The organism is Microbacterium telephonicum, from assembly GCF_003651225.1.
GTDB lineage: Bacteria > Actinomycetota > Actinomycetes > Actinomycetales > Microbacteriaceae > Microbacterium > Microbacterium telephonicum.
Window position 1 is genome coordinate 510457 of record NZ_RCDB01000001.1, and the last position, 56436, is coordinate 566892.

Here is a 56436-nt window from a genome sequence, read left to right on the forward strand (position 1 = left end):
CGCGGCCGGGCGCGCGACGTCAACCCCGTCCTCTTCTTCTGCGGCCATGTCTCCTCCTCGTCGCGTCGCTCCATGTCTCCTACGACGATAAGGCCGCCCGGGATCGTCGGAGGTGGTCGAGCAGCCGGGACCGGATAGAGTCCCGTCATGACCGACATCGACGATCAGGACGACGGTGATCCGATGCGGCCAGTGGTCGACGAGATCGCGTCGGCGTGCAAGGACGCAGGCCTCACAGTCGCGGTGGTGGAGTCGCTGACGAGCGGTGCGACGTCCGCCGCCCTGGGACGTGGCGAGGACGCGTCGGACTGGTTCCGCGGCAGCGTGGTGGCCTACCAGATGCACACGAAGCGTCGGCTTCTGGATGTCCCGCCCGGGCTCGACCCGGCAACTCCGGAGTGCGCACTCCACCTCGCCTCCCATGGGCTGACTCTGCTGGATGCCGATGTGTGCGTATCGATCACCGGTGTGGGCGGTCCGGACGCGGAAGGCAGCCATCCGCCGGGTGAGGTGCACGTCGGAACGGCGACGTCGACAGACAGCCGCGTGTCGAGTTTCCGATTCTCGGGTGACCCGCAGGATGTCGTCGACCAGAGCGTCCTGGCGGCGGTGACCGCCGTGCGCGACGCCGTTCGCGACGCGTCCCGACACTGATGAGGCATACACCGTAAGTCTTCCACTGGCAAGGGGGTCAGGCGTAGCTGAAAGCGAGGCGTAGGACTTTCGGCACGGGTCGAACCGATCGGCGCGTGGAAGGGACAGCTCATGTCGGACAGCTATGAAAGCGTCGGCTCGCGCGACGTGGAGGGATCAGCATCCACCTCCGGAAAGGTCGATGCCGCGAAACACGAGGCGGCGGACGTGAAGGACACCGCGGCGGCGAAGGCGAAGAACGTGCTCGGCACGGCGAAGGATGAGGCGTCCTCCGTCGTCGGCGAAGCGAAGACGCAGGTCAAGGACCTCTACGCGCAGAGCACGCGCGAGGTGAAGGAGCAGGCCGGCGCGCAGCAGCAGCGACTCGCCGCTGGGCTGCGCTCGGTCGGCGACGAATTGGGGGCGATGGCCGCACGCTCGGAGGGCCACGGCATCGCCGGCGATCTCGTGCAGCAGGTATCGACTCGCCTGACCGGCGCCGCCACCTGGCTCGGCGACCGGGACCCCGCGGCCGTCCTCTCCGAGGTGAAGCGCTTCGCGCGCCGCAGGCCGGGCACGTTCATCCTCGGGGCGGCCATCGCCGGGATCGTCGTGGGCCGACTGACCCGCGCGCTCGCGTCGAACGCCTCGGACGACTCGAACGCCTCGGATCAACCGACGCAGGCCGGCGGGCGCGCGCTGCCCGCGACACCCGCGCGCGAACCCGTCGCGGACGCATGGGAGATGAGCGCGACCGGAAATGCGGGCGTAGATGCCGAGGCACCGCTGTATGCGCAGACGACGGCCGGTCGTCCCGACATCCTCCCGGAGGACGGCGATGACCGATCCGACACCGTCTGAGGCCAAGGCCGCATCGACCTCGCTCGGGGATCTTCTCGGCGAGGTCTCTCGCGACATCTCGACGCTGATGCGTCAGGAGGTCGCTCTCGCCAAGGCCGAGTTGAAGGAGTCCGCGACGAAATCGGCGAAGGGCGCCGGATTGATGGGCGCTGCCGGCTATGGCGCCGTGATGGCCGTGTTCTTCCTGTCGTTCGCGCTGTGGTCGACCTTGGCGACCATCATGGGCGGCGGCTGGGCCGGCGTGGTGGTCGCGCTGATCTGGGCGGTGATCGCCCTGATCCTGTTCTTCGTCGGCCGCAATCAGTTCAAGGACGTCAACGGGGTGCCACAGACCGTGGAGACCCTCAAAGAAATACCGGAAACAGTGAAGAGGAATGAGGAGAACCGATGAGCGATTCACCCGATGAGATCCGTGCCGACATCGAACGGACCCGCAGAGAGCTGGGCGGAGACGTCGACGCACTGGCGGACAAGGTCAATCCGTCGAAGATCGTCGATCGTCAGGTCGACCGGGTACGCGGCGTCTTCGGGTCGGTCCGGGACCGCGTCATGGGCGCCGCCGATGACGCCGAATCCTCGCTGTCCGGCGCGGCGTCGAGCGTGGGCGATGTCAAGGACCGCGTCGTGGCGAAGGCTGAGGGCAATCCGCTCGCGGTCGGCCTGATCGCGTTCGGTGTGGGTCTCGTCGTGGCCTCGCTGATCCCGGCGTCGTCGAAGGAGAAAGACCTGGCGGCAACCGTGAAGGATCAGGCCCAGCCTCTGGTCGACGAGGTGACGGACGTCGCCAAGGAGGTCGGAGAGCACCTCAAGGAACCGGCCCAGGATGCCGTGACCGCCGTGAAGGAGTCCGCACAGGACTCCGCCGACGTCGTCAGAGGTGAGGCCGAAGCGGCGGCGGACGAGGTCAAGGACCGGGCACAGCAGGCGCGAGAGAACATCTCCGGAAGCTGATCCAGGACAACCGGGCGGGCCCGCGGCAACGCGGGCCTGCCCCCATCCCAGGAGAACCGATGGCCACCGCTGAGCCCGCATCCCGTCCGCCGACACCCGACCCCGACGCGTCCCGCAAACCCGAATCGCCGACCGACCTGCATCCGCGGTCGTGGCGATACGTGCTGCGCAAGACGATCCGCGAGTTCTCGTCGGACCAGTGCACCGACATCGCCGCCGCATTGACCTACTACGCGGTGCTGTCGGTCTTCCCAGGCCTGATCGCGGTCTTCTCGCTGCTCGGCGTGTTCGGCCAGGGCCAGGCAGCGAGCGACGCCGTGCTCGACATCGTCGATCAGGTGGCCCCTGGTGACACCGCCGCAGCCATCCGCGGTCCCATCGAGCAGATCGCCGGTTCACCTGCCGCCGGATTCGCACTCCTGACCGGCATCGTTCTGGCGATCTGGTCCGCATCCGGCTATGTCGGAGCGTTCAGTCGTGCCATGAACCGCATCTACGAGATCGAAGAAGGCCGCCCGTTCTGGAAGCTCAAGCCGACGCAGCTCGCCGTGACGGTCATCGCCATCGTGCTCCTCGTCATCGCGGCGTTCATCCTCATCGTCTCCGGTCCGGTCGCCGCAGCGCTGGGCGATGCATGGGGTCTCGGTGAGGCCGCGCAGACGGCATGGGCCATCGTCAAGTGGCCGGTACTCGCTCTGATCGTCGTGCTGATCGTCGCCATCCTCTATTACGCGACCCCCAACGCCCGGCAACCCAAGTTCCGTTGGCTCAGCATCGGCGCTCTCCTCGCGATCATCGTGCTCGCGTTGGCCACGTCGGGATTCGGGTTCTATGTCGCGAACTTCTCCCATTACGACCGGACGTACGGGTCGCTTGCGGGGGTGATCGTCTTCCTTCTCTGGCTGTGGATCGCGAACCTCGCGCTGCTGTTCGGAGCCGAGTTCGATGCCGAACTCGAGCGTGGCCGGCAACTGCAGGCGGGGATCGCGGCGGAGGAGGACATCCAACTGCCGCCGCGCGACACCCGAAAGAGCGAGAAGACGGCGCAGCAGGAGCGCGACGATGTCGATGCCGGGCGTGAAATCCGCACCCGCGCCACCGCCGACAGCCCACGCGGCGTGCAGGAGTAGGCCACGCTACGGGGCGATGCCGCGGCCGATGCGGTCGAGGAGGTCCTCCAGCGACGCCTCGAACTCCGCGTCTCCGCGATCCTCACTCAGCAGCGGTCGCAGCCGGCGCACCTGCGGGGCGGCCTCCAGGCCGGCCGCGTCGGAATCGGAGTCGGCACCGTCGTCAGGGCCGTTGCGCGCCCCATCCTCGCGACCGGTCGACGCGCCCCGGACGGCGGACTCCAACAGAAGCAGCCCCAGCAGGAAGCTGGTGAACGACCGGTAGGCGTCGACGGCCTGCTCATCCGTGAATCCCTGCCGGATGAGCGTGTCGAGAAACGCGTCGACGACTTCGATGCTGCGCAGCGGCGGACGCAGCCACGGTGCGGCGGGATGGCGGGTGGCCACCAGCGGGAACGCCCGCGGATGCTCGATGGCGATGGAACGGATCTCGTGCGCCAGGTTCTGCAGAAATTCTCAGCCCCTTCTTTTCGCGAGAAGCTCGGCCAGGCGACGAAGCTCCGACGTGCGCAGACCGTCGAAACGGGGCGCCAGGCGGGCAACCTGGTCGTGCTCGAATGTCCCGACCTGGGCCCGGGCGTCGGCCGTGAGCGAGATCGCACGCACGCGCGCATCGTCACCCGGCGTAGAGATCTCGACGAGCCCGAGCTCGCGCAACCCGGCGACCAGCTGGGTGACCGCTCCCGGCGTGACAGTCAGGGCCCCCGCGAGGGCGCCGGCGGAGATCGGCTCGGGCGCGTGGGCGATCACGAACAGTACCTCGAGCTGGCTGCGCGAAAGGTGGTGCGATCCGAAGGGCCGCGACCGGCCCGCGGTGAGTTCGCGTCCGATCTGGGCCGCCTCCTCCAGCACCTTTGCGATCAACGTGAAGCGATCGAGCATCTCATCCACTGACAAACGGCATCCGTCCGACGAACCGGTCGTGGTGAGGATGAGAGTGCGATCCTGGGCACGCAGATAGTTTAGCTAGTGAAGGAAGCGGCTCGTGTCGAGTGTCGGTATCCTGAATGCGCCCATCGAGCGTGTGAGAGGAATGACATGCCGTATCGCGACCGTGCGCACGTCGAGCGCTGGCTCTCGGACTTCTGGGAGACGCACATTGTGCTCAGCGAGAAGCTCTCCGTCGTCGACGATGGTTTCACCCCGTCGCAGGACAGCGGCCTCGTCGTCGCTGCGCTCAACCGCACCCCGGGTGTGTCGTTCCTGAGCGTGGCGCACGTCGACGGTCAGCCGCGGTGGCGCGTGACCTTCGAACCGCGCTCCGAGACGATCCAATTGGATGCCGACGGCGTTCGCGAGCTCGCGCGGGAGATCGGCGGACTCGGGGAACTGTGCGCCTATCTGCAGCAGCGCACAGACGAGGCGCGCGATCACGGTCGACCTTCACCGCCACGCGCGTGACGCGGTGCACCTCACAACCCGCCGTGACGGCGCAGAGCGACCGGAAGCGCCGTCACACGCCGCGTGTCAGGTGACCCGGCCGTCACCCGGACGGCTGACCCGCAGCCAGCGGTAGTCGTACGCCGAAACGTCCAGCTCGATGCGCCCGCGCTCATCGAGGGGCAGGCGCTCCGAGCCGAGCAGGTCGACCAGCATCGATCCCGCCGGCTCGTCGCCCAATGCGAACGCGATCCGGCTTGGCACGTCGGCGAAGTTGTGGACCGCGATCATCCGCCCCACGTCCGCCCGCAGCGAATGCACCAGCACCGAGGTGACATCCTGGTCGATCGGCTCGAAACGGCCCCAGCCGAGCTCGGGTGAGATGCGGTACCGCGCGATCAGGTCGCGCATGAAGTGCAGCAGGGACCCCCGGTCTTCCAGCTGCGCGGCCACGTTGACGAACGCCGGCGCATAGCCGTCTCCTGGTGGCGTCGCGACGAGCCGTGAGGGTGCAGCATCCGAGAACCCGCCGTTGCGGTCGCGGGACCACTGCATGGGTGTGCGCACCGACTCTCGACCGGCGATCTCGGTGTTCTCGCCCATCCCGATCTCCTCGCCGTAGAAGAGGACGGGGGTTCCCGGCAGGGTGAACAGCAGGCTGTAGGCCATCCGGATGCGGCGCGGGTCGCCGCCGAGCATCGGAGGCAGCCGCCGGGTGATTCCGCGACCGAACACGCGTTGACGCTCGTCGGGGGCGAAGGCGTCGAACACCTCCTGCCGCTCGGCGTCGCTCAGCTTGTCGAGCGTCAGCTCGTCGTGGTTGCGCAGGAAGTTCGCCCACTGGGCCTCGTCGGGAATCAGAGGTCGCGCGGTCAGCGCCGTCACCAGCGAAGCCGGGTCGGCGCGAACGAGGGAGAGGTAGATCGCCTGCATCCCCACGAAATCGAACTGCATCGACAGCTCGCCGGCGCCGTCGCCGAAGTAGGCGCGCTGCTCGTCGTACGGCAGGTTGACCTCGCCGAGCAGGATCGCCTCGCTCGACCGGCGCTGCAGGAAGGCGCGGATGTCGCGGAGGAGGTCATGCGGGTCGGCGATGTCAGCCCCCTCCGGCACCTCGAGCAGGAACGGGACGGCGTCGACGCGGAAACCGGAGACGCCCAGCTGCAGCCAGAACCCGATGGTCTTGGCGATCTCGTCGCGCACCCTCGGATTGGCGATGTTCAGGTCGGGCTGGTGCTCGTAGAAGCTGTGCTGGTACCACTCGCCGGACTTCTCGTCGAGCTCCCAGACGCCGTCGGCCTGACCCGGGAACACGGCGTTGACCTGACCCTCCGGCGGCGGGTCGGAGCGCCACACGTAGAAGTCGCGGAACGGGGAGTTCTTGCTGCGTTTGGCGGCGCGGAACCACGGATGCCGGTCGGAGGTGTGGTTCACCACGAGGTCGACGATCACGCGGATGCCCCGGTCCCGCGCCGTGCGGATCACCTCGACCAGGTCGCCGTGGCTCCCGTAGCGCGGATCGACGCCGTAGAAGTCGGTGACGTCGTACCCGTCGTCCAGGTCGGGGGACGGATAGAACGGCATGAGCCACAGGCACGTGATGCCCAGCTGCGCCAGGTAGTCGATCCGCCGCCCCAGCCCTTCGAAATCGCCGACCCCGTCGCCGTTGCCGTCCAAGTAGGTCTCGACGTCGAGGCAGTACACGACGGCGCTCTTCCACCACAGGTCGCTGGTGTCGGTGATCTTCATGCGGTGACCTCCTCGCGCAGCCGGGGGAGCAGAGTGGACGCGGCGACGTCGAGGAAGGCGTCTTGGTCCTCGCCGACGTGGTGCAGATAGACGCGGTCGAAGCCGATGCGCACGAGATCGGCCACCCGGTCGGCCAGCGATACCGGGTCAGCGTCGATCAGCACCGCCTGGCGCAACCGCTGCTCGAACTCCCGCTCATCCAACTGGGCGGCGAGCGTGTCGAAATCGTCCGGCTGCTCGAGATCCCAGGTGAGCGGCGGAGTCACGACGCCGTTCGACCATTCGTGGCGGGCGAGAGCGTAGGCGGCGGCCTCCGTCTCGGCATAGCTGACGTGCACCTGCAGGATGCACGGTCCGCGACCGCCGTTCGAACGGTATGCGTCGACGACCTCGGCGAGCGCCTGCGGTGACTGCGCGACCGTCGCCAGACCCTCGGCCCACGACGTCGCCCAGCCAGCGGTCTCCGGGCTGACCGCGGTGGCCAGCAGCGGAGGAGGGGCGGCGGGACGCGTCCACAGTCGGGCGTGGTGCACCTCGACGAGTCCACTGTGCGTCACCTCTTCGCCGTCGAAGAGCCGCCGGATGATCTCGACGCATTCGAACAGCCGGGCGTTGCGCACGTCCTTGTCGGGCCACCGGGCGCCGGTGATGTGCTCGTTCATGTTCTCTCCGCTGCCGAGCGCCGCCCAGAAGCGGTTCGGGAACATCTCGGCCAGTGTCGCGAACGCTTGAGCGACGATCGCGGGGTGATACCGCTGTCCCGGCGCGTTCACCATCCCGATCGGGTAGTCGGTTCGTGCCAGGGCGGCGCCCAGCCAGCTGAGGGCGAACCCGGATTCGCCCTGCCGTGGGTTCCACGGCGCGAAGTGGTCGGAGCACATGGCGCCGTCGAAGCCGGCCCTTTCCGCCTGTTCGGCGGCTCGCAGCAGGAAGCTCGGAGGTCGCTGTTCATGTGAGCAGTGGAAGCCGACGAAGACCATGACGCCAGCCTGCGGCCTGCATGCCGGCAGGGAAACGCCCTTGCGGGCGTTGGCGTCCGACGCTACGACACCGACGCGTGACCCTTCGTCGCGACAGGCTCATGACGGCGGACGCGGCGAATCTTCGGCCGTGCGTCGTGCCGTGTCAAGGCGTCGACAACGCCGGCCATGTGGATCATGCTCGACACGTCGCCGGACCCTCCGGCGCGCCACTCGGGAGAGACCATGCGCGAAGCGAAAACAGGAGAAGCAGGGATGCGCGCGATGTTCGCCGTGTGGTCGGGGATCATCGCGGTCGGGCTCGCCGTGATGATAGCACTGCCGCTGGCGGGCCGTTGAGATGCGGTTCCTGCGCGACAACGGGCTCAGCCTCGCCTTCTTGGCCATCTTCCTGGCCGCGCTCGTCGGCCAATCTTTCGCCGGACTGGCGAACACGAACGAGGAGCTCGCGATGCACGGCCTGCCCGCGGTCGGGTATCTCGAGTTCGTCACCTCCTCCGACTTCCTCGTCGACGTCGCCGAGAACTGGCAGTCGGAGTTCCTGCAGTTCTTCCTGTTCATCCTCGGCACGATCTGGCTGGTGCAACGCGGATCCCCCGAGTCGAAGAAGCCCGGCGACGAGGGCGTCGGCTCGGACGAGGAGCAGCTCGTCGGCGAGTACGCCCGCGCGGACTCGCCGCGTTGGGCGCGTGCACGCGGCGTGCGCGGGTGGCTCTACGCGAACTCGCTGCTGATCGTGATGGGCGCGGTGTTCGTCCTCTCGTGGTTCGCGCAGTCGTTGGCGGGGCACATCGTGGCCAATGAGGAAAACGCGGAGCACGGGATGCCGCCGGAGACCTGGATCTCCTACGTGATGTCGGCGGAGTTCTGGAACCGTACGCTGCAGAACTGGCAGTCCGAGTTCCTCGCGGTGGGGGCCATGGTGGCCTTCGCGATCTACCTCCGCCAGCGCGGATCGAGCGAGTCGAAGCCCGTCGGCACGCCGCACGGCACCAGCAGTGTCGAAGCCGAGTAGCCGGGACGGGGCCCGGGTCGACACGCCGGGCGTCCGGTGGCGGGAGCGCAGCCCCGTGGTGCGGGCCTGGCGCCTGTGGCGCACCCGGGGCCCGGTCACCTTCCGGGACAAGGTGCGGTACAAGATGCTCCGGGACCACCGTCCGCTGGTGGTGACCTTCGCCGACAAAGCCGCCGTGCGCGACTACGTCGCGGCCCGCGTGGGCGCGGAGTGTCTGCCTCGCCTCCACCTTCTCGCCGATGACGCGCGCTCTCTTATGAGCACCGACCTGCCCGAGGAATTCGTCCTCAAGCCCACGCACGGCAGCGGTGCCGCAATCGTGGTCTCGCGGTCGGCGGACCCGAACGCCCGCCTGCCGCGCGACGGCAGCTGGGTCTACCGTCACGTGAGCCCCGAGCATGCCCCGCCCGCCGAGCTCGCCCGCATCGCCCAGGACTGGCTGGCGCAGCTCTACGGCCAGGGCCCGAATCGCGAGTGGGTCTACGGACGGGTGCCGCGCCGCATCCTCGTCGAGGAGTTCCTGGCGGGCGGCGGCGGTGCGATCCCGCGTGACGTCAAGCTGTTCGTCTTCCATGGGCGCTGCCATTTCATCCAGGTCGACGAGGGCCGGTTCGGTCGTCGTACGCAGGATTTCTTCCGCCCCGACTGGACCCCGATGCCACTCAGCGGCGGGCCGCCCTGGGCCGACCCGCCCCCGGTGCGACCGACCCGTCTGGACGGGATGATCCGCCTCGCACAGACGCTCGCCGCGGAGACGGATTTCGTGCGCGTCGACCTCTATGACCTGCCAGAGCGCATCGTCTTCGGAGAGCTCACGAGCTTTCCGGCCGGGGGTGACAGCCCCTTCGAGCCCGAGTCGTTCAACGCCGAGTTCGGCCGTCCCTGGGTCGTCCCGCGGCGCTACCGGTGACCCCCGAGGCCACCTCGCGACCTCATTCCGGCGCGCGGCCGCGAGGTTGCCGAGGCGGCGGACCCGGGTCGGGGGCCGGGGGGATCGCGAGGCGCCGACTGCGGTTCGGCGCGAGTCGCACCCGCTCGCCGTGGTGGCGCACCTCCATCGGCGCCTCGCCCGTGAGCGTGTAGGTCGCCGCGTCGGTGGCGATCTCGACGCGCAGATGCCCGCCGCCGACCTGCAGACCGTAGGACAGAGCGGTGAGGGGCGGGGTGAGGCGCGGCGCGAAGTCGAACCCATCGGCACCTTCCCGCATGCCGCCGAACCCGCTGACGACGGCCGTCCACACGCCGGCGAGAGCCGCGATGTGCAGGCCGTCTGCGACGTCGCCCCGCACGTCGGCGAGGTCGATGGCCGCGGCTTCCCGGAGATAGGCCAAGGCGAGGGGGAGGTGCCCGGTGCGTGCGGCGACGACCGACTGCGGCGACGCCGACAGCGAGGAATCGCGGACGGTGAGCTCCTCGGCATAGGCGAACGCCCGTGCTGTCTGCTCCGCCGTGAAGGACTCGTGCGCGAATTGCAGCGCCAGCACGAGGTCGGCCTGCTTCACGACCTGCTTGCGATAGAGGTCGAAGTACGGGAAGTGGTCCTGCAGCGGGTACTGCTGCGGGGAGGTGCCGTCGAAGTCCCAGCGCTCGCGATCGGTGGAGCCGGCGTATTGCTGGTGCACCCGTCGCACGGGATCGAAGGGCACCGCCATTCGCTCAGCGGCGAGCAGCCAGCCCGCGATCTCGTCGTCGGTCACCTGCAGCGCGCGCGCCGGCCCGTCGTGACGTCGGCAGAGGTCGGCGGCGCCGCGGAGGTTGCGCTGCGCGGCGAGGTTCGTGAAGGCGTTGTCGTCAACGAGCGCGGAGTATTCGTCGGGGCCTGTGACCCCGTCGATGTGGAAGGTCCCGCCCCCATCCCACCGTCCGAGCGAGGACCACAGGCGCGCCGTCTCCACCAGGATCTCCACTGCGACCTCGCGCTCGAACGGGAGGTCGCCGCTGACGCGGACGTAGTGCAGGATCGCTGAGGCGATGTCCGCGTTGATGTGGAAAGCGATGGTCCCGGCGGGCCAGTACCCGGAACACTCGCTCCCGCTGATCGTGCGCCAAGGGAAAGCGGCCCCGGCCAGGTGGAGCGTCGCGGCGCGCTCGCGCGCGAGCGGCAGTGTCGCATGTCGCCACCGAAGGGCATCGCGCGCCGCGGTCGGGAGGAGGTAGGTCAGCACCGGGACGACGAACGCATCGGCGTCCCAGAACGTGTGTCCCTCGTACCCCGCGCCGGTGAGGGCCTTGCCCGGGATCGAGCGCGTCTGCGCGCGTGCCGCCGCCTGCACCACCTGGAACAGGGCGAAGCGCACGGCCTGCTGCAGGTGGGGATCGCCCTCGATCGTGACGTCGGCCGCGACCCAGAAGTCATCGAGGAACGAGCGCTGCTCGGCCGCGAGCCCCTCCCACCCCGTGCGCACGGCAGCGGCCACCGCGGCATCGACGCGGTCGCGCAGCGCCGCTTCCGAAAGGGCGTCGGACCATTCGTGGCCCACGACCTTGACGATCCTCACGCTCTCGCCCGCGTCGAGACGACTGACGATCGTCGTCCGCGCCACGTGGTCATCGGCCTCGGAGGCGACCTCGGCCGCTCCCGTCACGGTGTGCTCCATCGCGACGGCCACGCCGATGCCGCTCACCCTCGTCCGGTACAGGAGTGCGGCACCGGCCGCGGTCGCTGCCGCGCCGACGGGTGTCAGGGGCGAGACGAGCGGCGCCATGACGCGGTCGTCGGGATGCACCCGGGGGAGAGGCTCGTCGGCCACCACCTCGGACAGGACGGTGACCTCGACCGGACCGGTCAGGGCGATCACGCGATAGTCGACCGCGGCGATCGCGCGGCGGGCCAGCGAGGCGAGCCGGGTCGAGCGCACTTCGACGCAGTGTCCGGCGGGCGAGGTCCAGCGGGTGACGCGCTCGAGCGTGCCGGCGCGGAAGTCGAGGTGCTGCCGGTGGTGCTCGAGCGAGCCCTCGCGGATGTCGAACGGCTCATCCCCCACGATCAGCCGGATGACCTTCCCGTCCGGGGCGTTGATGACGCTCTCGCCGTGGGCGGGGTAGCCGTATCCGTCCTCGGCATACGGCATCGGATGCCGCTCGTGCAGGCCGTTGAGATAGGCGCCGGCCACGGCGCACGGATCGCCCTCGTCGAGGGTGCCCCGCCACCCGAGGTGACCGTTGGAGACCGCGAAGACCGATTCGCGCCGGGCCAGCAGCGAGGGGTCCCACCCGGTCGCCCCGATGCCCCAGTCCGCCACGTCGAATCCGCTGTCCCTCATCGTCCGGGCCCGGTCAGTCCCCGTCGGCTTCGGGCAGGCCCGGGCCCGGGCCGGGGCGCATCGTGGCGTCGTCGGCGACGTCGAGCCGCGTGATGCCGTCTCGCTCCGAGACGATGATGTGCGATTCGGCCACCGGTGCCCCTTTGTCTTCGGGGCGAGTCAGCGGCGTCTCGCCGTCGATGTCGTCATGGTCGGCGGATGCGGACATGAGGTCTCCTTCGGGTCGGTCGGCCGTCACCGACGACGATAGCGATCCCGGCGGCGGCATCCAGCCGCCGAGGTAGGCCTCGAGGTCGACGTCCTCTGTCAGCGCCGTCACACCGTCGATGACGGCCGAGGCGCGGTCGAACAGATCGTCCCGCCCCCATCGTGCCTCGCGGATGCGGGCGCGCTCGGAGACGAGGCGCAGCAGCTCGCCGCCGGTCGCGTCGACGGCGGTGAGCACGCCGAGATCCTCGCGAGCCACCCGGTCGGCTGCAGACGCGAGCCCGTCGCCGCAGACGTGCACCGGACGCAGGAGCTCGACGCGCAGCCGCACCCGGTCGAACCGGCCGGTGCCGGCGTCGATCTCGGCGGCCGTCGCCTCCTCGCTGCCCGGAAGCGCGGCGAGCACCGAATCGAGGCTCACGAAGCGCTGTGCCTCCGTGCCGACGTCCGGACCGGCGACGGCGACGTCGACCTTGTCGGTGTGGATGCCGTGAGGCCGGGATCCGGGAACCGGGATGAGCTGCGCGAGCCGCAGCGCCTCCCGGTTCTTCGCCTCCCGGTCCCGGCGCTCGTGCGCACCGGCATCCGGCCCGTCGTGCCAGGCGACCGCGTCGGCGACGTGCGCGAAGACGGCGCCGCGCCGCCAGGCCCGGTACGCCCACTCCCAGTCCTCCCCGCCGTAGGAGTCGAAGGACTCGTCGAACCCTCCGGCGGCGTCGAACATGCCGCGCGCGCAGCACAGCACCGCACCGATCATGTGACGGTAGCTGCGATCGTCGGCGTCGAGCAGATCGCGCGCATCGCGGTAGGCGGAGGCGAGCCAGCGGGGTTCCTCGAGCTGCCGGCCGGCGACGGCGCCGCGGATGTCGGGGGACGGGTCGACGTCCGTCAGATCCGCATGACGGCGCCGCCCCACGGTCACGACGTCGGGCGCGAGCGCCGGCATCCGGGTGAGGGCGGTGAGGAACCCCGGCTCCGGAACGGTGTCGGCGTCGAGGAACACGAGAACGTCTCCGGTCGCGTGCGCGGCGCCGAGGTTGCGCACGGCCGCCAGCCGGAAGCCCCGATCCGGCTGCGACACGACGCGCACGCCCGGTGGGACGACGGGAGGCTCGGGCGATCCGTCGTCGGCCACGATCACCTCGACGCGCGGGCGCGGGTGGGTCTGCCCGGCCAGGGCGGCGAGCGTTCGGGCGAGCTGGCCGGGCTGCCGGTAGTGCGAGACGATCACCGACACGCGGGGCAGCGGCTCGGGGACCGCGGCGTCCAGCAGGTCCCAGCGGTTGCCGGGCAGCGTCCGGCCGGTCACGCGAGGTCCCACCAGCGCCGGTATTCCCGGGCGACGTCGGCCACGCTGGGACGCAGGTCCGTGCCCGCGGCCAGACGCGTGCGCGCAGGCTCGCTCCAGGCCGCGGCGAGGTGCACGGCGAGGTCGTCGGGCTCGTAAAGGGCCAGCGTGCCCGGCCGCAGCCGGTCCATCTCCTGGGCGTAGCGGGATGAGACCACGAGCGGGCGTCGGCCGGCCTCGACCCAGTCGAGCATCGAGCGGGAGGCCGAGACGTGCTCGTGCGCGGCGAGCGGAATGCCGCCGCCGGCCAGTTCGGCGGCGAAGGCGCCGTCATCGAGGAACCCGGTGATCTGCAGGTCGACGCCCTGACCGCGCGCGTGCCGGCGCAGCTGCTCCGCCTCGTCCTCGTGTCCCCGCGAGGGTGCTCCGATCGCCCGTACGACGAGGCTGCCGACCCGCTCGCCCCGATCGCGCAGTGCGGCCGCCGCGTCGCGCACGGCATCGATCGCCGCGACGTGCCCCTTGCCGGGATAGACGTACCCGGCGACGATCACCGTGAGGTCGCCGTCCGCGGGTGTCGCCGCATCCGCCTCGAGCCCTTCGGTGCCCGTGGGGACGGCATCCCGCCGCGCGCCGAGGGGGATCGCATCGACGTCATCGTCGCCGACCCATTCGCGCCAGAGCGCCTGCTCGTGGGCGCTGTTGACCACGACCCGTTCGGCGGCGGCCGCGAATCTCGCGTACGCCGCCCGACGGCGGGCGAACATCCGGCCGTCCGAGGGCTGCGGCACATCGTGCACCGTGATGGTCAGGCGGGTCCGCGCCGCCAGCGCCCCCACGGCATCGGCCGCCTGCTCCGGCGAGTCGCCGAGCAGCCGGTCGGTCACGTGCAGGTGCGCGCGTCGTCCGTGCACGCGATCGGTGAGCGCAGCGAGCGTCGGCGCCGCGAGCACCGCGACCTCGGGGTCGCCGGCCACGAGCGCGTCGGCGACGTCGGCGCCGTAGCGCGTCACGCCGTGTGCGGGCGGTCCGACGATCAGCAGCAGGGGTGCGGGGGTCACCCGGCCCATCGTTACCGGGCGGTCGGCGCCGGGTCAAGCCCCGGCTCGAAGTGGGCGCGTGGCCGTAGATTGCCCTGGGCGGAGGTCGGCATGAAGACGGAGACGGACGACGCGCCACGGCAGCCGGAGCCGTGGTCGATGCGGCCGGTGACGGTGCTCTCCGTGCCCGCCGCCCATCCTTACTCCCAGCGTGTCGGCGCGCATCAGGATGTGCGGATGCTGGCCGACCCCGAGGTGCCCGGCGCCGCGGAAGGCGTCTGGTGGCCGCCCGCGGCCCTGGACCCCGAGTGGATTCGCGCTCACGCCGACGAGGTCGACGTGCTGCACGTGCACTTCGGCACGGAGTCGTTCGCGCCGGGACACGTGGCGGCGTGCATCGCGGCCGCGCACGCGGCCGGGTGGCGCGTCGTGTACACGGCGCACGACCTGGACCACCCGCAGCTGGCCGACTCCGCGCCCTATCGTCGCCAGCTCCACGAGCTGATCTCCGGCGCGGACGAGGTGATCACCCTCACGCCGGGCGCGGCGGACGAGATCGCCGAGGGCTGGGGCCGCACAGCGCTCGTGCTTCCGCATCCCTCCATCGTCCCGGCCGACGCCGCCCTGCCGCCGGTGCCGGCCGACGCTCGGCTGCGCGTCGGCGTGCACCTGAAGGACCTGCGGCCCAACGTGGACGGGCCCGGCACGGTGCGCACCCTGCGGACCGCGATCGCGGTCCTGCGCGAAGAGGGCACGGCCGTGCAGGCGGAGGTGCGTCTGAACCGTCGGGTGCGCGACGCCGCCGCCGCGCGGCAGGTGCGGGAGCTGTGCGCCGACGCCGAGGACATCACACTGATCGAGGAGGACCGGCTCGACGACGTCGCCCTCCACCTGGCGGTGTCGGCGCTCGATGCCTGCGTGCTGCCCTATCGCCACGGAACCCACTCCGGCTGGCTCGAGATGTGCTGGGACCTGGGAGTGCCCGTCGCCGCACCGCGCGTCGGGCAGTACGCCCAGCAGCATCCGGACGGCACGGTCGCCGCCTTCGAGCCCTCCGACGGCGCGGACCTCGCCCGCGCGCTGCGCGATCTGTGGGCTCGGCACGGCGCGCGTCCCGGATCGCTCGCCCGCGCCGAGGTCGTCGCCGAGCGCCGCCGCTCGCGAGCCGTGACCGACGCCGCCGTCGCGGCCGCGCACGCGCAGGTGTACCGCCGCCTGCGGGACGGGGCGACGAGGTGAGCGCGCCGACCGCGCTGCGCGTCGTCGTCATCGCCCCCCTCCGCTTCCCGTTGCGCCCTCCGCACGCGGGCGGGCTCGAGTCGGCGGTGTGGGCGGAAGTCGACGCGCTCCGGCGTCGCGGTCACGAGGTGACCTTCATCGCCCCCGCCGGATCCGACTTCACCGACGCCGGCGGACCGTTCCGACTGCCCCCCGTCCGATGGCCGGAGGCCGCCGACCCGACGGACCTCACCTGGCCGTCGAGCTTCCACGACGACGTCGTCCCCGCGCTCGAGCGCGCCCTGACCGCGCTCTCCGGGTCGGGCGACCGCTTCGACGTCATCTCCAATCACTGCCTGCATCCGCTCCCGCTGCTGCGCGCGCCGCACCTGCCGGTGCCGATGGTGACGACACTGCACACGCCGGTCGATCCGGAGTTCGTCGCCGCCCACCACGCGGCGGGCGGATGCGGCAGCCGCTTCATCTCGGTCAGCGATCACACGCGGCGGGAATGGGCGCGCGCCGGCGTGCCGTCCCGCCTCCTGCCGAACGGGGTGGATCCCGAGCGGTGGCGCCGCGGCTCCGGCGGTGGCGGACTGGTGTGGTTCGGGCGGATCGTGCCCGAGAAGGGGCCGCACGTGGCGGCGCAGATCGCCCGTCGGCTCGGCGTTCCGCTCACGATCGCCGGACGCATCGGCGACCGGCGGTACGCCGACGAGATGCTGCGGCCGCTGCTCGGCGGCGACGTGCGTTATGCGGGCACGCTCGGTCCGCGCGAGCTGTCGGCGCTCGTGGGCGGCGCCGACACCGTGCTCGTCACGCCGGAATGGGAGGAGCCGTTCGGCCTCGTCGGCCCCGAATCGCTCATGTGCGGTACCCCCGTCGTCGCCTTCGGCGTGGGCGGCATCCCCGAGATCGCCGCGGCGACGACCGGCATGCGCGTGGTGGCGCCCGGCGATGTCGAGGCGATGGGCCTGGCCGTCGCCGAGAATCTCGCCGCCCCGGCTGACGGCGCTCGCCGGGACCAGATCCGCGCGGCGGCGGTGGCGCGCTTCTCGCTCACGGCGCGCACCGAGCGGCTCGAGGCGCTGCTGAGCGGCATGCGCGCGCCCTCGACATCGAGGGCGACACCGAGGGAGACGCCGGGAGTGGGGGCGTGGGAGGTGAGCGCGTGACCCGTCGCATCGGCTGGTACGTCCACCACCACGGTCGCGGGCACCTCACCCGGTTCCTCGCGATCGCCCCGCACCTGCCCGGCGACGTGCAGGTCGTCAGCACGCTGCCGCCGCCGTCGGATCTGCCCCGCGGATGCCGGTGGCTGCGCGTCCCGCGCGACGACGAGGCGGAGGACGGCGCCGACCCCCGGCGGTCCGACCCGACCGTCGGCGGGCTGCTGCACTGGGCGCCGCGCGGTCATGCCGGCCACCGCGAACGGCTGGCGGCGATCGCCCGCCTCATCGCCGAGCAGCGGCCCGACGTCTTCGTGGTCGACGTCTCCGTCGAGGTGACGCTGCTGGCGCGGATGCTGGGAGTGCCGACGGTCGCGTTCACCCAGCCGGGCGAGCGCGACGACGAGGCCCATCGCCTCGGCTTCCGCGCGGCCGACACCGTCATCGCGCCCTGGCCGGCGGGGGCGGTGCCGGTGCCGCACCTCGCCCAGATGGCCGAGAAGGTGGTGCACACCGGGGGGATCAGCCGCTTCGACGGCCGCGGCGCCTCCGGCGACCGCGGCGACGAGATCGTGCTCCTCACCGGTGCCGGCGGTGCCGACCATGGCGACGAGCACATCGCCGCGGCGGCCGCCGACCTGGGCCGACCCTGGCGGGTGCTCGGCGGCGACAGCTGGGTGGACGACCCGTGGCCTGCGCTGACCGAGGCAGCTGTCGTCGTCGCCTGGGCGGGACAGAACTCGGTCGCCGACCTGGCGGCCGCGCGCGCTCCCGCGATCGTCATCCCGCAGCGACGGCCGTTCGGCGAACAGCACGCCACGGCGGGAGCTCTGCGTCGGCTGCATCTGGCGGTGGTCCGCGAGCGCTGGCCGGCGGCATCCGACTGGCCGGCGCTGCTCGAACGTGCCGCGGTGGCGACACCGGACTGGGACCGCTGGCAGGTGGCCGGCGCGGCGCGCCGCGCCGCCGAAGCGATTCTGCGCACCGCGGGCGGGACCACGTGAGCGCGCCGGACCGGGTCGCCGTGATCTCGCTCTGCTCGACCGAGCGCGTCGAGCATCTGCGCCGCCAGCTCGCAGCCACCGCTGCCGGGCCGGGCATCGAGCGGATCGTGGTGTGGATCGGCGCCGACGCCCCGCCCCCGCTGCCCGCCGAGACGGTGCTCACGGTGCCCCCGGCGCCGGAGGGGCTGCGGCTGGCCGCGGCACGCAACGCCGGCGCCGAGGCCGCGATCGCCGGCGGCGCCGAGCTGCTGATCTTCCTCGACGCCGACTGCATTCCGGGTCCGCGGCTCGTGGCGCGGTACCGGCGCGCCGCCGATTCCGCCCCCGACGCGGTGCTCTGCGGCCCGGTGACCTACCTGCCGCCCGGAGCCGGCGTCTCCGCCGACGAGCTCACGGCCGCGACCGCGCCGCATCCGGCACGACCGGCGCCGGACGACGACGACCTGCGGCGCGCGATCGTCCCCGAGTATCCGCTGTTCTGGTCGCTCTCGTTCGCTCTGACGCCGGCGACGTGGGAGCGCTCGGGCGGGTTCGACGAGGCGTACGTGGGATACGGCGGCGAAGACACCGACTTCGCATTCCGACTGCGGGAACGCCGGATCCCCCTGTGGTGGGTGGGCGGCGCGCACGCGTATCACCAGCACCACCCGACCTCGTCGCCGCCGTGGCAGCACCTCGACGACATCCTGCGCAACGGCGCGATCTTCGCCCGCACGTGGGGCGAATGGCCGATGACCGGGTGGCTCGAGTCGTTCGCCGATGCCGGCGCGGTGCGCCGAGAGGTTTCGGGGTGGGTGCGCGCGTGACCCTCTCGTTCGAGCGGCCCGTCGTCTCCGTCGTCATCCCCGTCCGGGACGACGCGGAGCTGCTCGAGCGCTGCCTGGCGGCACTGAGGGCGCAGACGCTGCTTCCCGACGAGATCGTCGTCGTCGACAACGCCTCGCGCGACGACTCCGCCGCGGTCGCGGCGCGGATGGGTGCCCGCGTGGCTCCCTGCACCCGGGTCGGCATCCCGGCCGCCGCGGCGCGCGGCTACGACTGCGCGGAAGGCGACCTGATCCTGCGGCTCGACGCCGACTGCGTCCCCACGCCGGGCTGGATCGCGGCGGTCGTGCAGGCCTTCGCCGACGAGCCGGACGCCGCTGCGCTGACCGGGACGGCCACTTTCCACGACGGACCGCGACCGCTGCGGCGCGCCGTGGCCGCGGTCTACCTCGGTGCCTACCGGGTCGTGGGGTTCGTCACCCTCGGGCACGCTCCGCTGTTCGGCTCGAACATGGCGATGCGCCGTGCCGCGTGGGAGCAGGTCGCCGGTGAGGTGCACCGGGAAGACGCGCGGATGCACGACGACCTCGACCTGTCGATCCACCTCGGAGCCCGCCATCGCATCGGGACCATCCCCGCCCGGATGATGCGCATCTCGATGCGCCCGTTCGCCGACCGGGGCGCCTTCGGCCGTCGCATTTCCCGCGGCGTGCACACCGTCGTCGCCCACTGGCCGCGCGAGTTCCCGCCGTTCCGCTGGCGTCGGCTGGCGGTCCGGCGCCTCCGGAGCTCGTCGGTCGCCTCGCCCACGGGGGTGCGCCGATGATCCCGGGCGGCCGGCGGGCTGCCGCCGCACCGGAGCACATCGCGGAGGTCTCTGCGGCGACCTTCTCGAATGCAGCGGATGACGAGCACTGCATCCAGGTCATGACCCTCAACGTGCGTCGTCCGCTCGGCGTGTTCACCGTGCGCCGCGCTGACCGCTGGTCGGGTCGGCGCGTTCACCTCGCGCGGCTGCTCCGGCACGAGGCGCCCACCGTGCTCGGTGCGCAGGAGGTCACGCCCGGCGCCGCCAAGCTGATGCAAGCGGCGCTCGGCCCGACCTATCGTTTCGTCGGGCATGGGCGCGCGCCGGGTCCCCGCGGCGAGGCGTGTCCGATCTTCTACGACAGCGAACGCCTGGCGCTGGAATCGTGGACGCAGCGCGCGCTTTCCGACACGCCGGAGCGCGCGGGGTCGCGCTCCTGGGGCAACCCGCTGCCGCGCGTCGTCGTCGACGCCGTGTTCACCGACCTGCGCACCGGCGCGCAGCTCGCCGTCGTCAACACGCATCTCGACCCGTTCTCGGAGCGCTCCCGCATCCGATCGGCCCGCCTCATCCGCGAGGCCGCCGCGGCCCGCGCCGAGCCGGTGATCGTGACCGGCGACTTCAACAGCGCCCCCGATTCGGCGACAGCCCGCACCCTGCACCTCGGTGGGACGCTGCGCGACGCCTGGACTGCGGCCGAGTCGCGGGCGAGCCCGGAATGGGGGACGCACACGTCTTACCGGCCCCCGCGTCCCGGGCCCCGGATCGACTGGATCGCCGTAGGGGACGGCATCCGTGTGCTGCGTGCCGCGATCGGGGGTCGACGCCGCCTCGAGGTGCGCGCGTCGGACCACCTGCCGGTGCGTGCGGGACTGCTGATCGACGGATCCGGTCCGTGATCGAGAACTTCCTTCGCCCGCCGCGCACGGTCGGCGAGGTACTGGCCGACGCCCTGCGTGTGCTCGGCGCGGTCGGCATCCTGCTCGCCGCGATCGCCTTCGAACCGACGGATGCCGGGGTGGTCGCCGCGGCGCTCCCGGTGCTGATGGTGCCCCGCTTCCTCGGGGTGACGACGTGGCTCGACCTGACCGCGGGGGCGACGGTGCTGGTGGCGGCGTGGAGCAACGTCTTCGATCTGTACACAGAGGTGACAGGGTGGGACATCGTCGTCCACGTCGTCTGCACGGGGGTGCTGACGCTGCTCGTGTACGTCGCGCTCGCCCGGGCGCGCGTCGTGCCGCATCGGACGGACAACTCGTTCCTCCCGCGGGTGCCGCTGCTGCTGTGCCCGGCGCTGGGGCTCGCGCTCTCAGCGCTGTGGGAGATGGTCGAGTGGTTCGGGCACACCGTCATCACCGACACCATCTCGGTCGGCTACACCGACACGATCGGCGACCTCGCCGCCGGCGGAGTCGGCGCGGCGACGGCCGGCATGGTCGTGTGCCTGGTGCGGCTCGAACGTCCCGCGCCCGTGTTGCCCGCCGCGACAGGAGGTCTCGACGACGTCCGGATGCCGCGCCGCTGGCTCGTGGCGACCACGGAGTACGCCGGACTGACCGCCTACACCGGCGGCATCGGCCGGCATTACGCGGCGCTGCTTCCCGCGCTCGTGTCGCGCGGCATCGCGGTCGACCTCGTCGTCTTCGCCGAGGGCGACGTCGTCGCCGATGCGCCACTGCACGGTGTGCGGCTCGTCTCCCTCGTGCGGTCGGACGCGCGGCGTCGTCGCCGCAACCTGGCCCGGCGCGCGCGGCACCTGCGGCGCATCCACCGAGCCGGCGACTACGACTGCGTGTTCGCGCCGGAATGGATGGCGCTGGCTGCCCGGCTCCCGCGGCGCGCGCCGCTCGTGACGAACCTCGCGACCGGGTCGAAACTCGCCCACGACGTGTCGGACCTGCGTATCGCCGACCTGCCCGCGGGATTGCGGGGGGCGGTCCGAGCCCAGCAGCACGCCGAAAAGCGCCAGATCCGTCGCTCGGCGGGGGTCGTGGCGATTTCGGCGGCCATGCATGAACGCACCCGGCAGCTCGTGGGGTCGCTGCCGCCCGTCGAGGTGGTGCGCAACTGCATCGACACGGCCGAGGTGCAGCGGCGCGCCGCATCCGCCGCCCCGCCGCCGCTCTGGCCCACCGCCGACGGACCGGTCGTGTTGTTCCTGGGCCGCGCAGAACGCCGGAAGGGCATCGTCGACGCAGTGACCGCGTACGGGCTGCTCCACGCACGGGAACCGACGGCGCGGCTGGTCATCGCCGGCGCGGGCGGCGATGCACGATACGAGCCGACGCGCGCGCAACTGCTCGACACGCTCACCGAGGGCGCGCGGACGCGCGTCACGTGGCTCGGACACACGCCCGGCGACGAACTGTACGCGGCCGTCCGCGAGGCCGACGTCGTGATGTGCCCCTCGCGCTGGGAGGGGTTCGGCCAGGTGGCGCTGGAGGTGAAAGCCATCGGCACCCCGCTCGTGGTGACGACCGGAAGCGGATTCGACGATTTCTGCACCGACGGGCTCGACTGCGCGATGGTGCCGCCCGCCGATCCCGTCGCTCTGGCCGATGCGCTCGGGATGCTGCTCGGCGACCCCGCTCACGGGGCGGAGTTGGCCGCGGTGGGGAAGGCCCAGGCGCCGTGGTTCTCCGCGGAGGCGGTGGCGGCCGACCTCGCCGGCGCCGTCGGGAGGCTGCTCGGGTCGCGCCGCTGAACCGGCAGGACGGGTGGGCAGCACACCGCGGGAGGTCATGCAAGCCCCCGGCGTCGCCACGGTCCGGCACGTAGCGTGACGGTGTGCTTCGGGAGGTGCGCATGACGGAGGTCCGGGACCATCAGGTGGTCGTCATCGGAGGCGGGAACGGCGGGATCTCGGTCGCGGCGAGGCTGCGACGCCGGGGCGTCGACGACATCGCGGTGATCGAGCCGCGTGACCGGCACGTCTACCAGCCGCTGCTCTCGCACGTGGCCGGCGGCGTCGCACGCCTGAGCGAGACGGTGCGTGACCAGGCGGATGTCATCCCTCCCGGCGTCACGTGGATCCACGATGCCGTGACCGCGATCGATCCCGAGTCGTCGACCGTTCAGCTCGGCGACGGCGGCCGCGTGAGGTACGGGCAGCTGATCGTAAGCCCCGGGATCCACCACGAGTGGGATGCGGTGCCCGGCGCACGCGAGGCGCGGGCTTCAGGGCGAGTCGCCTCCCACTACGATCCGGCCGGGGCCGCGGCCCTGTCGCCGATGCTGCGAGACCTGCGCAGCGGGACGGTGGTGTTCACGCAGCCGGATGAGCCGTCGTCGTGCCCGGGTGCGGCGCAGAAGCCGATGTACCTCGCGTGCGACTATTGGCGTGCCCACGGAGTGCGGGACGGCATCCGAGTGCTGTTCGTGACGGCGAAGGACTCGCCCTCGGGGATGGCGCACATCGACGCCGAGCTGTCGCGGGTGATCGAGCGGTACGGGATCGAGGTGCGCTACGGCTCGCGCGTGCGCGCGGTCGACTCCACGGCGGGGACGCTTGAGATCGAAGGACCCCACGGATCCGAGACGGTCGCCTTCGACGTCGCCGACATCGTGCCGCCACAGTCCGCGCCGCCCTGGCTGCGGAACACGGGACTCGCCGCCCACGACGACCCGGGCGGGTTCGTCGAGGTGGATCCGCGGACGCTGCGCCACGCGCGGTACGCGAACGTGTGGTCGCTGGGGGACGCGGCCGGCACGCGCAACGCGAAGTCGGGCGGCGCGCTGCGCAAGCAGACCTACGTCGTCGCGGAGAACGTGGCTGCGGCCGTGCGCGGCGAGGCGCCCGCGCAGGAGTACGACGGCTATACGGTGTGCCCGTACACGGTGTCGCGACGCAGCGTCGTGTGGGCGGAATTCGACGAGGCCGGACGACCCAAGCCCACGATCCCGTTCTGGCGCGGCATGTATCGCGAGAGCCGGCTGTCGTGGGTGTTCGACCGTCACATCCTGCCCTGGGTCTACTGGAACCTCATCCTCACCGGCCGCGTCTGACCCGCGCACACGCGGGTGCTGAGCAGCCGGCGTATCGGACCCCCGGCCTCGCCGTGCTGCTTCCGGCGCTGATCTTCACCCTCGTCCACGGGGTGCTGCTGAAACCGCTCGCGTTCACGAGCGTGTTCCCCTACGCCCACTTCGCCTCGTTCGTCGCGCTGCGGGTGGGTTCGTTGTGGCTCGTGATCGGCATCCACGCCGGCTGGAACTTCGCCATGGGCAACGTCTACGGAATCGCCGTCAGCGGACTGCCCGCAAAGTCCACGTCGTTCGTGTTCCTCGAGCCGGCGGCCGGGGCTCCGGACTGGCTCACAGGCGGAGAGTTCGGCACCGAAGGCAGCCTCGCCGCCGACATCACCCTCCTCGCCGCCGCCGTCATCGCCTTCCTCGTCTTCCGTGCCTGGGACAAGCAGCGCAGCGTGGCTGCCCGCGCATCGGCCTAGCCCCCGGATGCCGTTCGCACAAGCCGTGGCCTGAGACGACGCCCGTGGGGTTTCATCGGCCCATGGATGACATCAGCGTGGGCGACCGAGTCAGCTGGAACACCTCGCAGGGCCGCACCCGCGGGGTGGTAAGGGAGAAGAGGGTGCGCGACTTCACGTTCGACGATCAGCGCTTCACGGCCAGCGACGCGGAGCCGGCGTTCATCGTCGAGTCCGAGAAGACGGGGCGATCGGCCGCGCACAAGGGCTCGGCGCTGCGGAAGCTGAAGAGCACGCGCTGATCCCTCGGCAGAGGCTGCCCGACGTGCTCTGCCGAGGGGTGTACCGGTGGGGACTCCCTGGCTCGCCGGCGCCGACCTAGCCTCGAAGACATGGACAACAAGGCGGAGGTGCGCGAGTTCCTCATGTCGCGCCGCGCCCGCGTGCGACCCGAGGATGCCGGGCTGACGGCGGGACCGAACCGCCGGGTCGACGGCCTGCGCCGCAGCGAGGTCGCCGCGCTCGCCGGCGTCAGCGTGGAGTACTACGCGAAGCTCGAGCGCGGGGCGATCGCGGGAGCGTCCGCGAGTGTGCTCGACGCGGTCTCCGAGGCGCTGCGGCTGGACGACACCGAGCGCGCGCACCTGCTCGACCTCGCGCGCGCGGCCGACGGCATCCCCACCAGCGGCCGCTCCCGGCGGCGCACCCCCCGCGCATGGGCGCCCCGGCCGAGTCTGTCGTGGGCACTCGAATCGATCTCGGATGCGGTGGCTTTCGTTCGCGACCCTCGTCAGAACCTGCTCGCCGTCAATGCCCTCGGACGGGCGTTCTATTCGCCGGTGATCGGAGACGGCGGCCGCGTCCCGAACCTCGCGCGCTTCCAGTTCCTCGACCCCGTCTCCCGCGACTTCTATCCCGACTGGGAGGTGTTTGCGGGGATGTGCGTGGGCATCATGCGCGCCGAGGCGGGTCGCGACCCGCACGACCGGGCACTCCAGGAGCTGGTGGGGGAGCTGTCGACGCGAAGCGAGACGTTCCGCAGCCTCTGGGCGGCGCACGACGTGCGCACGCACGGCGCCGGGACGAAGCGGTTCCGGCATCCGGTGGTCGGCGAGCTGACTCTCGCGTACGAGGAGCTCGCTGTGACCGCCGAGCCCGGCAACGTCCTGTTGATCTACACCGCAGAACCCGGAACGGCGTCGGCGGAACGGCTGGGACTGCTCGCGTCGTGGGCCGCCGACCGGCCGGACGGCGCCGATGTCGTCGCACGAGAGAAGGAGACCTCATGAACATCGAACCAGAACGACCGACCGCCAAGAACCCGCCCGAGCAGTTCGCCGGGGACGTGTGGGTCGACGTGATCGCGGCACCCCGCACCGACGATCAGCGCATGAGCGTCGCGGTAGTGAAGTTCGCGCCGGGCGCGCGCACCGCCTGGCACTCCCACGCACGCGGTCAGTACCTGCGCGTCACCCGGGGCGTCGCGCGGTTCGGCACCCGCGACGGCGAGATCATCGACGTGCACCCCGGGCAGACGCTGTACACCCCGCCCGGCCAGGACCACTGGCATGCCGCAGCCGGAGACACGTTCATGGAGCACATCGCCATGCTCGAGAGCGGCGATGACCCGGCGACCACGACCGTGTGGAAAGAACACATCACGGATGCGGAATACAACGGGACGGCCGCCCGATGAACAGCCGCCCGACCGCCCTCAGCGTCGTCCAGCTCTGAGACCCCACCCGAGAGGAATCCCTATGAAGGCCACCATCATGTACGGCGCGGGAGACGTCCGCGTCGAGAACGTCGCCGACCCCGTCATCCAGCATCCGACCGATGCGATCGTGCGCACCGTCCGCACGTGCGTATGCGGATCCGATCTGCACCCGTACCACTCCATGAAGCCGGGCCGGCACGGTCAGAGCATGGGTCACGAACTGCTCGGCGTCGTCGAGGAGACCGGCTCGGAGGTCAGCACCGTGAAGAAGGGCGATCTCGTCATCGCTCCGTTCGCCTGGTCGGACAACACCTGCCCGATCTGCCGGGACGGATTCCAGACGGCCTGTCCGCACGGCGGCTTCTACGCGAACCGGCAGACCGCGGGGCTGCAGGCCGAGCTGTCGCGCATCCCGCTCGCCGACGGCAGCCTCGTCGTCGTGCCCGGAGTGACCGAGCGCGACGAGGCGGTGCTCCCGTCCCTGCTGACCCTGTCGGACGTGTACCTCACCGGCTACCACGCCGCGCACATGGCGCGCATCCGACCCGGTCAGACGGTCACCGTCGTCGGTGACGGCGCGGTGGGCCTGTCGGCGGTGCTCGCCGCGAAGCAGCTGGGCGCGGAGCGCATCATCCTCATGGGTCGCCACACCGACCGCACGGACCTCGGCGTCGAGTGGGGCGCCACCGACGTGGTCGCAGAGCGCGGCGAGGAGGGCATCCAGAAGGTGCTCGACCTCACCGAGGGATACGGTTCGCACGTCGTGCTCGAAGCCGTCGGCCTCATGCCGGCCTACGAGCAGTCCTACCGCGTCGCGCGCACCGGGGGCGTCATCTCACGCGTCGGCGTCCCGCAGTACGAAGAAGCGGGCGTCGGGTTCGGCTCGCTCTTCGGCCGCAACCTCACCCTCACTGGAGGTCCCGCGCCGGTGCGCGCCTACATCGAGGACGCGATCCCCCTCGTCCTCGACGGCACGATCGACCCGGGCCGGGTGTTCGACCGCACCTACACGCTCGACGAGACCGCGACGGCCTACGCCGACATGGATGCCCGCACCACCTTGAAGGCGTTCATCACCGTGTGACGGCCGCGGCGCGGTCGCGGACGGCGGGGCCCGCTCGTGCCGACACGCGACCTCGTCGTGACGAGGTGATGTTGCGTGGCGGAGATAGCCGAAGGTCTACGGATGTCAGCGGCGCCTCAGCCGATGGTCTTCACCTCCGGGGTTCGAGACGGCCGCGCCGTCGCGGACACGGCAGGCTCGAGGGTGACAACGCACACTGAGACCCTGTCGTCGCCCGTGATCGCGGACGTCCGCCGGAGCGTACGATTCCGCTTCGCCAGCGCAGCAGTTCTCGTCGCGCTGGGTGTCGGCTGCGTGCTCGGCGTCGGCTGCATCGGGCTGCTGAACGAGTGGGCCGGCGCGGCGCCTTATGCGCCGGCGGTGACGGAGGCGCGTCACGTGTACGCCCGCGTGATCGACGCGGGCATCTGTGCGCTCCTGCTGGTGGGCGCGACGATGGTGGCGGCGTGGCATGCGGCGAACTGGAAGAGGCTCGCCGGGGGTCCTCGGCGGCGTCGCGGCCACCCGGCGGTGTGACGGTCGAGTGCCCGATCCGACAGTGCCCTCGCCTAGTCCCTCCAGGTGTACCGACCCGTCGCCGGCAGGACCTGCCGGCTGACGTGACGGCGTCCAGCGTGCTCCGGTGATCACGACGACGACGCTCGGACGGTGCCGGCCGGCGCCGCAGGATTCCGGCGGGGTCGCTCTCGAATGGTGCGTTCAGCGCCGGAAGACGGCCGCGGGTTCTCCACAGTCTCCTCTCGGACTTTCGAATCAATGTCCGAGGCCAGTGGGAGAATCGGAGCATGTCGAAGTTCACGAAGATCACGGCCCCGGAGGACGATCTCACCGTCTTGGGCGAGATCGTCGCGGGCTTCGAAATGAACACGGTCGAGCTGCGTCATGCTCAGATCGCGGAGGTGCGACTGTTGGCGCGTGCCGGTCAGCTCGCCGATGCGCAGACCGCCGGGTCGCCTCTGCGGGTGCGGGAACATGACATGGCGCTGCGGTCGATCGCGGCGGAGATCGGCGGTGTACTGCATGTGGCGGACCGCACCGTGCAGGCGCGGATCGGGGATGCCCGGGTTCTGGTGGAGATGTACCCGTTGACGCTTGCGGCGTGGGAGTCGGGAGAGATCACGAAGGGCCAGGTGCAGGTCATCACCGACGCCGGTGACGTCGTACCCGCCGCCCGCCGCCCTGAGTTCGAGGCTGAAGCGATCGAGAAATGTGAGGGGCGTACCCCGAACCGGCTCCGTCCGATCCTGCAGCTGCTGGCCGAGCGGTTCACCGACCGGACGTTCACCGAACGCCACCAGGACGCGGCCGCGGGCCGGTGCGTGCGGGTGTTTCCGGGCCGGGACGGGATGTGCGACGTCGTCGCGACCGTCCCGACGGTGATCGGCGACGCGATCCTCGACCGGCTGACCCAGCAGGCGCAGGCCGTCATCGACGCCCGCGACCCGGGCGACGGGGACGAGCGCGGCATCGATGCGGTGCGGACGGATGTGCTCACAGACTTGCTCCTCGCCGGAACCCCCGCCCTGGACCCGACCGCGACCGGGGACCAGCCCGGAACCCTCGGGGCGATCCGCGCCCAGGTGCAGGTGATCGTGCCCGCGCTCACTCTGGTGGGTGCCGATGAGGGTCCGGCGGATCTGGTGGGTCGTTCCCCGATCGACGCCGAGACCGCCCGGTGCCTGGCCGCGCAGGCCCCCTCACTCACGCGACTGCTCACCGACCCCGTCAAGGGAACGGTCGTCGCCGTCGACGGGTACCGTCCCGCCTGGGCGCAGCGCCGGTTCCTGCGCGCGAGGGATCAGCATTGTCGGTTCCCGGGGTGCCGGAGGGCGGCGAGCCGTTGCGAGATTGACCACACCATCGACCACCACCTCGGCGGTCCCACCACCCTCGGCAACCTCGCCCACTTGTGTCAACGGCATCACTCGATGAAGCAATTCACGAGGTGGCGGGTGCGACAACACCCGGGTGGTGTCCTGGAATGGACCTCACCCCTCGGCAGAACCTACAGAGAAGACGCACCCCAACCCCCGGTCGCCTTCACCCCTGCCACCCCACCCGACGCCGCCGCGGAATCGTTCGAGCCCGCACCCTTCTGACGGCTTCTGGCCCCGGTGGTTGAGTAGCGCGCAAAGCGCGCGTATCGAAACCCGCGCACCCCCATCGATGCCGGGTTCGGGGCGTTTCGACTCGTCGCTGTGCTCCTCGCTCAACGACCGGGGGTCACCGTCCGGTGGTTGAGTAGCCGGTGCAGCTGGCGTATCGAAACCCGCGCACCCGCCATCGATGCCGGGTTCGGGGCGTTTCGACTCGTCGCTGTGCTCCTCGCTCAACGACCGGGAGTCACCATCCGGTGGTTGAGTAGCCGGCGCAGCCGGCGTATCGAAACCCGCGCACCCGCCAACACCGCCGAGCCCGACGCGTTTCGATTCGTCGCTGCGCTCCTCACTCAACGACCGGCACTTCCCGGTGGTTGAGTAGCCGGCGCATCCGGCGTATCGAAACCCGCGCACACACCACCGTCGCGCTCAGCGCGTTTCGACTCGTCGCTGCGCTCCTCGCTCAACGACCGGGAACCACCGGTGGTTGAGTAGCCGGCACAGCCGGCGTATCGAAACCCCTGCACCCCCACCGATGCCAAGCTCGACGCGTTTCGACTCGTCGCTGCGCTCCTCGCTCAACGACCGGGAACGGACCCGCCGCACCCCTCCGGTGGTTGAGTAGCCGGCGCAGCCGGCGTATCGAAACCCGCGCACCCACGATCGGCTGAGGAACTCGGGGCGTTTCGACTCGTCGCTCCGCTCCTCGCTCAACGTTCGGAAGCAGCACCCCCGGTGGTTGAGTAGCCGGCGCAGCCGGCGTATCGAAACCCGCGCGCCCACCATCACCGCCGGGTCCGGGGCGTTTCGACTCGTCGCTGCGCTCCTCGCTCAACGACCGGGAGGGGGGCAGTTCGTCGACGCGGGTGCCGACGCGGGCGAGGAGTCTGATACGGTACAAACCGACTGTCCGGTATGTGCGCGAGGGAGAGCAGATGACGCAGGGACGTTTCGCCGGCACGGTGACGATCGTCACCGGGGCGAGCCGCGGCATCGGGTTCGCGGTGGCCGAGTGGCTCGTCGCCGAAGGCGGGTCGGTCGTGATCACGGCACGCACCCGAGAGACCCTCGACGCCGCAGCCGCACGGCTCGGGCCTGCGGCATCCGTCGTCGCCGGGCGCGCCGACGATCCCGACCATCGCGCCGAAGTCTTCGGCCACGTCGCGCAGCGGCACGGCCGGCTCGACCACCTCGTGAACAACACCGGGATCAACCCGGTCTACGGCACGCTCGCCGAGCTCGACCTCGCCGCAGCGCGCAAAATCCTCGACGTGAACGTGCTCGCCACGCTCGCCTGGTCGCGCGACGCCGTCGCGGCCGGACTCTCGCGCTCGATCGTGAACATCGCTTCCGTCGCCGGTCAGGGGGCGAGCCCCGGCATCGCGCTGTACGGGGTGTCGAAGGCCGCCGTGATCAACCTGACGCAGCAGCTGGCCCTCGAATGGGCGCCGCGGGTGCGCGTCAACGCCGTCGCGCCCGCCGTCGTGAAGACCGACTTCGCGCGCGCACTGTTCGACGGGCGTGAAGCCGAGGTCGCGGCCGGATACCCGCTCGCGCGCCTGGGCGCACCCGACGACGTCGCCGGCCCCGTCGCGTTCCTCCTCTCCGCGGATGCCGCTTGGATCACCGGACAAACCCTCACGATCGACGGCGGCGCCGGCATCGTCGGACTGGCGTGACGGTCAGGGCCGGCCACCGGGGGAAGATGAGGGCATGAAGGATTCCCACGTCGCCGACGACGTCATGAGCGCTGCCGTCGAGCTGTTCGCCACCCAGGGCTACGCCAACACGAGCGTCCAGCAGATCGTCGCCGCCGCGGGGGTGACCAAGGGTGCGATGTACCACTACTTCGAGTCGAAAGACGACCTGCTGTTCGGCGTCTACGACTCCCTGCTCACCCTGCAGAAGGCCCGTCTCGACGACATCATCGCGCGAGGCGGCGACGTCGACGACGTGCTGCGGGCGGTCTGCGTCGACGTGCTCGAGACCTCAATCGACTACATCAGGGAAGGCGCCGTGTTCTTCCGGTCGATGCACATGCTCACCGAGCCGCGCCGCCAGGAGGTCATCCGCCGCCGCCGCGCCTACCACGACGAGTTCGCCGCGCTCATCGCACGCGGACAGCGCGACGGCATCTACCGCGACGACATCCCGCAGGCCATGCTCGTCGCGCACTTCTTCAGCGACGTGCACTACCTGTCGCACTGGTACTCGGCCGACGGGCCCGAGAGCAAGACCCTGGTCGCGTCGCAGCTGACCGACCTGTTCCTGACGAGTTTGAGGAGACCGGATGCCTGACGACGGCGACATCGCACCCGACACCATGCGCGCCTGGCGCGTGACCCGCCTCGGCGAGCCGGCCGACGTGCTCTCGCTCGACGAGGTGCCGGTGCCAGCGCCGGCCGCCGGAGAGGTGCAGGTGCGGGTGCGCGCCGTCGCGGCGAACTTCCCCGACGTCCTGCTGTGCCGCGGCGAGTACCAGGTGAAGCCCGAGCTTCCGTTCGTCCCCGGCATCGAACTCGTCGGAGATGTGACCGCCGTCGGCGCCGGCGTCTCCGGGTTCGCGCCCGGCGACCGGGTGCTGGGGTCGAAGATCGGGGTGCTCTCGGAGTACGCGGTGCTCCCGGCATCCGACGTCTGGCTCGCCCCCGCGTCGCTCGACGACGTGTCCGCCGCCGGCCTGACCGTCGCCTACCAGACCGCCTGGTTCGCCCTGCACCGCCGCGCAGCGCTGCAGCCGGGGGAGTGGGTGCTCGTCCACGCCGCGGCCGGCGGCGTGGGCCTGGCCGCGGTGCAGCTCGCCGTCGCCGCCGGCGCCCAGGTGATCGGCGTCGTCGGCTCCGAGGTCAAAGCCGAGACGGCGCGCGCCGCCGGCGCCGAGGTCGTGCTCGTGCGTGGCGTCGACGACATCGCCGCGGGCGTGAAAGCCGCCACCGCGGGCCACGGCGCCGACGTCGTGGTCGACCCGGTCGGCGGCGACGCCTTCGTCGCCTCGACGAAGTGCATCGCGTTCGAGGGGCGCCTGGTCGTCATCGGGTTCGCCGGCGGCACCATCCCGACCGTGCCCGCCGGCCACGTCCTCGTGAAGAACTACACGGTGCTCGGCCTGCACTGGGGCATGTATCCCGGCATCCGCCCCGACCTCGTCGACGATGCGCGACGCGAACTCACCCGACTCGCGGATGCCGGTCGCATCGTCCCCGTCGTCGACCATGCCGTGGCGTTCGAGAGTGCGCCCGACGCGCTCACCGCGCTCGCCTGCGGCGACACGGTGGGACGGGTCGTCATCCGGATCGCACCGTGACCGATCTCGCCGGACGTGTGTGCCTCGTCACGGGAGGCGCCCGCGGCATCGGTGCCGCCTACGTGAGCGCGCTGCACGCCGCCGGTGCCCGCGTGGTCGTCGCCGACCTGCTCGACGCCGAGGGGTCGGCCCTCGCGCGCACGCTCGACCCGACCGGCGCCACGGCGCACGCGACGGTGCTCGACGTCACCGACGAGCACCGCTGGGCGGACGTCGTCGCCGAGACCCTCCACCGATTCGGGACGCTCGACGTGCTCGTCAACAACGCCGGCATCGCGAACGCGGCGCCCATCGAGCACCTCACCACCGAGAAGTGGAACGCCGCGATCGCCGTCAACCTCACCGGCGTGTTCTTCGGATGCCGGGCCGTCGTCCCGGCGATGAAGGCGCAGGGCCGCGGCTCGATCATCAACATCTCCTCGGTCGAGGGGATGCGCGGCAGCCGCGGCGTGCACGCCTACACGGCGGCGAAGTTCGGCGTCCGCGGTCTCTCGCAGTCGCTCGCCGTCGAGCTCGGCCCAGCCGGCATCCGCGTGAATTCGGTGCACCCCGGTTTCATCCGCACGCAGATGACCTCCCGCATCGACCCCGCGCACCTCGACATCCCACTGGGGCGACCCGGCGAGCCCGAAGACCTCGCGGGGACGATCGTGTTCCTCGCCTCCGATGCCTCCGCCTTCACGAGCGGCGCGGAGTTCGTCGTCGACGGCGGCATGATCGCCGGCATCCCGCACCGCTGACCCCCGCCGTGCGAGACCGGGCGGAGATCGGTGCAACGAGAACATACCGCCCGGTCGGTTTCTTTGTTATCCTGACGACAACCGACACGAAGAGGTGCCGATGTCCCCGCTCTCCACCACCGTCACGCCACGGCTCGACGTGCGCGACCTGCGCGTCGCTTTCGGCGGTCTCGTCGCCGTCGGCGGCGTGTCGTTCCACGTCGACCCGGGCGAGATCGTCGCGCTCATCGGGCCGAACGGCGCCGGCAAGACGACGGTCTTCAACGCGATCTGCGCCCTCGTGCGCCGGCAGGGCGATGTCCGCATCGACGGCGCTCCCGCTCCGCGTCACTCGTGGGATCTGACCGGGCGTGGTGTGGCGCGCACGCTGCAGGGGCTGGGACTGTTCGACGGCCTCACGGTGCGCGAGAACGTGGCGGCCCCCGTCGCCGGCCGGACGGATGCCGAGATCCGCGTCCTCGACGCCCTCGAGCGCCTGCGCCTCGGCGACCTGGCCGGCACGCCGGTCGCGGCCCTGTCCTACCCCGACCGCAAACGGGTCGCCCTCGCCCGCGCGCTCGTCACCGAGCCCGCGCTGCTGCTGCTCGACGAGCCGGCCGGCGGACTCGGCGCCGACGACATCGGCGAGCTGGGTGATGCCGTCCGCGCCGTCGCCGCCGCGGGGTGCGCCGTGCTGCTGGTCGAACACCACGTCGACTTCGTCATGGCGCTCGCCGACCGCATCGTCGTGCTCGACTTCGGCGAGGTCATCGCGACCGGCCACCCCGACGAGATCCGGGCGGATTCGCGCGTGGAAGAGGCCTACCTCGGACGGCGGGTCGAGGCATGACCGTCGCGACGGGCACCGGGGCGAGCCTCGAGATCACCGGCCTCACCGTCGGCTACGGCGGCGCGCCCGTGCTGGACGGACTCGATCTGCGCCTGGACGCCGGCGAGGTGGTGGCACTGCTCGGCGCCAACGGTGCCGGGAAGACGACCCTCCTGCGCGCGCTCGTCGGCCTCGTGCCCGCGGCCGGGTCGGTGCGCCTCGACGGCCACGAGCTCGCGGGCCTGCGCACCGAGCAGCGCGCCCGCCGTGCGCTCGCGCTCGTCCCCGACGGGCAGAGCGTCGTCGCCGAACTCACCGTCGACGAGAACCTGCGACTCGGCGCCCTGTGGCGCCACCGCGGCGCGGCACGGGAGGCCGCCGTTGCCGAGGTCTACGACCTGTTCGAGCCGCTCGCCCGCCGGCGCGTCAGCGCGGGCCATCAGCTCTCCGGCGGCGAACGCCAGATGCTCGCCCTCGGCCGCGCGCTCGTGGCCGAGCCCGCTCTGCTGGCGCTCGACGAGCCGTCGCTCGGGCTGGCACCCCTCGTGGTCGCCCACCTGATGGAGGTGCTCCGCGACGCCGCGCGGCAGCGCGGGATGACGGTGCTGCTCGCCGAGCAGAACGTGACGGGGGCGCTGTCTGTCGCAGGACGCGGCGTCGTGCTCGATCTCGGCCGGATCGTGGCGGACGCTCCCGCCGCCACCCTCGCCGCTGACAGCGCCCTGCGCCGCGCCTACCTGGGCTTCTGAGCTCCGCATCCGACACGAAAGCTCTCATGGACCGACTCCTCTTCCTCTTCGCGACCGGCCTCGCCCGTGGCGCCGTGTTCGCCCTGTTCGCCCTGTCGCTCGTGCTCATCTGGCGCGCCGCGCGCATCGTCAACTTCGCGCAGGGAGCGATGGCCCTCGTCGCGTCGTACATCGCCTTCGCCGCGACGGCCCTCAGCGGCTCGTACTGGGCCGGGCTCGCCTGCGGGATCGTCGCCGGCGCCGCCATCGGCTTCGTCGTCGAGCGCGGTGTGATGCGCTTCGCTCCGGCAGGTCGCCCCCTCACGGGCGTCATCGCCGCGATCGGGCTCGTGATGGTGCTGCAGTCGGCGCTCGGCATCGCGTTCGGTCCGCAGTACCGCCCCGTGCGCGCGCCGATCGACGACAGCCCGATCCTCGTCGGCGGCGTCCCGCTGCTCTCGCCCTACGACCTGTTCGTGCTGGTCGTCGCGCTCGGGGTCATGGCCGTGCTCGCCGTCCTGTTCGCGCGGACCACCCTCGGGCTGCAGATGCGGGCCTCCGCGTTCGCGCCCGAGGTCTCGCGCGTGCTGGGCGTGCGGGTAGGACGCATGGTCACGATGGGGTGGATGCTGTCGGCCGCCGTCGCCTCGCTGGCCGCGATGCTGCTGATGCCCACCGAACTGGGACTCAACCCGCATGCCACCGACGTGCTGTTCGTGTACGCATTCACGGTGGCGGTCGTGGGCGGTCTCGACTCGCCCGCCGGCGCGCTGTTCGGTGGCCTCGTCGTCGGCGTCGCGATGACCCTCGTCACGGGCTACCTCGGCGCGAGCGTCGCCCCGATCGGAGTGCTCGCGCTGCTGGTCGCGGTGCTGCTGGTCAGGCCCGCCGGGGTCTTCTCGCTGCGGGAGGCGAGGAGCGCATGAACGGCATCCGCACCGCCCTCATCCGCAACACCGCCGCACGCCGCGTCGGAATCCGCGGAGTTCTCGTTCGCGGCGCTGTGCTCACGGCGCTCGCCCTCGCGGCGACGTTCGCGCTCGATCCCTACCGCAACTTCCAGCTCGCGACCATCGCGGCGACCTTCTGCGCGACGGCCGGCCTCACCGTGCTCGTCGGCTGGACCGGACAACTGTCGCTCGGCCACGCCGCGCTCATGGCGGCCGGCGGCTACGGCTACGCCCTGACCGCGCGCGCGCTCACCGAGGTCGGTGTCGGCGGGGCGCCGCGCTTCCTCCTCTCCCTCCTCGCCGCGGTCCTGCTCGCCGCAGCCGTCGGCTGGCTGCTCGGACTCGCGGCGGCCCGCCTGCGCGGACCGTACCTCGCCGGGGTCACCCTCGCCGTCGTCATCGCGCTGCCCGCCGTCGCGACGGTGTTCTCGCCGGTGCTGCGCGGCGATCAGGGTCTGCAGATCCGCCCCGATCCGGTGCCGAGCGCACTGGCGTCGATCATGGTGCTCGAGCAGTGGCAGGCGTGGGTGGCGATCCTCGTGACCGGGATCGTCGTCACGTCGCTCGTGGCGGTGTGCCGCGGACGCTGGGGACTGTGGATGCGGGCCGTGCGCGACGACGAGACCGCCGCACGCATCAGCGGCATCCGCAGCGGTCGCGTCAAAGTCGGCGCCTTCGCGCTCAGCGCGGTGACAGCGGGCGTCGGCGGAGCGCTGCTGTGCTTCGTGACGCAGTCGGTCAGCCCCGGTGCCTATACGCTCGCGTTCTCGCTGCTGCTCGTCGTCGCGGTGGTCGTCGGCGGCCTCGGCAGCGTCGGCGGCGCCGCGATCGGCGCCGCCCTCATCGTGCTCGTGCCGTGGGTGCTCGGCACGCTCACCGCGTCCCTCCCCGCGGAGGCCGCGCAGCGCCTCAGCGGCAATCTGCCGGTGCTCGTCTTCGGCGCCCTGCTGACGGTGATGATCCTCGTGCGCCCCGGCGGTCTCGCGAGTCTGCGCCCCCGGCGTCGCCGTGCCCCCGGCTCCGCCGCTCCCGCGTCCGACATCCCCGCCGCCACCGTCGCCGAGCGCTCCGCCTCGGCATCCGTCGCTCCGGCACCGGCCGCGTCCGCCCACCGCGCCGCCGACGAGGCCGCCGTCCCCGCATCCCTTCCCACCCGCACACCAGACAGAAAGAGGTGACCATGTCACAGCACCACACCATCCGTGCCGCGGCGATCGCCGGCGTCTTCGCCGTCGTCGCCCTGGCCGGATGCAGCTCGCCCGCCGCCGTGTCGTCCGCCGAATCGGAGGACGTGCCCGGTGTCACCGACGACACCGTCACGATCGGCACGCACACGCCGCTCACGGGACCGGCCGCGGCCGGATACTCGTCGATCTCGGCCGCCGCGTCGGCCTACTTCGCCTACCTCAACGCCCACGGCGGCGTGCACGGGCGCACGATCGACTACATCGTCAAGGACGACGGCTACAACCCCGCCAACACCCAGACGGTGGTGCGCGAACTCGTGCAGCAGGACGAGATCTTCGCCCTCGTGAACGGACTGGGCACCCCGACGCACACCGCCGTGCTCGACTACCTCAACCAGAACTCGGTGCCGGACCTGTTCGTCGCCTCCGGTTCCACGACCTGGAACGACCCGGAGACCTACCCGTATACCTTCGGGTTCAACGCCGACTACGTCGTCGAGGGGGCGGCCCTCGCCTCGTACGCCGCCGACGAGTTCGCCGGTCAGAAGGTGTGTCTGCTGGGGCAGGACGACGACTTCGGCGACGAGATGCTCGAGGGTGCCGAGCTCGCCCTCGGCGAGGGCGGGCTCGCGCACGTCGAGCGCTACGCCGTCTCGAATCAGGACGTCACGGCGCAGATCGGCGCCCTCAAAGCGGCCGGCTGCGAGATCAACATCCTCGGGACGATCAACGGGTTCACGGCGCTCGCGGTCGGCACCGCTGCGCACCTCGGCTGGTTCCCGAAGTGGTTCTCGTCGTCGTCGGGTGCCGACTACCCGACCCTCGTCGGCTACCTCGGCGAGGACCTCGGGCCGAAGCTGCTGCAGGGACTCACCGGCACCAACTATCTGCCCGCCGCGGGCGGCGACTCGGAGTGGGTCGCGCTGTTCCGCCAGATCAACGACGAGTACAACGGCGGTGCCGCGTTCGACGGCAACACCGTCTACGGCATGAGCGTCGCCTACCTGTTCGCCGAGGCGCTCGCCGCCGCCGGCGAGAACCCCACGCGCGCGTCGCTGATCGAGGCGATCGAGTCGGGCGGGCTCGCCGGCGACGGGATGCTGCCGCTCGCCTTCTCGGCAGACGACCATGCCGCCTACCGTGGTGTCGGCATCACCGTGGTCGACCAGGGCGTGCAGGACTACGTCGGCGCGAGCTACGAGGTCGACGGCGACGAGGTGCGCACCGCGGAGACGGCCCCGGTCGCCTTCGTGACCGACGGCATCCCCGGCGACTGACGCCGCATCACGAAGGCCCGGCACCCTCACGGTGCCGGGCCTTCGTCGTGGGCGTGCGGTCGTGGCGCCTCGGTCAGTCGGCCGCGGCCGGCTGCGGGGCGAGGGTGCGGACGAGCTCCCGCTTGAGCACCTTGCCGCTCCCACCGAGGGGGAGCGCGTCGACGATGTGGACGACGCGGGGGTACTTGTAGGCGGCGAGCCGGTCCCGCACGAATGCCACGACCTCGTCGGCGTCGAGGTCGTGGCCCTCCAGTGCCACGACGGCCGCGTGCACCTCCTGGCCGCGCACGTCGTCGGGCACGCCGAAAACCGCCGCGAGACCGATGCCGGGATGGCGCGCGAGCACCGCCTCGACCTCGCTCGGGTACACGTTGTAGCCGGAGCGCACGATCATGTCCTTCTTGCGATCGACGATCGTCAGCACGCCGTCGACGTAGGTGCCGAGGTCGCCGGTGCGGAACCACCCGTCTACGACGGCCTCGGCGGTGGCTTCGGGCCGTCCGAGGTAGCCCTTGAAGAGGTTGTGGCCGCGCACGACGATCTCGCCGAGCTCGCCCGCCCCGTCGAGCAGCACGACGCGGTCGTCGATCCCGGAGTCGGCGACCGCGACGTCGACTCCCCACAGGGCGCGCCCGACCGTGCCGGGCCGGATCGGCTCGGTCAGCGCATTGGTCGAGACGATCGGGGCGGTCTCGGTCAGGCCGTACCCCTCGTGGACGTCGGCCCCGAACTCGGCGCGGAATGCCTCGAGCACGGCGACCGGCAATGCGGCGCCGCCCGAGACGGCGTACCGCAGCGGGGGACGGACGGCGGTGCGCCGCCCACTCTCGATGAGGCCGACGTACATCGTGGGGACAGCCGTGAACACCGTCGCGTCGTGCGCGATCATGAGGGCGAGCGCCTCGTCGGCGTCGAAGCGCGGCAGCAGGATGATCGAGGCGCCGGCGCGGAAGGCGATGTTCATGACCGCCGTCTGACCGAACGTGTGGAACAGCGGCAGCCCGCCGAAGACGACGTCGTCCGCGTTCAGGTCGAACGAGTCGATGAGTGTGCAGTGCACCTGCTCGACGATCGACAGGTGCGAGCCGACCGCGCCCTTCGGGATGCCGGTCGTGCCGCTCGTGTAGAGGATCGTCGCGGGGTCGCTCGGCGACGTGGCCGCATGCCGCACGAGCGGCGCCGCGGCCGCCGCCTCGGTCTCCAGCCGCGGCAGGTCGCGCACCGGATCGGGCGCATCGGCGGGCAGCAGCACCGTCACGACCGGCGTCGAGGTCGCCGCCGCGGCCGGCAGCGCCTCGCCCAGCAGGGGCGCCGCGACGACGAGCAGGTCGGCGTCGGCGTCGCGCAGCACGTGCGCGATCTCCTCCGTCTTGAAGAGCAGGTGCACCGGCACGACCACCGCGCCGAGGGCGAGGACCGCGTAGTAGACGCGCGGAAAGTCGGGGACGTTCGGGATCTGCATCGCGACGCGGCTGCCGGGGCCGATGCCCCGCGCCCGCAGCGCCCCGGCGTAGGCGCGCGTCTGCGCCCACAGGCCGGCGTATGTGATCGTGGTGCCCGCGAAATGCAGGGCGGGGCGGTCGCCGTGGCGGCGCGCCGATTCGGCCAGGATGCCGGCGACCGAGAGGGTCGCGTGGCCGGGGCCGTCGATGGCGGGGTCGGACAGGTGCACGGGTGGGGTCCTTTCGTCGTTGAGAGGGGAGCGTCAGGGGGTCGCGCCCGCGCGCAGCTGGCTGCGACCGAGGCTCGACAGATGCACTTCGTCGGGGCCGTCCGCGATGCGCAGGGAGCGCACACCGGCATAGAGTTCGGCCAGCGGGGTGTCGCCCGACACTCCCGCGCCGCCATGGAGCTGGATGGCGCGGTCGACGATCTGCAGGACGGCGCGAGGGACGGCGACCTTGATCGCCTGGATCTCGGTCATCGCGCGACGGTTGCCGACGGTGTCCATGAGCCAGGCCGTCTTCAGCACGAGCAGCCGCAGCGCCTCCAGCTGCACCCGCGCCTCGGCGGCCCATTCGCGCACGACGCCCTGGTCGGCGAGCGGCCCGCCGAAGGCGGTGCGGGTGCGGGCCCGCTCGGTCATGAGCGCAAGGGCGCGCTCGCCGGTGCCGAGCGCGCGCATGCAGTGGTGGATGCGGCCCGGGCCCAGGCGCGCCTGCGCGATCGCGAAGCCGTCGCCTTCGCCGGCGATGAGGTTCGCGGCCGGGACCCGCACATCGTCGAAGGCGATCTCGGCGTGCCCGCCGTGGTCGCGATCGTCGTATCCGAAGACCGTGAGCGGGCGCACGACCCGCACTCCCGGGGTGTCGCGCGGCACGAGGATCATCGACTGCCGGCGGTGCCTCGCGGCGTCGGGATCGGTCTTGCCCATGACGATGAAGATCGCCGCATCCGGGTTCATCGCGCCCGTCGACCACCACTTGCGACCGGTGATCACGTAGTGGTCGCCATCGCGGCGGATGCGGGTGCCGATGTTGGTGGCGTCGGAGGAGGCGACGTCGGGCTCGGTCATGCAGAACGCGGAGCGGATGTCGGCGCGCAGCAGGGGCGCGAGCCACCGCTCCTGCTGGGCGGGAGTGCCGAACTCGGCGAGCACCTCCATGTTGCCGGTGTCGGGGGCGGCGCAGTTGAAGGCCGCCGGGGCCAGCCGCGGACTCCAGCCGGTCGCCTCGGCGATCGGAGCGTACGACACGTTCGAGAGTCCCGCGCCCGCCTCTCCCGGCAGGAACAGGTTCCACAGTCCTTCGGCGCGGGCCTGATGCTGCAGGCGACGCACGACGGGCCGCACGTCCCACCGGTCCGGCGTCGCCGCCAGCTCGGCGTCGAGCTGCGGTTCAGCCGGCAGTACCCGGTCGTCGACGAAGGCCCGGGCCTGGGCGAGCAGCTCCTGCGTGGCGGGGTCGAATGAGAAATCCATCAGCGCACCTCCTGTCCGCGGCGGGCGAGGGGTTCGACGAGGGCGCCCATCCGGTCGAAGCCCGCGCCGACGGTCTCGCCGGCGCGGAAGCGGTAATGGATGCCCTCGAGGATCACCGCGAGCTTGTACGCCGCGAAGGCGCGGTACCAGCGCAGGTCGGGCACGCGGATGCCGGCGTGCGCGGCGTACGCGTCGACGACTCCGGTGAAGTCGGGGTAGCCCGCGGCGACGTCGACCGCGCTCGGCACGGCGCCGCCGAAGCCGTCGAGGTCGGCGATCGTCCAGTACAGGCCGAGCATCCCGAGGTCGACGAGCGGATCGCCGAGTGTCGCCATCTCCCAGTCGAGGATCGCGGAGATGCGCGGGTCGTCGCCCGAGCCAACAACGAGCGCGTTGTCGAGCCGGTAGTCGCCGTGGACGATGCCGGTGCGCGCGGATGCCGGAAGGTCGGCGGCGAGGCTCTCCTGCAGGGCGTCGAGGGCGGGTGTCTCGCGGGAGCGCGACGCGTCGAGCTGGCGGCGCCACGTCGACAGCTGTCGACGCAGGTAGCCGTCGGGCCGGCCGAAGTCGCCGAGGCCCACGGCCTCCGGGTCGACCGCGTGCAGGTCGGCGAGGTGCTGCGCGAGGCGGATGCCGAGCCTGCCGAGCCCGGACGCGGTGTACGCGGCGTTCTGCGCGCGCGAGGCGAGCACGATGCCGGGGGCCCGCTCCATGACGAAGAACACCGTCGCGGTCACCTCTCCCGCTGCGGTGTCGTCGACGACCTCCACGACGCGGGGGACGGGCACGCGGGTCGTCGACAGTGCGGAGATCACGCGGTGCTCCCGGCGCATGTCGTGGGCGCTGGAGAGCACGTGACCGAGCGGGGGGCGCCGCACGATGAGCGGTCGCCGGGCTCCGATCACGGCGTAGGTCAGGTTGCTGCGTCCGCCGGGGATCACCTCGGCGGTCAGCGCGCCGTCGGCGAGGTCGGGGTGGCACCGCGCGAGCCAGGCTTCGAGGCCTCGCACGTCGAGTCCGGGAGTGTCGGTCATCGTCGCGCCTTTCCGCCACCGTCGCTGGTGTGCGTCGCCAGCATACCGGATGGTCGGTATGTGTGCGATCGGCGGCGAATCAACGCGGGACACTTCGCCGTTCCTGGTCAGCGGGCCGCGGCGGCGACGGCCAGATCGCGCGCCACCGCCGTCCGCAGTGACGCCGGGAGGGGCGTCGGGCGCCGGGTGCCGGCATCAACGAAGACGTGCGTGAAGCGGCCGGTCGCGATCGGCCCTTCGTCGCCGGCGACCAGGATGCCGAGGTCCCACGTGATGCTCGTCGTCCCGAGCCGCTCCACGGCGATCCCGACCTCGAGCGCCGCGGGGAAACCCGTCGAGGCGTGGAACTCGCAGGCCGAAGCGGCGCACAGGCCGATCGGGCCGCCGCCGTGCGGGTCGAGACCGCCCGCCCGGATCATCCAGGCGTTCACCGCGGTGTCCATCGCCTCGTAGTAGACGGTGTTGTTGAGATGGCCGTACTGGTCGTTGTCGTTCCAGCGGGTGCCGAACGGCACGCGCACGCGGTAGTCGGTCATGGACTCCTCCTCGAGTCGGGCCGGACGCGCCGGCGGGCGGCGGGGTCAGTCGGCGTGCAGCAGCAACCGGAACGCCTGGTGGGCGCGCTGCGCGCTGGGCTGGTCTCCCGAGATGAGGTCGGCGTACGTGAACGTCTCCGACACCCGCACGAGCAGATAGGCGAGGGAGCGCGCGTCGATCGCCCCGCCGAGCACCGCGTCGCGGTCGCCGCCGGCCAGGTCGCGCGCCAGCAGCCACTCGACACTTGCGACGTAGCGCCGCTGGATCGGGCTCTCCTTCGTCGTGAGCAGGCGCAGTGCGCGCGCCGGCTCGCGGCGGAGGAAGTCGCGGAAGTAGTCGGCGGTGTTGAGGTCGTCGACGAACCGGGTGAGCAGGTCGGCGATGCGTCCGGCGCCGGCGGGCCGGTCGGCGGTGGCCGCATCGGCGTGCACGAGCGTCGGCACGGCGAGCGACCACAGCACTTCGCTCAGCAGGGCGTCGCGGTTGCCGACCCAGCGGAACAGCGAGGTCCGGTCGACGCCGAGTCCCGCGGCGAGGGTGCCCATGTCGATACGCCGACCCGAGATGAACACGTCGCGCGCGCCCTCGAACGCGCGGACGGCGTCGGGATGCTCGCCACCGCGCAGGCGTGAGGACAGCCAGGAGGGAGCGGCGTCGAGCCCGATCCGGCCGATCTCGTCGGTGGGAGCGGCGGTCTGCGCGGTGGTCACGCTCGCACTCTACTCTCGACGCCGCCCAGCGGTGCAACGTTTTCGGATTCGTTGTGCAACATTCTCCAAGATGATGCATACTCGGGTCAGGCGCACCCGCGCCGCAACACGATCGACGACGACGTGGAGGACACGATGACGTTCACCCTGGAGGGCATGCACGCCGAGACGGCCGCATCCGACGCCCTCGCGCCCGTGCTGGAGGCGGACTTCTACCGCTTCCAGCAGACCCTCACCGATACCGAGCAGCGCGCGCTCGGTCGCATCCGCGCATTCCTCGATGCCGAGGTGCGCCCCTTCGCCGACGACCACTGGGAGCAGGCGCGCAGCCCCCGGCATCTCGTCCCGCGCATCGCCGAACTGGGGCTGTACGCGAACGCGTTCGAACGCACCCGCCACTTCGACAACAGCGCGCTGTTCCGCGGCTGGGTGGCGATGGAGATCTCGCGCGCCGATCCGTCGACCGCGACCTTCATCGGTGTGCACTCCGGACTCGCGATGACGGCGATAGCCGTCGGCGGCTCGGAGGAGCAGCGGGCCGAGTGGATGCCGAAGCTCGCCGCGGGCGAGCTGATCGCGGCGTTCGGGCTCACCGAACCCGGGCACGGGTCGGACACCGCGAAAGGGCTCGAGACGACCGCCGAGCGCCGCGGTGACCACTGGGTGCTCAACGGCGCCAAGCGGTGGATCGGCAACGGCGCCTTCGCCGACCTCGTCGTGATCTGGGCGCGCGATGTCGCCGACGACCAGGTGAAGGGTTTCCTCGTGCGCACTCCGACGCCCGGGTTCTCGGCGACGACCATCGCGCGCAAGCAGTCGCTGCGCGCCGTCGAGAACGCCGACATCCTGCTCGAGGACGTCATCGTCGCCGAGAACGACCGGCTGCAGCGCATCGGCGGGTTCCGAGACGTCGCCGTGGTGCTGCGACTCACCCGCGCCGACGTCGCCTGGCAGGCGCTGGGGGTTGCCGTCGGCGCCTACGAGTGCGCCGTCGCGTACGCGGCGCACCGCGTGCAGTTCGGCAAGCCGATCGCGTCCTACCAGCTCGTGCAGCAGAAGCTCGCCGACGCCCTCGCGGCGATCACCGCATCCACGGCCCTGTGCGTGCGTGTGTCCCAGCTGCAGGACGAGGGGGAGCAGACCGACCAGCAGGCGGCGATGGCGAAGGCGTTCGTCACGGCGCGGATGCGGGAGGTCGTCGCCCTCGCGCGCGAGATCTGCGGCGGCAACGGCATCCAGCTCGGCGGGCACGAGCAGCTCGGCGCCGACATCCCGCCCGGCTACAGCGTGGCCCGCTACTTCGCCGACGCGGAGGCCGTGTACACGTTCGAGGGCACGTACGACATGAACTCCCTCATCGTGGGGCGCGCGATCACCGGCATCGCGGCGTTCGTGTGAGGCCCGCGATGACCGAGGCCTACATCGCCGCCGTCGCCCGCTCGCCGATCGGCCGCGCCCGCAAGGGCTCCCTGGTGGGGATGCGTCCCGACGACCTCGCCGCACAGATGGTCGCGGCCGCCCTGACGCAGCTGCCGGGTCTGGACCCCGACCGCATCGACGATCTGCTGCTCGGCACCGGCCAGCCCGCCGGCGAGCAGGGGTTCAATCTGGCGCGCATCGTCGCGGTGCTGCTCGGCTGGGACACGGTGCCTGGCACGACGGTCAACCGCTACTGCTCGTCGTCGCTGCAGACCACCCGGATGGCGTTCCACGCCATCCGGGCCGGGGAGGGCGACGTGTTCGTCTCCGCCGGCGTCGAATCGGTCTCCCGTTACGCAGCCGGCGCATCCGACCTGCCCACGGCCGTCAACCCGCGCTTCGCATCGGCGCTGGCCGCCTCCGCGGAGCGCGCCGCGGCCGGGACGCCGGTGTGGCGCGATCCCCGCGACACGGGGCTCCTCCCCGACCCCTACATCGCGATGGGGCAGACCGCCGAGAACGTGGCGCAGCTGCGCGGCGTCACCCGCGACGACCAGGACGCGTTCGCCGCCCGCTCGCAGCAGCGCGCCGAAGCGGCGATCGCGTCGGGGTTCTGGGCGCGGGAGATCACGCCGGTGACGCTCCCCGACGGCACGATCGTCTCCGCCGACGACGGGCCCCGGCCCGGCGTGACCGTCGAGGCGCTCGCCGCCCTCGAACCCGTCTTCCGCCCCGACGGCACCGTGACGGCGGGCAACTGCTGCCCGCTCAACGACGGCGCCGCCGCGCTCGTGGTCGTCTCGGAGCGCATCGTGGACGAGCTCGGCATCCGCCCGCTCGCCCGCATCGTGGCGACCGGGGTGTCGGGCCTCTCACCCGAGATCATGGGCCTCGGTCCCGTCGCGGCCTCGCGTCGCGCCCTCGATCGCGCCGGACTGACGATCGACGACATGGACCTCGTCGAGATCAACGAGGCCTTCGCCGCGCAGGTGCTGCCGTCGGCGCGCGAGCTGGGCGTCGATCCCCAGCGGCTGAACGTGCACGGCGGCGCCATCGCGGTCGGGCACCCGTTCGGAATGACGGGCGCCCGCATCACCGCGACACTCCTCAACGGACTCGACGCCGTCGGCGGCCGCTACGGCCTCGAGACGATGTGCGTCGGCGGCGGTCAGGGCATGGCGATGGTGATCGAGCGGGTCTGACCCCGGCAGCGAGGGCACCGGAGGAGGGGCGGATGCCGTGTCGTGAGGCGCGGCATCCGCCCCTCGTCCGCGCCGCTCAGGCGGGTACGAGCAGGGCGATGGTCTCGGCGACGAGGGCCGGCTTGTCGGTCCCCTCGATTTCCACCGTCGTGCGGGCGCTCACCCGGAACCCCTGCGGGGCGGGCGCGACGGCGACGATCTCGGTGCGGGCGCGCACGCGCGCACCGGCGCGCACCGGCTGCAGGAACCGCACGGTGTCAAGCCCGTAGTTCACCGCCATCGCGAGGCCGGCGACGTCGAGCAGACCCGCCGTCAGATGCGGCAGCAGCGACAGGGTGAGATACCCGTGCGCGATCGTTTCGCCGAACGGCCCGGATGCGGCGCGGTCCGCGTCGAGGTGGATCCACTGCCGGTCCTCGGTCGCCTCGGCGAAGGCGGCGATGCGCTCCTGGTCGATGCGGTACCAGTCGCCGACCGCGGTGCGGCCGACCGCGGCGGGCAGCTCCGACGGGTGCGGCACGTGGATGCTCATGCGCGCGGCCCGCCCGCGACGTACAGCACCTGGCCCGACACGAACCCGGCCTCCTCACGGCAGAAGAACGAGGCGGCCGCGGCGATGTCATCGGGGGTGCCGGCCCGTCCCACCGGGATCTCGCGCGTGGCCGCTGCGACGAAGTCGTCGAAGGGCACGCCGATCCGCTCCGCTGTCGCGCGCGTCATGTCGGTCTGGATGAAGCCCGGCGCGATCGCGTTGGCCGTGACGCCGTACCGGCCGAGTTCGAGCGCGAGGGTCTTCGTGAACCCCTGCATCCCCGCCTTGGCCGCCGCGTAGTTGGCCTGGCCGCGGTTGCCGAGGGCCGACGTCGACGACAGGGTGACGATGCGGCCCCAGCCGGCATCCACCATGTGCGCCTGCACCGCCCGGGTGACCAGGAACGCCCCGCGCAGATGCACCGACAGCACGGCATCCCAATCCTCGACGCTCATCTTGAACAGCAGGTTGTCGCGGATGATCCCGGCGTTGTTGACGAGCACGGTCGGCGCACCGAGCTCGGCCACGACCTGTGCCACGGCGCGGTCGACGGCGTCGGCATCGGCGACGTCGGCACCGACCGCGATCGCCCGCCCGCCGGCGTCCGTGATCTGCGCGACGGTGTCGGCGCAGGAGCCGGCATCGAGGTCGAGCACGGCGACGGCGTGACCGTCGGAGGCGAGGCGGCGGGCGATGGCGGCGCCGATGCCGCGGGCGGCGCCGGTCACCAGGGCGGTGCGGGTCATGAGGGTTCCTCTCGGGAGCGGGGCGGTGGGAAGGAGGGATCAGAAGACGACGAGCTGGCGCAGCGTCGTGCCGGCCGCGAGCCGCGCGAACGCGTCGGGGAGGTCGGCGAGGGCGATGCGGTCGGAGATGAGGCTCTCCAGCGGCAGCAGTCCGTCGCGCCACAGCTGCACGTACCGCGGGATGTCGCGCGCCGGCACCGCCGAGCCGAGGTAGCTGCCGACGACGGTGCGCGCCTCGGCGGTGAGCGTGAGCGGCGACACCTGGGCGAGGGCGTCGAGGGCCGGCAGTCCGACCGTGACGGTCGTGCCGCCCGGAGCAGTCAGGACGAAGGCCGTCTCGAACGCGCGGGCCGATCCCGCCGCCTCGACGACGACGGGGGCGCGGACGCCGCGCTCCACCGCGGCCTGCGGCTCCCACGCGTCGGCGGCGCCGAGCGCGCGGGCTTGCTCGAGCTTGGCGGGCACGGCGTCGACGCCGACGACGTCGTGGCCGAGGGCGCGCGCGACGAGCAGCGCCGCCATCCCGACCCCGCCGAGGCCGACGACGATGACCGGTTCGCCGGAGGCGGGTCGGCCCGCGTTGAGCACGGCGCCGCCGCCGGTGAGCACCGCGCATCCCAGCAGCGCCGCGACCTCGGCGGGCACGTCGGCGTCGACGGGCACGACGGAGGTGCGATCGACGACCGCGTGCGTGGCGAACGCGCTGACACCGAGGTGGTGGTGCACCGGTTCACCCGTCGCGCGGCGCAGGCGACGGCCGCCGCCCACGAGCTCGCCCGCGGCGTTGGCGGCGCTGCCGGCGATGCAGGGCAGGCGTCCCTCGGTGTGGCAGCCGGCGCAGCGGCCGCATCGCGGCAGGAACGTCATGACGACCCGGTTGCCGACGGCGACGTCGGCGACGTCGGGCCCGGTCGCTTCGACGATGCCGGCGGCCTCGTGTCCCAGCAGCATGGGCAGCGGCCGCGGGCGTGTGCCGTCGACCACGCTGAGGTCGGAGTGGCAGACCCCCGCGGCCTCGATGCGCACGAGCAGCTCGCCCGGCCCGGGTCCGTCCAGTTCGACCGCCTCGAGGGCGAGCATCCGCCCGTCGGTCTCGTCGAGCACCGCACCGGTGATCCACATCGCAACCTCCTCGTCGCCAGCCAGCATACCGACCAGGCGGTATGTTTGCGACCGTGCCGCACCCTCCGGTGGTTGAGTAGCGCGCGCAGCGCGCGTATCGAAACCCGCGCACCCTCCATCACTGCCGGGTTCGGGGCGTTTCGACTCGTCGCTGTGCTCCTCGCTCAACGACCGGGCGGGGCCGCACCCTCCGGTGGTTGAGTAGCGCGCGCAGCGCGCGTATCGAAACCCGTGCACCCATCAATGACGCCGGGTTCGGGGCGTTTCGACTCGTCGCTGCGCTCCTCGCTCAACGACCGGGAAGTCGACGCCGACGGCCACCGCGTTTCGACTCGTCGCTGTGCTCCTCGCTCAACGACCGGGTGGGGCGCGAGGGTCAGGTGACGGAGACGAGGGTGCGCTGCCAGCCGCTGGAGCCGTTCGGGGCGATCGGCGCGGCCTCCTCGATCTGCAGGTTCCCGGCCTTGTCGACGGCGCGCACCGTCAGATAGTGGGTGCCGGGCTCGGCGTCCCACGGCAGCATCCACTGCACCCACGTGTCGGCGTTGATCGGCGACGAGAGCGTCGCCTGCTGCCAGTCGCCGTCGTCGATGCGTACCTCGACGCGCTCGATGCCGACGGTCTGCGCCCACGCGACGCCCGCGATCGGGATGCGCCCGGCCGACACCGGCTTGCCGATCTTCGGGGTGTCGACCCGTGAGGAGAATTTGATGGGCGCCTCGGCACTGTACCCGCGCGGCGTCCAGTACGCCTCGTCGGCCTCGAACGTCGTGACCGTCAGCCGGGTGAGCCACTTGGTGGCCGAGACGTACCCGTAGAGCCCGGGAACGACCATCCGCACCGGGAATCCGTGCTCGAGCGGCAGCGGCTCACCGTTCATCGCGACGGCGAGGATCGCGTCGATCCCGTCGTCGTTGACCGAGGCGAGGGGCGTGCTGGCGGTGAACCCGTCGATGCTGCGCGAGAGCACCATGTCGGCATCCGCCGCGGGCCGCGCCTCGCGCAGCAGATCGCGCACCGGCACCCCCAGCCAGCGGGCGTTGCCGACGAGCCCGCCGCCCACCTCGTTCGACACGCACGTCAGGGTGATCGCGTACTCGTCGAGGCCGCGGGCGAGCAGATCGTCGAAGGTCAGCTCCATCGGCTGCTCGACCATCCCGTCGATCACCAGCCGCCACTCGGCGGGGTCGATCTCGGGCACGGTGAGCGCGGTGTCGACGCGGTAGAAGTCGTCGTTCGGGGTGAACAGCGGAGTGATGCCGGGCACGTCGAGCTCGGCGCCCGCGGGGATCTCGACCGTGCTGCGCGGCGCGGGCAGACGCAGCGCGTCGCGCACGGCGCGCACCGACGTCGTCACCCCGGCCACGACCCGCGATCCGACCCCCACGATCACCGCGGCGGATGCCGCCACGGCGGCGATGAGGAAGAACCCGCGCCGATCGACGCCCGACGGGGTCGTGTGGGATGCGGCGGGCCGCGCACGAGTCGAACCGGACGCGCGCGGACGCAGGCGCCGCACGAGCAGCAGCAGGACGACGATGCCCGCCGCGGTCCCGACGACCGGCGGGATCGCGTCGAGCGCTCCGGCGCCGGCGCGGGTGACGACCATCGCCGTCGCGACGCCACCGGCCAGTCCCAGGGCCACCGCCCCCGCGATCGGTCGTGCCAGAGCCAACAGCCCGATCAGCGCCGCGCCGATGAGCACGGCGACGGCGAGCGAGGCCAGCAGCACGATCTTGTCGGCCGAGCCGAACGTCGAGACCGCGAACTCCTTGACCGGCTGCGGCACGATGTCGACGACGAAGGACCCCGCCGCCAGCAGCGGACTCGCCGCACGGCCCAGGAGCAGTGCGGCGAGTTCGCTGGCCGCGAGCAGCACGCCCGCGGCGATCACCCCGGCGGAGGCGGCCAGCATCCGATCGATGCCTCGTCCCGTGCTCATGTCGCCTCCGCGCTGGGGTTGATCGGTGTCCGGTCGGATCACATCGGGGGCATCAGGACCGTGTCGATGAGGTAGACCGTCGCGTTGGCCGTCTTCACGCCACCGCAGATGACGGTCGACTCGCCGTTGACCATGATCGAGTCGCCCGAGCCGGTGACCTCGAGGTCGGCGCCGTTGAGCGTCGTGTGCGTGCCGTCGATCTCCTCCGGCGCGACCTGGCCGTCGACCACGTGGTAGGTCAGGATCGACGTCAGCGTCGTGGCGTCGGTCTTCAGACCCTCGATCGTGGCCGGGTCGATTTTCGCGAACGCGTCGTCGACCGGAGCGAACACGGTGTACTCACCGCTGTTGAGGGTGTCGACGAGGTCGACGTCGGGGTTGAGCTGACCGCTCACCGCGGCGACCAGGGTCTTCAGCAGCGGGTTGTTGGAGGCGGCGGTGGCCACGGGGTCCATCGCCATGCCCTCGACCGATCCGGCGCCGTCGGGCACCGCCTCGGCGTATGCGGCGCAGCCGGCGCCGACGAGGTCCGCACCCGGGTCCATCGTGTCCGCCTCCATCGACGCCGACGACTCCGGCGCGGGTGCCGGGGACTCGGTCATCGCGTCGGACGATCCCGACGTGCCCGACGAACAGCCCGCGAGGGCGAACGCGGCGGAGAGGGTGAGCGCGGCGAGGGCCGTGACCTTCGACTTCTTCGTGACGAGCATGGTGTTCCTCCGTTCTCGGGAGCTGTGTGCTCCGCAGGACGTCTCCGGTGCCGGGGACGACACGACCGCCGGTGCGGGGTGCACCAGGGGTTCGGTGCGGGGTGGGAATCGGATTGGATGCGGGTTCGGCGCGCCGCGGGAGGCGGGGTATTTTTGTACGCGGTCCGCAGACGGCCTGCGGCAGAGGGAGGCGACGACGATGTCGGATCGACCTCCCCTGCCCGCGCTCGGCACCGTCGACGTCGTCGGCGACGGCCGCATGGGGCGGGCCCTCGTCGCCCGACTGCGCGACGCCGGAGTCGCGGTCGCCCCTCCGCTCGGCCGCGGGGTCGTCCCGCACGCCGAGATCGTGCTGCTCGCCGTGCCCGACGCGCAGATCGCCGCGGCCGCCGCCCTCGTCCCGATCGGCGCGATCGTCGGGCATCTGTCGGGGGCGACGACGCTCGCGCCGCTCGCCCACGCCGATGCGTTCAGCGTCCATCCCCTCCGCAGCGTCACGGGTGCTGATGCCGCCTTCGACGGTGTGCCGGCCGCGCTCAGTGCGTCGTCCGATCGCGCGTACGACGCCGCGCTCGCGCTCGTACGCACGCTCGGGCTGGCGGCGTTCGAGGTGGCCGACGCGGACCGCGCCGCCTACCACGCGGCCGCCTCGGTCGCCGCGAACTACCTCACGGCCGTCGCGGGATTCGCGGAGGAGCTGGCCGCCTCGGCCGGCGTGCCCCTCAGCGCGCTCGAGCCCCTAGTGACCGGGACGGTCGACACCTGGCAGCGGCTCGGCGCCGCCGCCGCGCTCACCGGGCCCGTCGCACGCGGCGACGACGACACCGTCGCGCGGCAGCGGGGCGCGGTCGCCGAGCGGACGCCGGAGCGGCTCGCGTTGTTCGACGCTCTGACACAGGCGACGCGCGACCTCGCCGCGTCCGAGCCCGGGGGTGTGGCGCCGGCGCCGCGTGTCGTGCGCACCGTCTCCGAGTTGCGCGACGTGCTGTCGACGGCCCGGCCGGTGCGGTTCGTCCCCACGATGGGCGCCCTGCACGAAGGGCATCTGTCGCTGCTGCGCGCGGCGCGCTCCGACGGCGGCACCGTCGTGCTGTCGATCTTCGTGAACCCCACCCAGTTCGACGAGCAGGCCGACCTCGACGCCTACCCCCGCACGGTGAAGCGCGACCTGGAACTCGCCCGCACGGCGGGCGTCGACGTCGTGTTCCTGCCGACGGCGGCCGAGATGTACCCCGCGGGAGCGGCCACCTCGGTGCGGGTGCGCGGTCCGCTCACCGAGACGCTGGAGGGGGCCCGTCGTGGCCCGGGGCACTTCGACGGCGTCGCCACGATCGTGCTCAGCCTGCTGCAGGTGGTGCGACCCGTCGCGGCGTACTTCGGCGCGAAGGACGCGCAGCAGGTCGCCGTCGTCCGGCGGATGGTCGCCGACCTGCGCGTGCCCGTCGACATCGTCGTGTGCCCGACCTCGCGCGAACCCGACGGTCTCGCCCGCTCGAGCCGCAACGTGCGCCTGAGCGCGCCGGACCGGGAGCGCGCCCTCGCGATCTCGCGCGGACTCCGGGCGGCGACGGATGCCGTGGCCACCGGCATCCGCGATGCCGCACGCCTGTGCGACGCGGTGTCGCACGTGCTCGCCGAGGCGGGTGTCGCGCCGGAGTACGTCGCGTTCGTCGACCCCGACACATTCGTGCCCGTCGCCGACCTCGACGGCCCGGCGGTGCTCGCCGTCGCCGCCCGGGTGGGGGAGACGCGCCTCATCGACAACGTCATCCTCGCCCCCGCCGACCCGCCCGTCATCCCGTCCGTCACTCCGCCCGTCATCCCAGGAGGTGCGCCATGAGCGCCCGTGTCACGCTGCGCAGGCTCGACGAGATGAAGGCCGCGCGCGAACCCATCGTCATGGTCACCGCCTACGACTTCGCGACGGCTCGCCTCGCCGACCGCGCCGGCGTCGACATGGTGCTCGTCGGAGACTCCGGCGCGCAGGTCGTGCTCGGCCACGACTCGACCGCCGAGGTGACCGTCGAGGAGATGCTGGTGCTCGCCGCGGCCGTCCGTCGCGGCGTGAGTGCTGCGTTCGTCGTCGTCGACCTGCCGTTCGGGTCGACCGAGCTCTCCGACGCGCAGGCGGTGGAGACCGCCGTGCGCTTCGTGAAGGAGGCGGGCGCCGACGCCGTGAAGATCGAGGGCGGGGGAGCGGCGCGCCTCAGTCGCATCCGGGCGATCGCGGATGCCGGCATCGTCGTCGTCGCCCACGTGGGCCTCACACCGCAGACGGCGGTCGCCCTCGGCGGGCTGCGCGCCCAGGGACGCTCCGAGGCGTCGGCCGAACGGTTCGCCCGGGAGGCGCTTGCGGTGCAGGATGCGGGGGCGAGCCTGCTCGTCATCGAGGCGGTGCCCGCCGACGTCGTCGACGTCGTGCTGCCCGCCGTCGCGATCCCCGTGATCGGCATCGGCGCCGGGGCCGCCGACGGGCAGGTGCTCGTCGCGCACGACCTGCTGGGCATCACCGAAGGCAAGACCGCCGTGTTCGTCGAGCGCTTCGCGGCCGTCGGCGACGCGATCCACGCGGGCTTCGCGGCGTACGCCGACGCGGTGCGCTCCGGGGCGTTCCCGGCCGCCGAGCACGGCTACCGCGCGCCCGCCGAGGCTGTGGCCGCTGCCGCCCGCGTCGTCTCCGCCCGCTGAGCCGCGGCACGTTCGGGGCGTTGCGAGTCGAAACGCCCCGAGCCGCCTGCGGATCGCTCCGCGCCGCCCGCATCCGCGCACTCCATCCGCGAACGGCGTCGAGCCCGCCCTCGGCGTAGGCGATCCGCTTCGCATGGCTCCACCCCTGCATCCGCTTCTCCCAGGCGAACGCGTCGTCGATCCGGTCCATCTGCTCGCTCCACAGCAGCGTGACCGGCAGACGTCGCCGCGTGTACCTCGCGCCCTCGCCGGCTTGATGCTGTGCCAGGCGGCGGTCGAGATCGATCGTGCTGCCGACGTAGATCGTGCCGTCCGCGCACCGGAGCATGTAGACGTACGGCATGCCCGCGACGCTAGCGAGCGGCGCGGATGCCGGTGCTCACCGTCCACAGCCCGGGGCGTTTCGACTCGTCGCTGCGCTCCTCGCTCAACGACCGGGAGCACCCCCGATCGTTGAGCGAGCGGAGCGAGTCGAAACGCGCGCACTGTCCGGGGCGTTTCGACTCGTCGCTGCGCTCCTCGCTCAACGACCGGGAGCACCCGCCGGTCGTTGAGCGAGCGGAGCGAGTCGAAACGCCCGAACCCGCGTCAGCGGCGGGACTGGATGCGCAGGCCGTCGAGAAGCAGGTCGAGGCCGGAGAGGAACTGGTCGCGGTCGTCGTGGCCGGCGAACTCGTCCACGATGTGGTGGATGAAGGGGTAGCCGGCAGGATCCAGCGCCCGCCACTGCTGCGTCGCGCGCCCGAGGTACTCCTCGCGGGTCACCTCGCCCGAGACCACCTCCGCCGGCGGCTCCTGCCCCATGTCGGCCGCCGTGCCGATGACGAATCCGACGACCGCCGAGGTCGCGTGGAACCGCTGTCGCGGCGTGAGGTCGAGTCGCAGCGTCTCCTCGCCGATCCGCTCGTACAGACTCAGCGAGTTCGGCTGGGCGCCGGTGTTGCGCATCGCGTACGCCCCGAGCCACGGTCGGTCGACGATCGCGTCGAACATCGCCAGCGCGATCGTGCGCAGGTCGGCGATGGGGTCGTCGGTGTGGAGCCCCGCGACCGAGGTGAGCACGCCCGCGAGCACCGAATCGGCGGCGAGGTCGAGCAGCTCGTCGCGCCCCGACACGTACCAGTACACGCTCGCGGCACCGCCGCCGAGCCTCGTCGCGAGTGCACGGATGGTGAGCCCCTGCGCGCCCGCCTCGTCGAGCAGCGCGACGGCCTCCGACAGTACGGAGTCCAGCGAATGCGAGGCCCGCTCGCGGGTGCGCGCGCCGCGCGCGCGCCCACCGCCGCGGCGTGCCGCATCCGAGGTCGTCGAGTCGGTCATCACTTCATCCCATCACAGAGTCGCCGTGCACTTGCGCATTGTCGAACACTGTTCTATCGTATCGAACGGCGTTCGAGGACCGAACGCTGTTCGAGTCAGGAGTCGCCATGAGCGCAACCGCCGTCGTCCCCACCGCGGGAGGCACCTACACCTCGCTGAAGGCCGCGTGGATCCCGCTGGCCGCGCTGTGCCTCGCCTTCTTCGTCGAGATGGTCGACAACACGCTGCTGTCGATCGCGTTGCCCACCATCGGCCGCGACCTCGGCGGCGACACGACCTCGCTGCAGTGGGTGACCGGCGCGTACTCGCTCACCTTCGGCGGCCTGCTGCTCACGGCCGGCTCGATCGCCGACCGCTTCGGGCGTCGACGCGTGCTGCAGGTCGGGCTCGCCCTGTTTGGACTCATCAGCCTCGGCGTGCTGCTCGTCGGCGTGGTCTGGCAGCTGATCGCGCTGCGCGCCGCACTCGGCATCGCGGCGGCCGCGATGGCGCCCATCACCAACTCGCTCGTGTTCCGCCTCTTCGACGACGAGAAGCTGCGCATGCGCGCCATCACGCTGATGATGGTCGTCGGCATGTCGGGCTTCGTCCTCGGGCCGCTGCTGGGCGGCACCATCCTCACGCACCTGCCGTGGCAGTGGCTGCTGATCCTCAACGCCCCCATCGCCCTGATCGCGGCGCTCGGGGTGCACTTCGGCGTGCCGGCCGACTCCGCCGACGGCCTCACGAAGGACGCGCTCGACCTGCCCGGCGCCGCCCTCAGCATCCTCACGATCGGACTCGCCTGCTACGCCCTCACGTGCGGCGTGCAGTACGGGTGGGCCTCGCCGCTCACCTTCGCCGTGATCGCCGGCGCGGCGGCATCCGTCGTCGCCTTCATCATCCGCGAACGCCGTGCCGCCTCGCCCATGCTGGATCTGACGCTCTTCCGCAGCGGTGTCGTGCGCGGCGCCGCCATCGCCCAGATCGGCACGTCGATCGCCATGGCCGGCGTCATGTTCGCGCTGATCCTGCACTTCCAATACGCGTGGGGATGGAGCCCGATGCAGGCGGGGCTGGCGAACCTGCCGCTCATCCTCACGATGATCCTCGCGACGCCGCTCACCGAGGCCCTCGTGCGCCGCTGCGGTCATCGCGTCGCCTGCCTCGTCGGTGCTGCGCTGCTGGCCGCCGGCCTCGGCTTCATGGCGTGGGGTGTCGAGCGCGACTACCTCGCGATCGCGATCGCCATGGTCGTCATGACCGTGGGCCTGCGCACCGTCATGACCATCTGCGCCGTCGCCCTCGTTGGTGCGATGCCCGGCAACCGCACCTCGATGGGCGCCGCGCTCAACGACACCGCGCAGGAGGTCGGCACGAGCATCGGCACCGCCGTCGTCGGTACGGTGATCGCGCTGCTGGTGACCACCGTGCTCCCCGACGGCGTCTGGAGCCCCGAGCTGACGGCCTCCTTCTTCCACGGCGAGCAGGTGCTGTTCACGATCCTCGCCGTCGCGGTCGGACTCATCGCCGGCGTCGGCGCACTGACCCTCACCGACTCGCGCGACACCGACGAGCACCCGGATGCTGTGGCAGAGACAGCCGCGTAGCGGCGCGGATGCGGGAGCGCACCGTCCACAGCTCGATGCGTTTCGACTCGTCGCTTCGCTCCTCGCTCAACGATCGGAAGGGAGACGCCCACCGGTCGTTGAGCGAGCGGAGCGAGTCGAAACGCCCGCCCCCACGCCGGTCGTTGAGCGAGCGGAGGGAGTCGAAACGCCCCGGGCCTTCCG

General features: G+C 71.9%; 56 protein-coding genes and 1 pseudogene. 38 read left to right on the top strand and 19 right to left on the bottom strand.

Annotated features, from left to right (window positions below; translation table 11 throughout):
• The first annotated feature begins 147 nt into the window (after window positions 1-147).
• The 5 genes from C7474_RS02505 (at window position 148) to C7474_RS02525 (ending at window position 3575) form a co-directional block, all read left to right on the top strand.
• A complete protein-coding gene (locus C7474_RS02505) occupies window positions 148-654 on the top strand; it encodes a CinA family protein (RefSeq protein ID WP_121057343.1) in 507 nt (168 codons plus the stop codon).
• A gap of 111 nt (window positions 655-765) precedes the next feature.
• Complete coding sequence (locus tag C7474_RS02510) at window positions 766-1494, top strand: hypothetical protein (protein ID WP_121057345.1); 729 nt, start codon at window positions 766-768, stop codon at window positions 1492-1494.
• Window positions 1472-1885 (top strand): phage holin family protein, encoded by a 414-nt coding sequence (locus C7474_RS02515; protein WP_121057347.1) that lies wholly within the window; start codon window positions 1472-1474, stop codon window positions 1883-1885. Before C7474_RS02510 ends, C7474_RS02515 begins: the two co-directional genes overlap by 23 nt.
• On the top strand, window positions 1882-2445 hold the full coding sequence (locus C7474_RS02520; RefSeq protein ID WP_121057350.1) for a DUF3618 domain-containing protein: 564 nt from the start codon (window positions 1882-1884) through the stop codon (window positions 2443-2445). The genes C7474_RS02515 and C7474_RS02520 overlap by 4 nt, the downstream gene beginning before the upstream one ends.
• A 59-nt stretch (window positions 2446-2504) precedes the next feature.
• Window positions 2505-3575, top strand: a complete 1071-nt coding sequence (locus C7474_RS02525) for a YihY/virulence factor BrkB family protein (RefSeq protein ID WP_121057352.1) — start codon at window positions 2505-2507, stop codon at window positions 3573-3575.
• A gap of 6 nt (window positions 3576-3581) precedes the next feature.
• On the opposite strand, the gene C7474_RS02530 is transcribed toward C7474_RS02525, so the two are convergent.
• Together C7474_RS02530 and C7474_RS02535 are read right to left on the bottom strand one after the other, a co-directional pair.
• Window positions 3582-4025: a WHG domain-containing protein gene (locus C7474_RS02530; protein WP_121057354.1), complete on the bottom strand. Its 444-nt coding sequence runs from the start codon at window positions 4023-4025 to the stop codon at window positions 3582-3584.
• Window positions 4026-4031: 6 nt separating this feature from the next.
• The gene (locus tag C7474_RS02535) at window positions 4032-4457 is read right to left on the bottom strand and encodes a MarR family winged helix-turn-helix transcriptional regulator (protein ID WP_241965111.1); all 426 of its coding nucleotides are present in this window, start codon (window positions 4455-4457) and stop codon (window positions 4032-4034) included.
• 156 nt (window positions 4458-4613) lie between these two features.
• Between C7474_RS02535 and C7474_RS02540 the strand changes: the two genes are divergently transcribed.
• Window positions 4614-4976, top strand: a complete 363-nt coding sequence (locus C7474_RS02540) for a protein-L-isoaspartate carboxylmethyltransferase (protein ID WP_121057358.1) — start codon at window positions 4614-4616, stop codon at window positions 4974-4976.
• A 66-nt stretch (window positions 4977-5042) separates the two neighbouring features.
• On the opposite strand, the gene C7474_RS02545 is transcribed toward C7474_RS02540, so the two are convergent.
• Together C7474_RS02545 and C7474_RS02550 are read right to left on the bottom strand one after the other, a co-directional pair.
• The gene (locus C7474_RS02545; protein WP_121057360.1) at window positions 5043-6704 is read right to left on the bottom strand and encodes an alpha-amylase family protein; all 1662 of its coding nucleotides are present in this window, start codon (window positions 6702-6704) and stop codon (window positions 5043-5045) included.
• Window positions 6701-7684, bottom strand: a complete 984-nt coding sequence (locus tag C7474_RS02550) for a TIGR03885 family FMN-dependent LLM class oxidoreductase (RefSeq protein ID WP_121057362.1) — start codon at window positions 7682-7684, stop codon at window positions 6701-6703. The genes C7474_RS02545 and C7474_RS02550 overlap by 4 nt, the downstream gene beginning before the upstream one ends.
• A 168-nt stretch (window positions 7685-7852) precedes the next feature.
• Between C7474_RS02550 and C7474_RS14970 the strand changes: the two genes are divergently transcribed.
• From C7474_RS14970 to C7474_RS02560, 3 genes are all read left to right on the top strand, one after another.
• The gene (locus tag C7474_RS14970; protein WP_158597292.1) at window positions 7853-8023 is read left to right on the top strand and encodes a hypothetical protein; all 171 of its coding nucleotides are present in this window, start codon (window positions 7853-7855) and stop codon (window positions 8021-8023) included.
• 1 nt (window position 8024) lies between these two features.
• Complete coding sequence (locus C7474_RS02555; RefSeq protein ID WP_121057364.1) at window positions 8025-8699, top strand: DUF6766 family protein; 675 nt, start codon at window positions 8025-8027, stop codon at window positions 8697-8699.
• A 112-nt stretch (window positions 8700-8811) separates the two neighbouring features.
• Window positions 8812-9609 carry an ATP-grasp fold amidoligase family protein gene (locus C7474_RS02560; protein WP_277870587.1) on the top strand — a complete coding sequence of 266 codons (798 nt, stop codon included), beginning with the start codon at window positions 8812-8814 and terminating at the stop codon, window positions 9607-9609.
• Between the two features lie 22 nt (window positions 9610-9631).
• Here C7474_RS02560 and C7474_RS02565 read toward each other — a convergent pair whose 3' ends face one another.
• From C7474_RS02565 to C7474_RS02575, 3 genes are read right to left on the bottom strand one after another with little or no spacing between them, the layout of a single operon-like run.
• Window positions 9632-11962, bottom strand: a complete 2331-nt coding sequence (locus C7474_RS02565; protein WP_121057368.1) for a glycoside hydrolase family 65 protein — start codon at window positions 11960-11962, stop codon at window positions 9632-9634.
• Between the two features lie 13 nt (window positions 11963-11975).
• Complete coding sequence (locus tag C7474_RS02570) at window positions 11976-13478, bottom strand: glycosyltransferase (RefSeq protein WP_241965063.1); 1503 nt, start codon at window positions 13476-13478, stop codon at window positions 11976-11978.
• Window positions 13475-14518 (bottom strand): hypothetical protein, encoded by a 1044-nt coding sequence (locus C7474_RS02575; protein WP_241965064.1) that lies wholly within the window; start codon window positions 14516-14518, stop codon window positions 13475-13477. Before C7474_RS02575 ends, C7474_RS02570 begins: the two co-directional genes overlap by 4 nt.
• A gap of 90 nt (window positions 14519-14608) precedes the next feature.
• Between C7474_RS02575 and C7474_RS02580 the strand changes: the two genes are divergently transcribed.
• From C7474_RS02580 to C7474_RS02695, 24 genes are all read left to right on the top strand, one after another.
• Window positions 14609-15736, top strand: a complete 1128-nt coding sequence (locus tag C7474_RS02580; RefSeq protein WP_241965065.1) for a glycosyltransferase — start codon at window positions 14609-14611, stop codon at window positions 15734-15736.
• The gene (locus tag C7474_RS02585) at window positions 15733-16890 is read left to right on the top strand and encodes a glycosyltransferase (RefSeq protein ID WP_241965066.1); all 1158 of its coding nucleotides are present in this window, start codon (window positions 15733-15735) and stop codon (window positions 16888-16890) included. Before C7474_RS02580 ends, C7474_RS02585 begins: the two co-directional genes overlap by 4 nt.
• Window positions 16887-17888 carry a hypothetical protein gene (locus C7474_RS02590; protein ID WP_121057374.1) on the top strand — a complete coding sequence of 334 codons (1002 nt, stop codon included), beginning with the start codon at window positions 16887-16889 and terminating at the stop codon, window positions 17886-17888. The genes C7474_RS02585 and C7474_RS02590 overlap by 4 nt, the downstream gene beginning before the upstream one ends.
• Window positions 17885-18694 carry a glycosyltransferase family 2 protein gene (locus tag C7474_RS02595; protein ID WP_121057376.1) on the top strand — a complete coding sequence of 270 codons (810 nt, stop codon included), beginning with the start codon at window positions 17885-17887 and terminating at the stop codon, window positions 18692-18694. The genes C7474_RS02590 and C7474_RS02595 overlap by 4 nt, the downstream gene beginning before the upstream one ends.
• Complete coding sequence (locus tag C7474_RS02600) at window positions 18691-19479, top strand: glycosyltransferase family 2 protein (RefSeq protein ID WP_241965067.1); 789 nt, start codon at window positions 18691-18693, stop codon at window positions 19477-19479. The genes C7474_RS02595 and C7474_RS02600 overlap by 4 nt, the downstream gene beginning before the upstream one ends.
• Window positions 19476-20360 (top strand): endonuclease/exonuclease/phosphatase family protein, encoded by an 885-nt coding sequence (locus C7474_RS02605; protein WP_121057380.1) that lies wholly within the window; start codon window positions 19476-19478, stop codon window positions 20358-20360. Before C7474_RS02600 ends, C7474_RS02605 begins: the two co-directional genes overlap by 4 nt.
• Window positions 20357-22165 carry a glycosyltransferase family 4 protein gene (locus C7474_RS02610; protein WP_121057382.1) on the top strand — a complete coding sequence of 603 codons (1809 nt, stop codon included), beginning with the start codon at window positions 20357-20359 and terminating at the stop codon, window positions 22163-22165. Before C7474_RS02605 ends, C7474_RS02610 begins: the two co-directional genes overlap by 4 nt.
• Before the next feature lie 101 nt (window positions 22166-22266).
• Window positions 22267-23466: an NAD(P)/FAD-dependent oxidoreductase gene (locus C7474_RS02615; protein WP_121057867.1), complete on the top strand. Its 1200-nt coding sequence runs from the start codon at window positions 22267-22269 to the stop codon at window positions 23464-23466.
• 53 nt (window positions 23467-23519) lie between these two features.
• Window positions 23520-23909: a CPBP family glutamic-type intramembrane protease gene (locus tag C7474_RS02620; protein ID WP_158597293.1), complete on the top strand. Its 390-nt coding sequence runs from the start codon at window positions 23520-23522 to the stop codon at window positions 23907-23909.
• A 62-nt stretch (window positions 23910-23971) separates the two neighbouring features.
• A complete protein-coding gene (locus tag C7474_RS02625) occupies window positions 23972-24190 on the top strand; it encodes a hypervirulence associated TUDOR domain-containing protein (RefSeq protein ID WP_121057386.1) in 219 nt (72 codons plus the stop codon).
• A 90-nt stretch (window positions 24191-24280) separates the two neighbouring features.
• Window positions 24281-25177, top strand: a complete 897-nt coding sequence (locus tag C7474_RS02630; protein ID WP_121057388.1) for a helix-turn-helix domain-containing protein — start codon at window positions 24281-24283, stop codon at window positions 25175-25177.
• A complete protein-coding gene (locus C7474_RS02635) occupies window positions 25174-25584 on the top strand; it encodes a (R)-mandelonitrile lyase (protein ID WP_121057390.1) in 411 nt (136 codons plus the stop codon). Before C7474_RS02630 ends, C7474_RS02635 begins: the two co-directional genes overlap by 4 nt.
• A gap of 61 nt (window positions 25585-25645) precedes the next feature.
• On the top strand, window positions 25646-26689 hold the full coding sequence (locus C7474_RS02640) for a zinc-binding dehydrogenase (protein ID WP_199692347.1): 1044 nt from the start codon (window positions 25646-25648) through the stop codon (window positions 26687-26689).
• A 183-nt stretch (window positions 26690-26872) separates the two neighbouring features.
• Window positions 26873-27205 carry a hypothetical protein gene (locus tag C7474_RS02645; RefSeq protein ID WP_147436672.1) on the top strand — a complete coding sequence of 111 codons (333 nt, stop codon included), beginning with the start codon at window positions 26873-26875 and terminating at the stop codon, window positions 27203-27205.
• A 269-nt stretch (window positions 27206-27474) separates the two neighbouring features.
• On the top strand, window positions 27475-28788 hold the full coding sequence (locus C7474_RS02650; RefSeq protein WP_121057393.1) for an HNH endonuclease signature motif containing protein: 1314 nt from the start codon (window positions 27475-27477) through the stop codon (window positions 28786-28788).
• Window positions 28789-29723: 935 nt separating this feature from the next.
• Window positions 29724-30467, top strand: coding sequence for an SDR family oxidoreductase (locus tag C7474_RS02655; RefSeq protein ID WP_121057395.1), 744 nt, complete (start codon window positions 29724-29726; stop codon window positions 30465-30467).
• A gap of 34 nt (window positions 30468-30501) precedes the next feature.
• Entirely contained in the window at window positions 30502-31086 is a 585-nt protein-coding gene (locus C7474_RS02660) for a TetR/AcrR family transcriptional regulator (RefSeq protein WP_121057397.1), read from the top strand.
• Window positions 31079-32092, top strand: coding sequence for an NADPH:quinone oxidoreductase family protein (locus C7474_RS02665; RefSeq protein WP_241965068.1), 1014 nt, complete (start codon window positions 31079-31081; stop codon window positions 32090-32092). Before C7474_RS02660 ends, C7474_RS02665 begins: the two co-directional genes overlap by 8 nt.
• On the top strand, window positions 32089-32832 hold the full coding sequence (locus C7474_RS02670; protein WP_121057399.1) for an SDR family NAD(P)-dependent oxidoreductase: 744 nt from the start codon (window positions 32089-32091) through the stop codon (window positions 32830-32832). The genes C7474_RS02665 and C7474_RS02670 overlap by 4 nt, the downstream gene beginning before the upstream one ends.
• Before the next feature lie 100 nt (window positions 32833-32932).
• Complete coding sequence (locus tag C7474_RS02675) at window positions 32933-33661, top strand: ABC transporter ATP-binding protein (RefSeq protein ID WP_121057400.1); 729 nt, start codon at window positions 32933-32935, stop codon at window positions 33659-33661.
• Complete coding sequence (locus C7474_RS02680) at window positions 33658-34389, top strand: ABC transporter ATP-binding protein (protein WP_121057401.1); 732 nt, start codon at window positions 33658-33660, stop codon at window positions 34387-34389. Before C7474_RS02675 ends, C7474_RS02680 begins: the two co-directional genes overlap by 4 nt.
• 26 nt (window positions 34390-34415) lie before the next feature.
• Window positions 34416-35294 (top strand): branched-chain amino acid ABC transporter permease, encoded by an 879-nt coding sequence (locus C7474_RS02685; protein ID WP_121057402.1) that lies wholly within the window; start codon window positions 34416-34418, stop codon window positions 35292-35294.
• Window positions 35291-36496, top strand: a complete 1206-nt coding sequence (locus C7474_RS02690) for a branched-chain amino acid ABC transporter permease (protein ID WP_121057403.1) — start codon at window positions 35291-35293, stop codon at window positions 36494-36496. The genes C7474_RS02685 and C7474_RS02690 overlap by 4 nt, the downstream gene beginning before the upstream one ends.
• A 2-nt stretch (window positions 36497-36498) precedes the next feature.
• Window positions 36499-37782, top strand: a complete 1284-nt coding sequence (locus tag C7474_RS02695) for an ABC transporter substrate-binding protein (protein ID WP_121057404.1) — start codon at window positions 36499-36501, stop codon at window positions 37780-37782.
• Window positions 37783-37855: 73 nt separating this feature from the next.
• On the opposite strand, the gene C7474_RS02700 is transcribed toward C7474_RS02695, so the two are convergent.
• The 5 genes from C7474_RS02700 to C7474_RS02720 form a co-directional block, all read right to left on the bottom strand.
• Complete coding sequence (locus tag C7474_RS02700; RefSeq protein WP_121057405.1) at window positions 37856-39454, bottom strand: AMP-binding protein; 1599 nt, start codon at window positions 39452-39454, stop codon at window positions 37856-37858.
• 33 nt (window positions 39455-39487) lie between these two features.
• Window positions 39488-40702, bottom strand: a complete 1215-nt coding sequence (locus tag C7474_RS02705; protein ID WP_121057406.1) for an acyl-CoA dehydrogenase family protein — start codon at window positions 40700-40702, stop codon at window positions 39488-39490.
• The gene (locus tag C7474_RS02710) at window positions 40702-41736 is read right to left on the bottom strand and encodes a phosphotransferase family protein (RefSeq protein WP_121057407.1); all 1035 of its coding nucleotides are present in this window, start codon (window positions 41734-41736) and stop codon (window positions 40702-40704) included. Before C7474_RS02710 ends, C7474_RS02705 begins: the two co-directional genes overlap by 1 nt.
• Window positions 41737-41843: 107 nt before the next feature.
• Window positions 41844-42272, bottom strand: coding sequence for an acyl-CoA thioesterase (locus C7474_RS02715; RefSeq protein WP_121057408.1), 429 nt, complete (start codon window positions 42270-42272; stop codon window positions 41844-41846).
• A gap of 45 nt (window positions 42273-42317) precedes the next feature.
• The gene (locus tag C7474_RS02720) at window positions 42318-42983 is read right to left on the bottom strand and encodes a QsdR family transcriptional regulator (RefSeq protein WP_121057409.1); all 666 of its coding nucleotides are present in this window, start codon (window positions 42981-42983) and stop codon (window positions 42318-42320) included.
• A gap of 135 nt (window positions 42984-43118) precedes the next feature.
• On the opposite strand from C7474_RS02720, the gene C7474_RS02725 reads away from it, so the two are divergent.
• Window positions 43119-44381: an acyl-CoA dehydrogenase family protein gene (locus C7474_RS02725; protein WP_199692348.1), complete on the top strand. Its 1263-nt coding sequence runs from the start codon at window positions 43119-43121 to the stop codon at window positions 44379-44381.
• Window positions 44382-44389: 8 nt separating this feature from the next.
• Window positions 44390-45604 carry an acetyl-CoA C-acetyltransferase gene (locus C7474_RS02730; protein ID WP_121057410.1) on the top strand — a complete coding sequence of 405 codons (1215 nt, stop codon included), beginning with the start codon at window positions 44390-44392 and terminating at the stop codon, window positions 45602-45604.
• 76 nt (window positions 45605-45680) lie between these two features.
• Here the strand turns inward: C7474_RS02730 and C7474_RS02735 are convergent, their stop codons facing one another.
• The 5 genes from C7474_RS02735 to C7474_RS02755 all read right to left on the bottom strand — a co-directional run bounded on the left by C7474_RS02735 (window position 45681) and on the right by C7474_RS02755 (window position 50656).
• On the bottom strand, window positions 45681-46136 hold the full coding sequence (locus C7474_RS02735; protein ID WP_121057411.1) for a MaoC family dehydratase: 456 nt from the start codon (window positions 46134-46136) through the stop codon (window positions 45681-45683).
• The gene (fabG, locus tag C7474_RS02740) at window positions 46133-46882 is read right to left on the bottom strand and encodes a 3-oxoacyl-ACP reductase FabG (protein ID WP_121057412.1); all 750 of its coding nucleotides are present in this window, start codon (window positions 46880-46882) and stop codon (window positions 46133-46135) included. The genes C7474_RS02735 and fabG overlap by 4 nt, the downstream gene beginning before the upstream one ends.
• A gap of 39 nt (window positions 46883-46921) precedes the next feature.
• Window positions 46922-48004: an alcohol dehydrogenase catalytic domain-containing protein gene (locus C7474_RS02745; RefSeq protein ID WP_121057413.1), complete on the bottom strand. Its 1083-nt coding sequence runs from the start codon at window positions 48002-48004 to the stop codon at window positions 46922-46924.
• A 376-nt stretch (window positions 48005-48380) separates the two neighbouring features.
• Window positions 48381-49946 (bottom strand): molybdopterin-dependent oxidoreductase, encoded by a 1566-nt coding sequence (locus C7474_RS02750; RefSeq protein ID WP_121057414.1) that lies wholly within the window; start codon window positions 49944-49946, stop codon window positions 48381-48383.
• A gap of 38 nt (window positions 49947-49984) precedes the next feature.
• Window positions 49985-50656: a fasciclin domain-containing protein gene (locus C7474_RS02755; protein WP_121057415.1), complete on the bottom strand. Its 672-nt coding sequence runs from the start codon at window positions 50654-50656 to the stop codon at window positions 49985-49987.
• Between the two features lie 199 nt (window positions 50657-50855).
• Between C7474_RS02755 and panC the strand changes: the two genes are divergently transcribed.
• Window positions 50856-52496: a pantoate--beta-alanine ligase gene (gene panC, locus C7474_RS15435; protein ID WP_121057416.1), complete on the top strand. Its 1641-nt coding sequence runs from the start codon at window positions 50856-50858 to the stop codon at window positions 52494-52496.
• A complete protein-coding gene (gene panB, locus C7474_RS02765; RefSeq protein WP_121057417.1) occupies window positions 52493-53344 on the top strand; it encodes a 3-methyl-2-oxobutanoate hydroxymethyltransferase in 852 nt (283 codons plus the stop codon). Before panC ends, panB begins: the two co-directional genes overlap by 4 nt.
• 139 nt (window positions 53345-53483) lie before the next feature.
• Here the strand turns inward: panB and C7474_RS15240 are convergent.
• Window positions 53484-53687, bottom strand: a pseudogene (locus tag C7474_RS15240) (GIY-YIG nuclease family protein); the annotation flags it as partial.
• Between the two features lie 245 nt (window positions 53688-53932).
• The gene (locus tag C7474_RS02775) at window positions 53933-54664 is read right to left on the bottom strand and encodes a TetR/AcrR family transcriptional regulator (RefSeq protein WP_121057871.1); all 732 of its coding nucleotides are present in this window, start codon (window positions 54662-54664) and stop codon (window positions 53933-53935) included.
• 107 nt (window positions 54665-54771) lie between these two features.
• On the opposite strand from C7474_RS02775, the gene C7474_RS02780 reads away from it, so the two are divergent.
• Window positions 54772-56253, top strand: coding sequence for an MFS transporter (locus C7474_RS02780; RefSeq protein ID WP_121057418.1), 1482 nt, complete (start codon window positions 54772-54774; stop codon window positions 56251-56253).
• The last annotated feature ends 183 nt before the right edge of the window (window positions 56254-56436 follow it).

Bases quoted from the DNA above. Each gene is read 5' to 3' on its own strand.
- C7474_RS02505 (WP_121057343.1), top strand. From the start codon at position 148: ATGACCGACATCGACGATCAGGACGACGGTGATCCGATGCGGCCAGTG.
- C7474_RS02510 (WP_121057345.1), top strand. From the start codon at position 766: ATGTCGGACAGCTATGAAAGCGTCGGCTCGCGCGACGTGGAGGGATCA.
- C7474_RS02515 (WP_121057347.1), top strand. From the start codon at position 1,472: ATGACCGATCCGACACCGTCTGAGGCCAAGGCCGCATCGACCTCGCTC.
- C7474_RS02520 (WP_121057350.1), top strand. From the start codon at position 1,882: ATGAGCGATTCACCCGATGAGATCCGTGCCGACATCGAACGGACCCGC.
- C7474_RS02525 (WP_121057352.1), top strand. From the start codon at position 2,505: ATGGCCACCGCTGAGCCCGCATCCCGTCCGCCGACACCCGACCCCGAC.
- C7474_RS02535 (WP_241965111.1), bottom strand. From the start codon at position 4,457: ATGCTCGATCGCTTCACGTTGATCGCAAAGGTGCTGGAGGAGGCGGCC.
- C7474_RS02540 (WP_121057358.1), top strand. From the start codon at position 4,614: ATGCCGTATCGCGACCGTGCGCACGTCGAGCGCTGGCTCTCGGACTTC.
- C7474_RS02545 (WP_121057360.1), bottom strand. From the start codon at position 6,704: ATGAAGATCACCGACACCAGCGACCTGTGGTGGAAGAGCGCCGTCGTG.
- C7474_RS02550 (WP_121057362.1), bottom strand. From the start codon at position 7,684: ATGGTCTTCGTCGGCTTCCACTGCTCACATGAACAGCGACCTCCGAGC.
- C7474_RS14970 (WP_158597292.1), top strand. From the start codon at position 7,853: ATGTGGATCATGCTCGACACGTCGCCGGACCCTCCGGCGCGCCACTCG.
- C7474_RS02555 (WP_121057364.1), top strand. From the start codon at position 8,025: ATGCGGTTCCTGCGCGACAACGGGCTCAGCCTCGCCTTCTTGGCCATC.
- C7474_RS02565 (WP_121057368.1), bottom strand. From the start codon at position 11,962: ATGAGGGACAGCGGATTCGACGTGGCGGACTGGGGCATCGGGGCGACC.
- C7474_RS02580 (WP_241965065.1), top strand. From the start codon at position 14,609: ATGAAGACGGAGACGGACGACGCGCCACGGCAGCCGGAGCCGTGGTCG.
- C7474_RS02605 (WP_121057380.1), top strand. From the start codon at position 19,476: ATGATCCCGGGCGGCCGGCGGGCTGCCGCCGCACCGGAGCACATCGCG.
- C7474_RS02615 (WP_121057867.1), top strand. From the start codon at position 22,267: ATGACGGAGGTCCGGGACCATCAGGTGGTCGTCATCGGAGGCGGGAAC.
- C7474_RS02625 (WP_121057386.1), top strand. From the start codon at position 23,972: ATGGATGACATCAGCGTGGGCGACCGAGTCAGCTGGAACACCTCGCAG.
- C7474_RS02630 (WP_121057388.1), top strand. From the start codon at position 24,281: ATGGACAACAAGGCGGAGGTGCGCGAGTTCCTCATGTCGCGCCGCGCC.
- C7474_RS02635 (WP_121057390.1), top strand. From the start codon at position 25,174: ATGAACATCGAACCAGAACGACCGACCGCCAAGAACCCGCCCGAGCAG.
- C7474_RS02640 (WP_199692347.1), top strand. From the start codon at position 25,646: ATGAAGGCCACCATCATGTACGGCGCGGGAGACGTCCGCGTCGAGAAC.
- C7474_RS02650 (WP_121057393.1), top strand. From the start codon at position 27,475: ATGTCGAAGTTCACGAAGATCACGGCCCCGGAGGACGATCTCACCGTC.
- C7474_RS02655 (WP_121057395.1), top strand. From the start codon at position 29,724: ATGACGCAGGGACGTTTCGCCGGCACGGTGACGATCGTCACCGGGGCG.
- C7474_RS02660 (WP_121057397.1), top strand. From the start codon at position 30,502: ATGAAGGATTCCCACGTCGCCGACGACGTCATGAGCGCTGCCGTCGAG.
- C7474_RS02665 (WP_241965068.1), top strand. From the start codon at position 31,079: ATGCCTGACGACGGCGACATCGCACCCGACACCATGCGCGCCTGGCGC.
- C7474_RS02675 (WP_121057400.1), top strand. From the start codon at position 32,933: ATGTCCCCGCTCTCCACCACCGTCACGCCACGGCTCGACGTGCGCGAC.
- C7474_RS02680 (WP_121057401.1), top strand. From the start codon at position 33,658: ATGACCGTCGCGACGGGCACCGGGGCGAGCCTCGAGATCACCGGCCTC.
- C7474_RS02685 (WP_121057402.1), top strand. From the start codon at position 34,416: ATGGACCGACTCCTCTTCCTCTTCGCGACCGGCCTCGCCCGTGGCGCC.
- C7474_RS02690 (WP_121057403.1), top strand. From the start codon at position 35,291: ATGAACGGCATCCGCACCGCCCTCATCCGCAACACCGCCGCACGCCGC.
- C7474_RS02695 (WP_121057404.1), top strand. From the start codon at position 36,499: ATGTCACAGCACCACACCATCCGTGCCGCGGCGATCGCCGGCGTCTTC.
- C7474_RS02705 (WP_121057406.1), bottom strand. From the start codon at position 40,702: ATGGATTTCTCATTCGACCCCGCCACGCAGGAGCTGCTCGCCCAGGCC.
- C7474_RS02710 (WP_121057407.1), bottom strand. From the start codon at position 41,736: ATGACCGACACTCCCGGACTCGACGTGCGAGGCCTCGAAGCCTGGCTC.
- C7474_RS02715 (WP_121057408.1), bottom strand. From the start codon at position 42,272: ATGACCGACTACCGCGTGCGCGTGCCGTTCGGCACCCGCTGGAACGAC.
- C7474_RS02725 (WP_199692348.1), top strand. From the start codon at position 43,119: ATGACGTTCACCCTGGAGGGCATGCACGCCGAGACGGCCGCATCCGAC.
- C7474_RS02730 (WP_121057410.1), top strand. From the start codon at position 44,390: ATGACCGAGGCCTACATCGCCGCCGTCGCCCGCTCGCCGATCGGCCGC.
- C7474_RS02735 (WP_121057411.1), bottom strand. From the start codon at position 46,136: ATGAGCATCCACGTGCCGCACCCGTCGGAGCTGCCCGCCGCGGTCGGC.
- fabG (WP_121057412.1), bottom strand. From the start codon at position 46,882: ATGACCCGCACCGCCCTGGTGACCGGCGCCGCCCGCGGCATCGGCGCC.
- C7474_RS02745 (WP_121057413.1), bottom strand. From the start codon at position 48,004: ATGTGGATCACCGGTGCGGTGCTCGACGAGACCGACGGGCGGATGCTC.
- C7474_RS02750 (WP_121057414.1), bottom strand. From the start codon at position 49,946: ATGAGCACGGGACGAGGCATCGATCGGATGCTGGCCGCCTCCGCCGGG.
- C7474_RS02755 (WP_121057415.1), bottom strand. From the start codon at position 50,656: ATGCTCGTCACGAAGAAGTCGAAGGTCACGGCCCTCGCCGCGCTCACC.
- panC (WP_121057416.1), top strand. From the start codon at position 50,856: ATGTCGGATCGACCTCCCCTGCCCGCGCTCGGCACCGTCGACGTCGTC.
- panB (WP_121057417.1), top strand. From the start codon at position 52,493: ATGAGCGCCCGTGTCACGCTGCGCAGGCTCGACGAGATGAAGGCCGCG.
- C7474_RS02775 (WP_121057871.1), bottom strand. From the start codon at position 54,664: ATGACCGACTCGACGACCTCGGATGCGGCACGCCGCGGCGGTGGGCGC.
- C7474_RS02780 (WP_121057418.1), top strand. From the start codon at position 54,772: ATGAGCGCAACCGCCGTCGTCCCCACCGCGGGAGGCACCTACACCTCG.